Raw genomic sequence first — 57,671 nt, forward strand, 5'->3', positions numbered from 1 at the left:
GTGGAAGCAGTGGAAGAAAATCTCAGCACGGTTTGAGAATTTGAGAAGGTTGGGATTGGATAAAGAACAGGCGTGGCAATATGCCAACACAAGACGGGGATATTGGCGCATAGCCGGAAGTCCAATTCTGCAACAGACGCTAACAGACAAATACCTCGTATCCCTAGGCTATATGAACATAGCGAAGAAATACGAGGTATTGCATTTACGTTAAATTATTGAACCGCCGTATACCGAACGGTACGTACGGTGGTGTGAGAGGTCGCTAAATAAACTAATTATTTAGCTCCTACTCGATTGCAAAAAGAAGAGCAGTAGATCTTAACCTGCGCTTATATTAAAGGAGGAAAAATAATGCCATCGAAAATTAGAAAACGTGGAGAAAATACGTATGAATTAGCTGTGACGAATGGTTATGACTATTACAACAAACAAATTGTTTATCGTAAAACCGTAAAGGCAGCCAATGATCGTGAGGCGAAAAAATTATATTATGAATTTGAAAGTTCGGTTTTGCAGGGAAATTTGACGCAGACGGTAAAAATAAAGGTTGGTGATTTTGCGTTGCAGTGGTATAAAGAGTATTGCGAGCCTAGGCTGGCTGGATCGACGCTTCGAAATTATAAACGCTGCTTGCAGCAACGAATTATTCCAGCGATAGGGCATATAGATATTCGTGTCTTACAGCCGTTTCACATCATTCCTTTTATCAACGGATTATTGCAAACTAGTTCCAGATTGGATGGGAAAACGGAAGATGTTAATGGACAGGCGGCAATGTATTGCTATCGGGTACTGTCTTCAATGCTTTCGATAGCTGTAAAGTGGGGTGTTATCCCAGCTAACCCCTGCGAGAAGGTTGATCCGCCTAAAATACAAAAGAAAATAATTTCATCCTACAATATACAGGAAACGCAAGGGTTATTGAGTGCGTTGGATCAAGTGCCAATCCGAGAACGAATGATGATTACCTTAGCATTGTGTACAGGCATGAGATTGGGGGAGCTTTTAGCATTGCAGTGGTCTGATATTGATTTTATGGCGGAGACAATGCAAATTGTTCGAAGCTGTCAGGCGATACCGCATCAAGGATTATCGACCAAAGAACCTAAGAATGTCAGTTCGATTCGGTGTGTTACATTGCCGGAATCGACCATACAAATGCTTATTCAATATAAGCAATGGCAGGATAATGAAAAAATGCGGACAGGGAATGAATGGACGGAGCAGGGCTGGATTTTTTCTACGGAAAAAGGTTTGTTAATACATCCGTCAACCTTGTCGCATTGGTTTAAACGTTTTTTAGAAGAGCATGAATTGCCACAAATGCCATTTCATGGATTACGACATACGTCAGCATCCTTGCTTTTAGCAGCAGGGGCGCCGATTAAAAATGTAAGTACAAGACTAGGGCATTCAGACATCCGCACGACTGGGAATATTTATGCAAAATCTCAGCAGAGTGCAGATAAAGAGATTGCAGAAAAAATGGATGACATATTAAAGAGCGCGCCTATTAATCCTGTTGATAAATAATAAAAATAATTACCACCTAAACTAAAAAACTCCAGATTTATTAGTTTAGGTGGTAATTATATAAATTACTTTTATTTTTAATTGGTAAGGAGATCATATGCAACAGATAATTTTCTAAATGCGGTGCTAAGTTGTTGCTCGTTAGGTTGTCGTTCAAGGGAATAAAGAATATATGAACGAACATCATTTAAATTAAACCTCTGTATATAACGACATACCGTAGCATCTTTTTTTTGAATAGTGTCATTTGCAGACATAATGGAGGTAATCGTTGCTTGTAAGTCAGTACTTATTAAAGTTCCAGGGTGTGATATTATATTGGCAATTGTATCAGTTAAAGGTAATCTTTTTAATAAGCGAGTTTTTTCGAATGTTTCCAATTCGCTATTTTCAATATTTGTTTGTGTTAAGTATTTTAACTTTGGATAATTCCCATTTAATGTTAATATGAATCTTAAGGCTATAGTAATATCTATCTCTTTATTAGTAACGTAATCTTTAATATAGTTTTTGAGTGTGGGGATTGTGATTTCTGTTTCTTTCCCTACAGACACGACCCAGTTTTGACTACATAGTTCTTCTGGATCAGTAGGTAAGTCTTTTATTCCCATAAAAATTTTATCTAAAGAACCTTTTTGCCCCTTAGTAACAATTAAGTCTTTGATAACATGTTGATATCTTCTGAGTTCTATTGGAGTTACGCCTTGATCGATTTCTGCTAATTTATTATATATGCTGGAATAATTATTTGTTTTTATAAGTGTGAAAAAACATTGAAAATCATCTGAAAAGATAACATTTTCATGGATGTTATCTCCGGCTGATTCATCATATTGAATAATAATGAGTTTTTGCCGTAGTTGTGTTTTTTCGTGATTACCTAATGACGATATGAATGATTTTAAAATATGACGAATATTTTCATCGGTAAGGGAGTATCCTAAAAATATAATCGGAGAATGTAGCATTTCTGAAATTATTTTTGCACTAATCAGAACAGAGTGTTTTTCAAATGTTAAATAATCATCTTTGGTGAGTACCAATGAATTTGGTTCAGAAATACATCCATGTATTTTAAATAGTTCGGCATAACCAAGAGTTGCTTGGAAAAGTCCATTTTGGCCAATATACGTAGCAATAGAATGGTTATTTTGGTTATATGAAGTCTCAATAAAATTATCATAATTTGTTGTAAAAATAAGTCGAGTTTTAAGAAGAAGTTTTTGAAAAGCCTCTAATTCTGTTTGTATAGTTGGTTCATTTTTTATTTGTAGTCGCGAAAAGTTATTTGATAAATATTTCTTAAATGGAGAAAGGTTTTCTCTAAAAGCCATTTCTTGTGATAATCCATCAATAGGGAGTTTTTCATCAAAAAATAGATTATCGATATTTTTACCGATAATTTGTGCAGCTTCAGTATTTAGTTCAAAGCGAAGAGCATCTTCTTGTAATGTAGGTTTTTTAGTTAATATATCTTTTTTTAATTTATTTAATTCTGCGAAAAAATCATGACCATCACTCTGGAGTTTCCAAAGGGCATTCAGTAATTCTTCCCAAGAGGGATAGTCCACAATATATCTTTTGGATAGTCCTGCGCCGATAAATAAAATAGGGAATTCATTTGCGTCTCTCAATATATCAAATATGGATACTTCACTTGTACTCAAGATAATACATCCCCTTAAGATAGTTTGTTTTCATTATACTGTTAAAAGGTGCAATTTGTCTCTTAGATAATTAGAATATTTTATTAAATAAGTTTTAAGGCGCAAAATAAGGCGCAAGAATTAAAAATAGACAACAAAAAAGCCTCCGATAACCTCGGAGGCCTTGATTTCACTGGAGCTGGCAATAGGAATTGAACCTACGACCTGATCATTACGAATGCGGGTAATTGTGTTTTGTAGTATTTTTATATAGTTAAAAAAAGTTGATATCATTGGGGCTATCCAATGATGTCTTTTTTTTTATTGGTAGTAGTTTCTAGGTTTTTTCAAATAATAAGGGACAAATAAGGGACAAAATAATTGTTGTTTTAGTCGATAGTATTTTGTAAAAAAAAATATTGGTAAATAATAACCAAAAAAAGTATTGTTAAAATCAATATGATATGATATTATCTATTTATAAGGTTATTTACAACCAAAATAAAGATTAAACTAAACCTTAAAAAAGGAGACAGGCTAATGAGTACTAATCAAATGATTGAAAAAGCTAGAGAAGCATATCTTGAAATTTTTAATGTTTTACGGAGCACAATGGATATAGATGAAGAGACAATATTTTCATTTTATGAATATCTGAACAAAGATAGATATTCGCTAAAAGATAGAAAATTTATTAAAGACCTAAAAGATAATGCTGAAATTGATAAAATTATCTATAAATACGGCAAAGATGTTTTTGAAAGTGGTATATGGGATGCACTGAGCAATAATTCCAGTAAGAAAAATTCCACATTTTTGACATCTGATGCTTTGGTAAAATTGTCATTAGCAATTTTAAATATCCAAAAAAGTGATAAGGTAATTGATTTATGTAGTGGTATAGGTAATTTTTTTAGATTGGGAAGTATGATTGAATCCAAAGCTTTTTACCAAGGAATAGAAATAAATACACAAGTAGTCGAATGGTCGAAAATGATTTGTGAAAAATTAAAGGCAAAAGTGAGTATTGAACAGGGAGATGTTTTGAGATGTGTTCTTGAAAATAAATTTAGTAAGAATTTTGATAAGGCATTTTCAAATCATCCAATAGGAATAAGAATAAGAGAAAGTTTAGATATCTTGCAAACGTTACTCCCGGATGCGCAAGGACTTGGTAATATGAGAGGAATGTCATCAGAATGGTTGTATGTAGCTGCATTGTTAAAAACTATTAAAAATACAGGTAAAGCAGTAGCTGTTATGCCAGATGGACCTTTGTTTTCACCTAAAGATATAAATATTCGCAAATGGTTTTTTGAACAAGGCTATTTGGAAACTGTTATTTCGTTGCCAGCTAAAATGCTGATTAATACTGTAATGCCTGTTAATTTAGTGGTTTTAAGTCATGATAATGCTAAAGTTAGAATTATTGATGCCAGTGATATATGTAATAAGGGACGTCGATATAATACGCTTAGTGACAAAAATATTGATGAGATTATTTTGCTATTAAATACAAATACTGAACAAAGTAAAGAGATAGATAGTAAGGATTTTGAAGATAATGAGTATGAGTTAAATCCATCGAGATATTTTGTTAAAGAATTTAAGTTTGAAAACGGTGTAATATTTGGTGATATTATTAAAAATATTACTCGTGGAGCTCAAATTAAAGCTATAGACTTAGATAAAATTACAGTTGATGAAGAAACACCATATCATTATTTACAACTATCAGATATTAGTGATGGAGTTATTAATGAAAAATTACCATATATTACCGAAATTGAAGCTAAGCAAGATAAATATTGTGTAAAATCAGGAAATTTAATTATGTCTAAGATAGGACAGCCTAAATATAAATTTGCAATAGCCGATGTTCCAAGAAATAAAAAAATATTAGCTAATGGAAACCTATTTATAATTGATATTAATACAGAAGTAGCTGATCCATATTATATCAAAGCATTTTTTGAAAGCAATATAGGAACAGCATTGTTACAAACTATCACTGCTTCAAGCACTATTCCAACAATAAGTATTGATAAGTTAAAAAAAGTAGTTATTCCACTTCCTGATATGTATAAACAACAAAAAATTGCAAAGAAATATAAAGCTATTTTAGATGATGTATTAGCGTATAAAAAAAAGAAAATAGAAGCTATAGATAAATTAAAAAATATTTTTGAATAAAATTGGCAAGATTTTATTAAGATAAAAGTAGTGGTATTATAATATAAGGTTTTTGATGATATAAAAGTTAAAAAATGGGGGTTTTTATAAATGGCTACTAGTACAACTAATGTAGGTTTTGAGGAACAATTATGGCAGGCTGCTGATAAATTACGTTCAAACATGGATGCTGCTGAATATAAACATGTAGTTTTAGGGTTAATTTTTCTAAAGTATGTGTCTGATGCTTTTAAAGAAAAATATGATCAGTTAAAGGCTGAAGGTTATGGTGATGAAGAAGATCGTGATGAATATCTTGCAGACAATATTTTCTGGGTGCCTAGGGATGCAAGATGGGAAAATATAAAAGCACATGCTACCAATACAGATATAGGTGAAACAATTGATAATGCTATGGAGGCTATTGAGAAAGAAAATGATTCGTTAAAGAATATTTTAACCAAGAATTATTCTCGTCGTGAACTAGATAAGACTAGACTTGGTGAATTAGTAACATTGTTTACAAATATAGATGTGGGAACAAGTGCAGCACAGGAAAGAGATGTATTGGGTAGAGTATACGAATATTTTCTAAGTAAATTTGCATCAGCAGAAGGCAAATTGGGGGGGGAATTCTATACGCCATCATGTATTGTACGTACTTTGGTAGATATGATAGAACCGTTTAAAGGACAAATTTTTGATCCGGCTTGTGGGTCTGGTGGTATGTTTTGTCAGTCGGCTCGTTTTGTAAAGGAGCACCAAGGCAATATAAGAGATATTTCTATTTTTGGACAGGAAAGTAATCCTACTACCTGGAAATTGGCTAAAATGAATCTTGCGATTAGAGGTCTTGAAGCAAATCTAGGCAAACATAATGCAGATTCATTTCATGATGATCAACATAAAACATTAAAAGCAAATTACATTTTAGCTAATCCGCCTTTTAATATATCAGATTGGGGCGGCGAAAGATTGCAAGAGGATGTTAGGTGGTCTTATGGAATTCCGCCAGTTGGTAATGCAAATTATGCATGGTTACAACACATGCTTCATCATTTGAATCCTGTCGGAGGTGTTGCAGGTACTGTATTAGCAAATGGTTCTTTAAGCTCGAATACATCGAATGAAGGTGAAATTAGAAAGAATATGATAATTGGTGATGTTGTAGAATGTATTGTTTCTATGCCTGGTCAACTTTTCTATTCCACAGGTATCCCAGTTTCTCTTTGGATAATGAGGAAGGGAAAGACTAGTGCAGCAAAAGGAAAAATACTTTTTATAGATGCTCGGAACCTTGGATTTATGGTTGACCGTAAGGTTAGAGAACTATCAGAAGATGATATAAAAAAAATTGCTTCTACATATCAGAATTGGAGGCATGGAAAAGATTATGAGGATATTCAAGGATTCTGTAAATATGCAACTTTGGAAGACGTTGCAGAACAGGATTATATCCTAACTCCTGGTAGATATGTCGGTATAGCAGAGCAGGAAGATGATGACGAGCCATTCGAAGAAAAGATGACAAGACTTACTTCAGAACTTTATGATTTGTTTGATGAATCTCATAAACTAGAAGATGAGATCTGTAAAAAGCTTGCTGCTATTGGCTATAGTAAATAAGATAAATTGTGATTTATCGGTCTATGACAATTGAGTTGATATAAGTTTTATTAGTGGTAACATACCTATTACAAAGGAGGTATTTACCATGAATCAAGAGATCATTAACTCAGTTATGTACCAAATGAATCGGTTTTTAGATAATCAACAACTTATGGAACTAAAGAGAGTTCTGGAAAATGTCATTAATAAAGAGGAAATAAGTGAAGATGATTCCTTTGAACTTTTGAAGCGTTTCATATCAACAAAGAAGCTCGAAGGACGTTCAGATAAGACTCTGAAATACTATAAGAGTACCGTTGAGAAAATGTTATTGGTAGTAGATAAAAATGTTAAGGCTATTACAACAGACGATTTAAGGGAATATCTTACAGATTATCAAAGTAGATCAACGGTCAGTAAGCAAAGTGTTGATAATGTAAGACGGAATCTTTCAAGTTTCTTTACTTGGCTTGAGGATGAGAATTATATACTGAAAAGCCCTGTTAGAAGAATTCACAAGATTAAGACAACCTCTCCGGTTAAAGAAACGTATACTGATGATGAGATGGAGAGACTTAGAGATTCCTGCAAGGAAATCAGAGATTTAGCGATGATTGATCTTTTATCATCAACAGGTATGAGAGTTGGTGAGTTGGTTTTGCTTAATCGAGATGATATAGACTTCAACGAACGAGAATGCATTGTACTTGGTAAAGGTGATAAAGAGCGAAGGGTATACTTCGACGCGCGGACAAAACTTCATCTTCAGGAGTATTTGAAAAGTAGATCAGATACTAATCCGGCATTATTCGTTGGATTAAGAGCACCGAATGAACGACTTGAAATTGGTGGCGTTGAAGTCAGAATTCGTAAGCTTGGAAGAGATATAGGCATTAAGAAGTGCCATCCCCACAAATTCAGAAGGACAATGGCAACAGTAGCAATAGATAAAGGAATGCCAATAGAGCAAGTGCAGAAACTCTTAGGGCATGAGAAGATAGATACGACTCTTCACTATGCAATGGTGAAGCAGAGTAATGTAAAGAATGCACATAGAAAATACATTGGGTAGGTGATAACGAAATGAATTATTGTGAGATGCAATTGGTGGATGTAGTTAATATAAAAACTGGAAAACTTAACTCGAATGCAGCCGTTGAAAAGGGCGAATATCCTTTTTATACATGTGCTCCTTCTCCGTTGAGAATAGATAAGTACAAATATGATCAAGCAGCAATATTACTTGCAGGAAATAATGCTGAAGGCAATTTTCATATTAACTATTTTGAAGGCAAGTTTGAAGCATATCAAAGAACTTACATTATTGATTCTAAAAATGAAGATAAGTATGACTTGAAGTACCTTTTTTATGCGCTAAAAGAATGTTTGCATGAATTTAAATTAATGTCACAAGGAACATCAACAAAGTTCTTAACAATGGCGATTTTGAATGGGTTTAAATTAAACATACCGGACATAAATGAGCAAAGGAAAATTGCAGGTATATTGTCTAGTTTGGATCAGAAGATTTCAAATAATGAAGCGATAAATAGGAATTTATTGGATCAAGGAAGAGTTTTATATGAAGAGTTAATAGCAGGTTATGAGGTAAATTCAAAACTTGGTGACTTAATAAAGAGTATTGAAACGGGTAAAAGACCTAAGGGAGGAGCACAAGAGGTTGGTGTTCCTAGTATTGGTGCTGAAAAGATAGAGTGTTTTGGTGTTTATAATTATTCGACTGAAAAATTTATTGACGATGACTTCTATCGAAATTTGAAAAAAGGACACGTCTTATCTGGTGATGTGTTGCTTTATAAAGACGGTGCTTATACAGGAAAAACATCTATGGCTTTAGATGGATTTCCACATGAAAAGTGTGCGATAAACGAACATGTATATAAGTTGAATACTCTAAATAATTTATACCAGTTCTTTCTTTATTTTACTCTGGATAATGATAAAATTAAGGATTACATTTATACGTTAGCATCAAGTAAGGCTGCGCAACCCGGGTTAAATCAAAATGAACTTCGCAGTGTTGATATAGTGTTGCCAGAAGAATCGGTTTTATTAGAGTTTGAAAATAGAGTATCAGACATGATGCACTTAATTGCTTCGAATGCAAAAGAGAGTAGGAGTCTTTCGATTATTAGAGACACTCTTCTGCCTAAGCTTATGTCAGGTGAATTGGATGTTTCAGAATTAGAAGTTTAGTGCGATAAATTTTAATTTATATTTTTCAGTATTTTATATTAGGGGGAGAAAATGAATTTAGAACAAGAATATAGTATAAAAAAAGAAACGATTTATACGCTCGGAGAATTTAGTATTTTATGGTGTTATTTTGAACAAAGAAAATTTGGCGCTGAAACAAGTCCATCAAAAATGATAGAATGGGCTGAATGACAAGTGATTACTTCTAAGATAATTGATCTTTGCGAAAACATAAAGCAAAAGGCGATAAATTATTTGAAACATATTGATGATCAAACCATAGAAACGAGAATTTATAGTGAGAATAGACAGCCAAATGTTCAGCAGAAAAAATTAATTTCTGATTTTTTAGAGGGTAAAGCTGATAATCCATTACCAGGTTGTTCACTTTTTATTTTAAGGATACGAAATAATATGTTTCATGGGCTTAAGGATATATATACACTTAACGAACAACAAGAAATGTTTATCGGGATCAACTCATTTTTAAAATTCATATTAAAATAACATATGAAAGGATGTGAAAACAGTGTCTGTTAATGAAAATACATTAGAACAAGCTATTATTTCAGAGTTACAGGAAAAGGGTTATGAATATGTATATGGCCCAGACATCGACAGAGATTATCATGAGGTAATCTTAGAAGATTGCTTTCGAGCATCAATGTTAAATATAAATCCAGGCATAACTCAAGAGATAATTTCTGAAACATATAAAGAAATTAAGAACCTAGGGCTTTTAAGAGCTGAAGATCTAAATGCATCATTTCATAAGTATATTGTGGAAGGAGTGCCAGTACCATATCAGAAAGATGAAGAAAATCGTACATTTACTGTAAAATTAATAGATTTTGATAATCCATCTGCAAATGATTTTAAGGTCGTAAATCAATATACGATTATTGAGTATAAGAATAAACGTCCAGATATTTTGGTATTTATCAATGGAATACCCATGATTCTTTTTGAATTAAAAAATATGGCTAAAGATAACACTACAGTTGAACAAGCATATATGCAAGTTAAAAATTATCAACTGGATATTCCAATCTTGTTTAATTACAATGCCTTTAATGTTATTAGTGACGGTATTGATACTAGGGTGGGAACTATTACATCTGATTATACTCGCTATATGGCATGGAAATCAGAGAATGGTGAAAAGCCCGCAGAAAATTCGACGGATTTTTTTACAATATTACTTAATGGAATGTTTCCTAAAGAACGATTGTTGGACATAATCCGTAATTTTATTGTGTTTCAGGATATTCAAGGAAAAACTATAAAAATATTAGCGGGCTATCATCAGTATTTTGCAGTGCGTAAGGCAGTGCAAAGAACCAGAATAGCATTAGAAGAAAATAGTCATAAAGTTGGTGTTGTTTGGCATACTCAGGGTAGTGGTAAAAGTCTTTCCATGGTATTTTATTCTGGATTGGTTGTGAGTAATCCAGAATTTGAGAATCCAACTATCGTTGTGCTTACTGACCGTAACGATTTGGACAATCAGCTCTTTGGAACTTTCAGTGCTAGTTCAAAGCTGCTTCTTCGTCAAATACCGAAACAGGCAGAAAGTAGAGAGCATTTAAAAGAATTGCTGAAGGTTAAGGCTGGCGGAATTATATTTACGACTATTCAAAAGTTTGAAGAAAACGATGATATTATTAATGACCGTAGTAATATTATTTTTATGGCAGACGAAGCACATCGTTCTCAATATGGTACGGAAGCTAAATTTGATAGAGAAACTGGTGAGTGGAAATATGGGATGGCAAAACATATGCGTGATGCTCTTCCAAATGCTACATTTATTGGTTTTACTGGAACGCCAATCGATATGAAGGACAAATCAACAATAGAAGTTTTTGGTAAATACATAGATATTTATGATATGACACAGGCTGTTGATGATGGTGCAACTGTACCAATTTACTATGAAAATAGAACCCCAAAATTGAAGCTTAATGAAGAAGTTTTGAAACAAATAGATGACGAATATGCAAGATTAGTTGGCGAGTCTACAGAAATTGAAATTGAAAAATCAAAAACTGATCTTTCAGGTATTGAAGCTGTTGTTGGTTCGTCAGATCGTATTAACATGCTGGCTAATGATATTATAGCTCATTATGAGGATCGTCAGTATGTTTTGACTGGTAAGGCTATGATTGTTTGTATGACCCGTCGTATTGCAATAAATTTGTACAAGACATTATTAGAAAAACGTCCTGAATGGAATAAAAAAGTTAAAGTGGTTCTTACATCTAGCAATCAAGATCCAGAAGATTGGCATGATATCATTGGGAATAAGGCATACCGTGATGGCTTAATGATTGAATTCAAAGATAACGACAGTGATTTTAAGATTGCTATAGTTGTAGATATGTGGTTAACAGGATTTGATGTCCCCTCAATGGCAACAATGTATATTGATAAGCCAATGAAGGGACATACATTAATGCAGGCTATAGCTCGTGTAAATAGGGTGTATAAAGATAAAGAAGCTGGATTGATAGTAGACTATATTGGAATGGCGGCAGAATTGAAGATTGCTTTAAATCAGTATACTAAACGTGATCAGGATAAGGTGCCGGATCTTAATGTTGTATATTCTATTGCTATGGCGAAATTAGAAGTTATGCGCGATATGTTCTATGGATTTAATTATAGTAGTTTTTTTGGAGAATCTGATATACAGCGGTTAAAAGTGATTGCTGATGGTGTTGAATTTGCTCTTGGATTTGAAGAAGATGAATCAAAAGAATATATTAGAGAAGCAACTGCATTAAGTCAAGCAGAAACGCTTTGTCGAAGTCTTATAGATGATCATGATAAAAAAGAAATTGAATTTTTTAAATGTGTAAAAGCAGGAATCTGCAAAGTTGGTGGTAAGGGTAAAATTACATCGAATGAAATTAATGCTCGTATTATAAATATGCTTGAACAAGCTATTGAACAAGATGGTGTAGTAAATATTTTTGAAAAATCTGGGCAAAAAAATCCAGAGATTTCTTTATTATCAGATGAATATATGGACCAGGTGCGTAAGATGAAGCATAAAAATATAGCAGCAGAAATGTTGCGTAATCTATTAGAAGACAAAATTAAAGTGTTTTCAAGAACAGGTATTGTAAAGGCACAGCTTTTTTCTGAAAAAATGAAGAATGTACTTAAGCGATATAATAATAGGATGGTAACAAGTGCAGAGGTCATTGAGGAACTTTTAAATCTTTCCCAAGAAATAGCAAAAGCATACGCTGCTGGAGAGGTGAAAGGTTTAAGCCCAGAAGAACTAGCATTTTATGATGCTCTTGTCGCTGATCCAGAAGTACTTAAAAATATGGAAGATTCAACACTTGTTGAAATGGCTCATGAGCTAACAATACTTATCCAAAAAAGTAGAACTGTTGATTGGGATAAAAAACAATCAGTGCGGGCTTATATGCGCACTCAGATTAAACATTTGCTGCGTAAATATAAATATCCACCTGAACAAGCAAAAAATGCAATTGATACAGTTATTAAACAGGCAGAGTTAATGAGTGAAAACATGATTATATGAAATGTATTTAAATGAAGTTGTTAATAAATACGATAAAATGAAAAGAATAAAATATCGTTAAATATTGCTCTTAATAATGGAAGAAGTAAAGAAAATTGGTTAGCATCAGAGACTAAAAAAGCTACAGCTGCAATGTCCGATCAGAAAATGGTTTGTTATTTAAATAATTTGGATGATGCATTAAATACAGCAAATGAGGCATTAAATAATACTATTACTACAAATGCAGGAGTAATTAATCAAAATCCGCGATTGGATGGATTTATTGCAGAACAACATCATGCTCAAACATTTAATCTTAATGCTAAGGCAACTGGAAGTGAATATAGAGCTGAAGTTTTAGAACCTGATGGAACAGGTTATGGTAAGAATTCCGTAGATATTGTTATTAAAGACAAAAATGGGAAAATTGTTAAACGTTATCAATGTAAATATTGTAAAGATGCTGATTCAACTAATAAAGCTTTTGAACACGGGGATTATAGAGGACAACAAGCAGATATTAATGGGAAATCAACAAGTGTAATTGAGGCACCGGATGGGACGTGCAGTAATCCATTAACAAAATCAAAAGCTGAACAGATGAGAGATGAAGCTCAAAGTGGTAAATGGGATGATTTAAATTGGAATGAATATAAAACGAAAGATCTTGCGATTGGTATTGGTAAACAAGCAGGACATGTGGCTCTTCAAGGTGCAGCAATTGGTGTAGGAATGGAAATTGCTAGTAAGCTTTGGAATGATGAAGAAATAGATAGTAAAGAAGTTATTGATCAAGCTATTAAAACGGGAGCTGATATGGGAGTAAAAGCAGCCGCTTCTGGAGCATTGAAAGTAGCTTCTGAAAAGGAAATTATCTCATTAATTCCAAAAGGAACACCGGCAGGAACAATTGCTAATATTGCGTATGTAGGAATTGAATCAGCAAAAATTGTTGGAAAAATTATGACAGGTGAGCTTTCATGTAGTGAAGGTATTGATAAACTACAACAAACAGCAATAACTACGACATCTGGGTTAATAGCGATGGGAGAAGGTGCAGAAATTGGAGCAGCAGTTGGAACTATATTTGGCCCAATTGGGACAGCATTTGGTGGGTTTATAGGTGGTTCAGTAGGTTATATGGCAGGCTCAAAAGTTGGAGAAATAGTTTCAAAGGGAGCAAAAAAAATATGTAATGTAGCCATTAATGCAGTTAGTTCAATTGGATCGACGCTTAAGAATGTAGGCAGTGCAGTTTGCTCGGGACTACGCAGTATATTTTTTTAATTATTAGGTTGATTTTTATAGCAAAAAAAATTATATTATAATGCCGCTAGATTTTGCAAGTTCAATACAGGTCTAGCGGTATTTTTATATATAAAGTGTGATTAAGAAATTACTGAATAAATAAAAAAAAATAATTATATATTATAAAAATGATAAAGGAAATCTTGTAGATATATCACAATGATTTTTAGAGATTATAAATATATTTTACATTATTAAGAAGGAGAAATTAATTATGAAAACAGGCAGAAACATTGAAGAATTGGGTAAAGAATTATTACGTCAGAGAGAAATTAGAAAGGATTATGTAGCAGATACCAGATATCTAACAGTGGTTACAGATGAATATGGACAGTCGAATATGCAAATAGATTTAAATGGAGATATGGTTCATTTGACTTTAAATGATTTAGCCCATAGCCAAATTGCAAATAGGCTGCAAATTCCGTTAAAGTACTATAACAAGATGCGTAAAGAAAATCCTATCCTGCTAGATATGAATATTAACGGTTGGTTTAGAAAAACACCAGAAAAAAGAATGGTCCGTACCTTGGATAATAAGGTACGGGCCTTTTTGTCGGATAGATATAGACGTTTGGATAATTTAGAATTGGCAACGACTGTACTGCCTATTATTCAAGAAATAAAGGGAGCACAGATAATTTCCTGTGATGTTACTGAAACCAATATGTATTTAAAGGTCATAAATAAACGGTTAAAAGCGGAAGTCGCTGTAAATGATGTTGTGCAGGCTGGTTTTGTTATATCAAATTCTGAGGTAGGACTTGGTTCTTTAAAAGTGGAGCCATTAATATATCGTCTTGTATGCAAGAATGGTCTTATTGCTAAGGACTATACACAGAAAAAATATCATGTTGGTCGGCAGATTGACACAATGGATGCTGCTTATGAAATATATTCTGATGAAACACTAAAAGCAGATGATAAAGCATTTTTTATGAAAGTTGAAGACACTGTAAGAACAGCTGTTGATGAAACCAAGTTTAATCTTATTGTAGAGAAATTTAGAGATAGTAAAAGACAGTCTACAGGTAGTGATCCGATAAAAACAGTAGAAATACTAGCAGATAAATATACTTTAAATAAAAATGAAGAAGCCAGCATATTACGCCATTTTATTATGGCGAATGATAATTCTGCTTTCGGTCTTATTAATGCAGTTACTCGTGCTAGTCAGGATGTAGAAGATTATAATCGGGCAACAGATTTAGAAAGAATTGGCGGAGAATTATTGGCATTGCCTAATAGTAATAAAATATTAACGCTGCCTAATAGAAGTAATATGATCGATATAACTTCGCAGGTAGAATTAGCATAAAATTATGTCCAAATGTCATGGATGTCCAGTAAAAATAGGGTGTATATAGTGGTTAAATATATTTATACACCCTAAAATCATTGGACATTAGGACATAAAAAATGAAAGTAGGGATTTATATTATGAGTATATCAATTTGTTTAGCATATAATGATTTGCAGCTTATCTTGGCTGATGATAATGGTAATTTAAATATAAATTTACAGGGAAAGCATATTAATATCAATTTTATATTAAATCCAATGCAGGCTAAGATCCTGGCAGAAAATACAGCAATCATGACAAATAAATTACCAGTATCAGTAAAAGATGAAAATGGTAACCTAGAAACCATATTTAAAAAATAAAATATAATAAAAATATTACGTTTATATATAAATATAAGTATATATAGGATATAATATACAGTAATGATAATTGTAAACGAAAGGGGTATAGATATGCTGCCTAATCCATATCGACCAGGTGCTGGTATGACACCTGCCTATTTAGCAGGTCGTGAAGAAACTATAAATGAAGCACAAAGCATTTTAAAATCAGTAAGTGTTGGTTTTGCTGTTCGTTCAGTAATTTATTATGGATTGCGAGGGGTTGGTAAAACAGTTTTATTAAATCATATTGAAAATATGGCTAATGAAATGGATTTGCCATCAGAATACATGGAAATATCTGAACGAGGCTATTCGTTTGGACAACATCTTATCTTGCATGTATCTAAATTGATAAATAAACTTAGTATAAAAGAAAATATTACCAGTCATGCTAAAAAAGCATTATCTATATTAAAAGCCTTTTCATTAAAGTATTCCTATGGGGATGATATTTCTATTGAAATTGGTCCTAATATAAATCCGGCTACTGGGATATCTGATACTGGGGATCTAGCTAATGATATGACAGAATTATTTTTAGCATTAGGAAATATTGCTCAAAAAGAAGAAAAGGGTGCAGTTATTTTTATTGATGAGATTCAATACATGAAAAGCAATGAATTTGAAGCTTTAATGGCTGCATTACATCGGATAAATCAAAAAGGTTATCCATTAGTTATATTTGCCGCTGGATTACCCAAGATAGCAAAAATAGCTGGTGATGTAAAATCTTATGCGGAAAGATTATTTTCTTTTATAGAAATAGATTCATTACTACCTAAAGAAGCAATAGCCGCCCTAATAGAACCAGCTAAACGTTTGAATATAAGCTATGCTGATGATGCATTGCAGGAAGTTATAGCAATTACCGAAGGATATCCATATTTTCTGCAAGAATATGGAAAATGGATATGGGAAAGCAATAATGATGCTAAAATTATTACTAAAGCTGTTGTAAAAAATGCCTATGAAAAGTTTGAGCAAAGTCTTGATGCATCGTTTTTTAAAGTACGACATGATAGAGCAACGCCAAGAGAAATAGAATTTATGACGGCAATGGTTAAATGTGATAATCTTCCTTGTACCACAAAAGAGATAGCGGCTATAATGCAGGAAACCACACAATCCATATCACCGCTTAGGGCGCAGCTTATCCATAAAGGCTTTATATATGCAGCAGAACGTGGAACAGTAGATTTTACTGTTCTACAATTTGATAAATATTTAAAACGGGTTCATGCTATAGATTAATAATAGTTAAGATTATTATTAACTTATATTTGCTTTATTTAATTAAAATTTTATGGTACTTAAATAATTAAGCTTAGTATTAAATGAATAAATTATATAATTGCTAAATTAATCCCCCTTATGTCAGTATAAAATTGACGCAAGGGGAATTTATGTACTGTCAATAAATTGTCTGGCATTATCTTAAAATTGACCATTACTGAAAAAATATTCAGTAATGGTCAATTTTAATTTATGAAAAAACTGTCATAATGATAAAGGAAAGGAGTATTACACCATGGCTATACATATTGACAATAAACTTTTAGGGATAAAAATATCATATTACAGAAAACGTAAGGGGTATACTCAATATCAATTGGCAGAGCGTATAAATATTAGTCAAAGCTATATGGCAAAAATTGAATGTGGCTTCTTATCTAACTGTGTATCATTGGGTGTATTAAACAATATAGCTAATGAACTTGAGGTTAGTATAGATAAGTTAATAAGTTTAGATTAAATCAAGGAGGAAAAAGAATGTCAGACAAAAGGAATGATGGAGAAATCATGGGGCCATTAAAGCGAAGCTGGCCTATTTATAAAAATTTATTTAAAGTACTTCCAATAATTGTTTATAGATTTATAAAAGAAAAATTATCAAAATAAAAGTAGGGAGGATTTTTAATGTTTCATTTGCCGGATTCTTTGGTTAGTATTATATATTTTATAGCAGTTCCAATATTAGGTATTGCTGGCACATACAGTTATATGAAATCTCATACTATAATATCTAATGGGCCAGAAGGTGAAGCAAAGGGATGTTTTAGTGTATTCTTGAGCTTTCTAATTGGAGCTGTAATTTTAGTTACAATTATATTAAAAATTATAGAAATGGGAATAGGTTTTTTAATTAGTCATTGGATTATATTTTTGATAGGTATAGTAATAATTGTAATCTTAGGGATAATTGGTTTGCGAAAAGTAGGTGATGAAGTAGAAGAAAATGATGATCGGTCAGAAAGGCTAGAGGATAAAAAAGATGATGAATAATACAAAAAAAATGTTGATGTCAATAATGTGCCTACTTTTAATACTACTAACATTAGGGTGTGGCATGTCAAAAGATGAAAAACAAAAGGATTTAGAGCATAAGATAGTTGCACTTAAAATTGCACTAGAAATGTATCTTGTTCCGAACTATTATGGTTTTACAAATAACTATACAGATAAAGCACTTCCGAGTAATGAAAGAAGTGAAGTTAATAAACAGATACAGGGAGCCGAAAAATCATTAGAAGATCTTAATAAGATTAATTTAATGTTTCATGGAAGTAAAACAATAAAGTTAGATGATAATAACGATGATGAAAAGAAAAGAGAATTTGATGCAATTTGTAAAGACTATGATAATGCTCAGATAAAATTACAAGAAATGATAAAAATAAAAATGATGTTTATGAAAAAACTCTTGGAGAATAATCCTAAATTAACGCAAAATGAAAAAACTCAAGGAGAAAAATTAAAATTATTAATGAAAGAATATGATCAATCCATGAAATCTGGAGATATGAAATTAAAGAACATGGTAAAAAAGTATAATATTTCATTACATGGAATGTAAGTAGCCGGTCATTTAATAAAATACATTATTAGTATAATCGCAGGGAATTATTTTTCCCTGCGATTTATTTTTATTTATAACCAGTAAATTGCTATTAATAATATATATAGGGATATTATTAATAAATTAATGCATGTCAGATTGTCATGTCTGTCACGCAAAAATAAAGTATAATTATAGTTTTTTAATTGATTTTATATACTATAAAATTGACTGACAGTCATGACATAAGTGATAAGAGAAATATTTTTATTAACTCAATAAGAATTATAAGGGAATAATTATAAAAATAATAGTTTGAATAAAATATTTATGTAAAAAGAAAGGAATAAAATTATGCCAGCAGTATATTTTGTTTGTCCTGACAATAGAAAAGTACCAATAGTGTCATGCCTTAATAATTGTCCACATAAAGAACGTTGTATGTTTTTGCCTACACTTCGGTCAATAGCGATATCTTCGGATAGAAAGTTATCAAAGCCTAGTGTGACAGAACTTATTGCGGGAACAAGGGAAACATATTTAAAACGGACGACAGATTATGCTATTGATCCATTTGATAGCTTATTTGCACTACATGGACAAGCTGTCCATTATATGAATTATAAAAAACAGGGAGATAATATTCTAGGAGAAGTACGGATGGAAGATGAAATAACCACTGGACAATTTGATATGTTTGGCTATGTATTGAATGATAAAAAATTGACATTAGGAGATTTAAAAGTTACTTCCAGCTATAAATTAATGAAAGCATTAGGGATATATAAAAAAGATGTTCCAACTGGTGAAGTATATAAAAGTGGGGTTAAAAAAGGAATGCCTAAATATAAGAAAGAAACTAGCTTTGACGGTGTCAGGCATGTCATGGATTGGGCATTACAACTAAATTATTATAGAATGCTGTTAGAAGATAATGGTTATGACGTAAATGACATGGTCATACAGGCATTTTGTCGAGATTTTAGTACCAGGGTAGCAATGGAGCGAAATATAGACAGGCCGCTTTATATTATAAAAATAAATAGAATCAGTGATAGGTGGTTACAACGATATTTTTCTTATAAAGCACAAAATTTAAAAGAAGCCTTGAATAATAATGATATTCCACCAGTATGCACAGCCAAAGAACGTTGGTATGACAGAAAATGTTTGGGGTTTTGCAATGTAGCAGATAAATGTCCATATGCACAAGTATTAAAACAACAGCAAGAAAAATTGGCTATGTAGGAGATATAAAATGGATAATAAATGGTGGTCGATAGTAATTATTATTGCAGAAGTAATAATAGCAGCAATAAAAGATGAAAAGAAAGATTAATAGCCATATAGTAAAAAGCTATATGGCTGTATTTATATCATAGCAATAACATAATATATTGATTATGTCAGGATGGCATGTCTGTCAGCTTAGAATAATAGGTATGTATACCTATTATAAAGTTAAACCTATAGTACTAAACAGTGTGACAGACATGACATCCTGACATTTTAAAATGAAAGGACAACCTATTATGCAAAAATTAGCTAAAAAACTTATTGAGGTTATGGAAGAATGCGCCTATGTTACTAAAAATGGAGTTAATAATTTTCATAAATATAAATATGCAACCAGTGCTGATGTATTAGAAAAGGTAAATACAGCGATGGTTAAACATGGGGTTTGTACAATTGCTATACCAGAAATAATAAGTGTTGATGAGATTACTACAGCTAAAGGTAATATTGAACGACTAGCTACGGTAAAAATAAATATTACTTTTATAGATAAAGATTCTGAAGACACTATTACGATAACAGGCTTAGGTTCAGGACAAGACGCAGGTGACAAAGCTGTCATGAAAGCTCAAACAGCAGCAATAAAATATGCGTACATGTTGTCATTTGCTATTGCAACTGGGGATGATCCTGAAGCTGATGGTAAAACCGATCAAACTAATATTGTACAAGTTAAAAATACACCAAAGAAAAACCCTATAGGTAATAAAACGGTAAAAGCAGCTTGTGTTGAATGTGGAATAGTATTATCTGATAAGGTGAAAACGTATTCTCTAGAAAAATATGGTCGATGTCTTTGCATAGAATGTCAGAAAAATATTAAAGTGAGTGCATAATCATATAAAACAGTATTTTCTTTGTATTAAAAGATGTGCTGAAAAAAACGTCCAAAAATAAAATATAGATAGCATGTTAAATAATAACTTTTTTGGTAAAATTATAGTAATATCATATTATGAAGCTTACCTGTATAAATTTTAAATATTAATGAACGACTAATAAATTAATATTTAATTTTTGGACGTTAAAAAGAATAGGAGAATATATTATATGAAATTATCTAGTGAAGATATTGATAAATTACTTGATTTTATTATAAAAAATAGAATTTCTAGTAAATTAATAAGAACAGTTCAAAGTTTTTGGGAAAATCATAAGTTTATGTGTCAACGTGTTATAGTAAATAAAAAATTTTATAATGATAAAGAAAAGTGTGCATATAATAGATATGATTTTGGAAGTGATTTTAAATATGGACAATATAAAAAATCTGATTTGGTAAAAGAAATAATTGGTTTTCATAGATTGGAAGAAAATCAACCTATTTCTGAAACTTTAGATTATCAAGCAATATTTAAAAATGGTTTTGCCAATAAAATATATAATTTGTACAATATACAAAAATTAACATATACAACTGAAAATGATTCTATAAAACCGGATGAAATTTTGCCATTTAATCTTATTAATAAGCTTTATTCAGATAATGCAATAAAGCAAGAAGTAGTTGAAAAACTAATCATTTATTGTAAGCTGATTAAATTCTTTTATAAGAAAAAACAAGATGGTATTTCTTTATTTACTAAGGATGGTTCAGATTTAAGTAAAGAAGGCTATTCTATTCTTATTAATAAATTAATACCATTGTTATATAAAGAAATTGATCCGAGCTTAGTAGTATATGAAATGTCATTAAATAATATGGTAGATATAATGCTTAATTGCTATAAAAATTTTTATGATTTTGCTTTATATACAAAACGAATTGATAATAACACATTATTTATAGATATTACTCAAATTATGAACATGCTTAAAGAAATTGATTCAATAATGTATAAAAAATATAATATGATAAATAAAAGGTTCAATACCAATTCTAAAATGACATATATTCCTTTAAAAATAACAGAAGCAGAAAAAACGTATATATCAACGAAATTAATTGTCTATCGGCATGTTAATAAATGTCATAAGGAAGCGTTTAATATTTTTCTGGAAGTTATAAATAAATATAAAGATGTAGAAAGAGAGATATATAGCAAGATTGTTAGTATCTCCGATGATGAAAAAATTCATATAAAGGATGATAGTGAACGTGTTATTAAATATATTTTTCATTATTATAGATCATTTTTTGAAGATTATTTTTCACAATATAAATCTAGAGACTTAAGAACGCCTGTTTTTCGTACTATACAGTGGATACGTTATATATATGGGGGAAATAAGGAGAGCTTTAAAGTAAAATACTTATTACTTTATTTAAGAATATTTTTATTTGTAAAAAAAGAAATTCCTGATTTTGATGTTTTTTATGTCTTGGGACAATTAAAGAAAATATATAGTAATTCTAATAATAACTGCAATTATAATATATCTGAAAAAGATTTTTATCTTCTTAATATATTAAATGTTTTTGCTATAGAATCAACTTCACCTGGAATGGGAAAGTTAGCAGAATCTTATTATCGTGGGCTTAGTTATGAAAATGAAATAAAGGAAATAATATATAAAGATATCTATACATATTTTAATGCTGCATCTGTATTACATTTCTTTATAGAACCAATAGTAACGTTGGATAATACATTTGTTGAATACTATAAGGATAGAATTGAGGCAAGTTATTTATAAAAATATAGCAGCCATATAATAAAATATGGCTGCTATATTTTTATGAAATAATCAGTAGTTATACTTAAATAAGTTATTATTTTCACAAAGGTGCAAAATATAATTTTATTTTGGCTATTATTTAGGTTTGAATAAACCGTTATCATAAAGCTTGTAAGGCAGATAAAAAGGAGGTTACAGAAATGCTAGAAAACATATTTCCGCATGGTCTAAAAAAAAGTCTACCCAATAAGCTGGAGTCCCCAAAATTAGCAGATTGCAAGCTACTGTGTAATTACGCATTAGGCGATTTTACCTTGGAAAGTGAAAGTTCGATAGGTGATTTCTTGGGTACGGTATTAAACAACAAGAAGAGTAATGAAAAAATTACTGACAAAACTACCATTATTGATGTGACGGGGGCCCCTCTAGGTATTCCCAATAAACAACAGGTAAATATAGGTTCCTTACAAGAGAATATTACACCGAAGCTATTGTTCGAAGGGCATATCGAAATTTGCGAAAATCAGGTTGTACACGAGCTTGATGGCAGTACTGTTAGAAGTTATGTGGTACAGGTATCTAATAACCGAGGCGTAATAAAAAAAGTTGATATACGGGAAAAAGAATATAGTCAAAAAGCATTTGCAATAATACAAAGCGAGTGCCCGGAAATTGTATTTAACTCTGCTGTTAAAAATAGCTATGCAATAATGCGTGATCACATGTCGAGGTTGCTTAGTGAAAAAATACAATATTTGCCGGAAAAGCATTTGTATAAAGCGAGTGGTTGGACAAAACTAAGTGGTACATGGCGTTATATGCATGGTGGTATGCCCAATGTGCATGCTGGACGAAAATTAGAAGAGGTAAGGAATATTAATGAAGCCTTTGGAAGATTTTTTACCTTGTCAAAAAATTTATTAAAACCAGGTCAGGAAGAGGAAAATTACCTAATATTTTTGCATTCGCATATAGGTTATTTGAGTCGGATACTAGAAGAAGCAAGATTTCCAGTACATTATATCTTATTTCTTAAGGGAAAAACTAACACAGGAAAAACTAGTTTATTATCGGAATTAAGCGGCGAAATTATGTACGAAAAACCGCCGATGGCTAGGCTCGAGGACACTAAATCATATCTAGAGGGTGTGATTGCTGAAATGCAGGATAGTTTGCTTTTAGTGGATGATGCCCACCCATCTCCTACGTTGCAAGGGGAGCGCGAAATAAAAGCCAATATAGAAACGATTGTTCGCGCTTATGGCGATAGTCAAACAAGAGGTAAACGTGGAGCTGATCGGCAAAAATTAGAAAAAACTAAAATCTCAGGTGCAGTATGGATGACTGGTGAATATCTTCATTTGGCAGCTCAGAGTTCGGTTTTACGAGTATTAGAAATTACCCTGAATGATAATGCAGTTAATAGGGATACCCTGACGATTTTGCAGCAAAATAAGGATATAGCGCGCCAGTATTACTCTGGCTACATTTACTTCATTGAAGCTAACTTCGAAAAATTAGTGAGATATTTTTTTGATACACAGTATAGTATGCGAAAAAAATGGGCAGATTTGCTGAAAACAGATATTGCAAGAACAGTTGATATTGCGGTATGCCTAGAGTTTATAAGTTATTCCATTGTAGAATATGCAAAATATTCCCAGCAAAATATAAGCAATTGGTGTACGCAGGTAGAACAGGCTATTCAATTATATCTGATTAATAAGGTAATGATTGATAAAAAAGCGGATCCGATTTTTGTCTTCAAGCGTATGGTTCGTGAATTGTATGATGCCGGTGAATTAAGATTAGCACCGAATAAAGATGTTTTTCGTAATAATATGGAGTACATTGGATATATTGAATCTTCTATAATGTATATTATTAATGCCAAATTAGCGAAGAATATAAAAAATAAATGTTTAGAAAATGGGATAGCATATTTACCGCCCAAAGTGCCTACTTTGTACGCCGAAGGTCTATTAGCGTCAGATAAAGTGAAGAGATTTTCACTTTATCGTGTAGATAACAGTCGGCCAACTATGGTGGAAATATTTATGGATAAAATAATAAATGATGAATAAGGGGAAAAAATGAATAAATTAAGCTATATAGCTAGGATGGATTTAATTGGGCCACGAGTATATACAATCTATTCTTCACAAGGTGCATACTTTATATATAATGATTTTTGTCATGTAGTAGAAACGATAAAATCATTATCGGATTCATATTATATAAAGGTTGAAATTATGGAGTCGCAGGAAGAAGCTTGGCGCTATTTGCAAGCCGTAAATATTAGTAAACAAATTAAGGATAATTATAGTAAAGAGTGGGATAAGATAATTAATTCTTTGCCATGTTTAGAACAAATGCCTTATGGTGCAATGGGCGCAGGATCACCAAATAAATTGTTGACAGTTAACTCGTGTTACGTAATGGTAACAAGTAATTATCAGTATTTTTGTACTAGGAGCATAAATGAATTATCGAATATGCTTTTTGTATGTGGGCCTGAGATTAGTGCGGAAATAAGGATGGTAGATGATGAAGTTATGGCTTCGAAAATGATTATATCTAAAGATGTATTTCGTCAAACCTTATCGGGAAATAATCCGGAATTATTACCCCCCGTGCAGAATGACAAGAATTATGGAGTACAGGGATTTGATAACAATAGTTGTAAAAATTTAGTGAAATGAGGATAAAAAATGAAAATTGTGCTTAATGAAAAGGAACTTGCTGAAAATTTGGGAGTGTCATATTGGACCGTGCGTTTATGGCGGTTAAAATTAGGTCTTCCCCATTTTCGTACGGAAGGCAGAATATTTTATCGGTGGGAATCCATTATGAAGTGGATGGGAGAGCAAGAAGAACAGACAAATGTAACTGATCCACAAGTTATTTTGCCCATTGCTCAGTAATTTAGTTAATGTCCTCTTAGCCTTATGCTAAGGGGACATAATTTTTGGGAGGGAAAAATTATGCCATCAAAAATAAAAAAACGTTCTAATGGATCATATTTATTGTCAGTTGCGGTAGGATATGATGACAAAGGTAAACAAATAGTAAAGACTAAAACAGTAAAAGTTAGCAGTATGACTAAAGCTATGCAGGAATATAATGTTTTTGCAGCTGAAGTGCAAAAAGGTACGGTAGCTTATACAGGGAAATATAAATTGACAGATTTTGCAAAAACTTGGTATAACGATTACTGTTTAAAAAATTTAGCACCAAAAACACAGCGGTCCTATAAAAATCATTTAAATAATAGGATCGTTCCGGCATTAGGGCATATTGATATGATTAAATTGAGACCGCAACATATAATACAATTTTTAGAAGAATTGAAGAAACCTGGACTACGTTTGGACGGTAAAAAAGGAGAATTATCAGGGGAGTCTATAATGTACTGTTTTAGGGTTTTATCGTCAATGCTACAGGATGCAATGCAATGGCAAATCATTAATAATAATCCCTGTAATAGAGTAAAAGCCCCAACAGTAAAACGTCATAAATATAAATTGTTATCTGAAGAAGAAATTAAGCAAATGTTGCAGTATTTAGATGAAGAGCAACTAAAATATCGTATGATTGTTTTATTAGCTATTGATAGTGGCCTTCGATTAGGAGAATTAATGGCTCTTAAATGGTCTGATATTGATATGAAAAATAATATTTTAAATGTTACCAAAAGTAATCAGGCATTAGGAGGAAAGGGGGTTTTTACTAAATCACCTAAAAATGAAAGTTCTGTTAGGAATCTTGTTTTATCTGCAAGTATTATGGAATTACTAAAAAAATATTCACTTTGGCAGAAAGAACAAAAGTTTATGTTAGCTAATAAGTGGCATGACGAAAATTGGCTTTTTACTAAATGGGATGGACAGGCAATGTACCCAACAACACCTTCACAATGGTTTCGTAAGTTTTTAAAGCGCAAAGGATTGCCTCATATGCCTTTCCATGCCTTACGTCATTTATCAGCAACGTTACTTATATCATTGGGAATACCATTAAAAAATGTTAGTAATCGACTAGGACATGCTGATATTCGTACTACCGCAAATATTTATAGTGAAGCTTTACAATCAGTGGATGAAAAAGCAGCTAATAAAATGGATCAATATTTTAGAAAAGTAATGAATAAATAGAGTGAAAATATAGCTTAAATAAGTATAGTTTTTACGATAAGGGACAAATAAGGGACAAAACCCCATTTTTAAGCAAAACAAAAAGGCTTCCGATAACCTCGGAAGCCTTGATATACATATGGAGCTGGCAATAGGAATTGAACCTACGACCTGATCATTACGAATGACCTGCTCTGCCAACTGAGCTATGCCAGCACAAATAACGTATCTATTGTACTTGAAACAGCAGGTATTGTCAAGATATTATTACATAGCTTGCAATTTAGCCATTACAGCTTTAGTGACATCTTCACCGCCGTAAACAACAACGGAAGAATCAAGGATAACTTCAAGACCTTTTTCTTTAGCAACTGCTTCAATTGCTTTTTGAAGTTTTTCTCTTATCGGTTTGATAAGTTCATCCTGGCGCTGTGCCATTTGCTGGTTCATTTTATTAAAAAGTTCTCGTTTAGCTTTATCATCAAGTGATTTAGCTTTTTCATTGAAGTCTTGTTGTGCTTTTTGGCGTTCTAGATCAATTGCGGCGTTGGTCGTACGCATATCAGGATAGCTTGCAAGTACTTCTCTGATATTAACATCTCCAATGCTGGCAGCGGAAGCCTGTGCAGGGGAGTAAAGACTATAAATGCAAAGAGCAAAAACAGCCGCAAATACGACGCTGAAAACTTTTTTCATAATAAATAACCCTCCAATTTTAAAGTATAGTTTGTATTTATTCAAACTACATTAAGTTTACGTTATTAAATAATAATTATCAAGAGCTTTTTGTTTTTATCGTTAAAAATATATTGTTATTTATTTTAATGTAGGGGTGAATAGAGGGATTCGATGACATTAAAAAGGAAAAATGTTATAATAATGGTATAATTTGTTAAAAGGATGATATGATGAAAGCAGTAATTTTCGACATGGATGGAGTCATTGTTGACAGTGAGGCCTTCCATATAAAAATTAAGATGCAGACTTTGCAGGAATATGGTATTGAAGCACAGGCAAAAGATTGTGTACCATATGCTGGACGATCTTCTAAGGCTTTTTTTACTGATTTTGTCAAAAAATCGAAAAAGAATATTGCCATTGAAGAAATTGTGGCGCGCAAACATACATTAACAACAGAATATATACAAAGCGGTAAAGAGATAAAACCTGTAGCAGGAGCGATAGAGCTTATAAAAGAACTTTATGCGCATAAAATTCCTTTAGCGTTGGCGTCATCATCGGTAAGAACAAATATTGAGACATTTCTTAAAAAATTTGGCGTATATGAGTGCTTTAGTGTTGTTTTAAGCGGGGCAGAACTGCCTGAAAGTAAGCCAAATCCGGCTATTTATTTGCAGGCAGCAGAAAAATTGGGTTTTAAGCCAGAAGACTGTGCAGTAATTGAAGATGCACATGCAGGTGTTGTTGCAGCAAAACGTGCTGGCAATTACTGTATTGCTTTTAATAATCCATTTTATGAAAATTGTATGGCTGATTTATCAGCAGCCGATATGATGGTAGACTCATTATTGGAGTTATCAGCTGAACAAATAAAACAATTGTGATGAATATTTTGTTTGTATAGCTCAGAAATAAATAGATTTGCTGGTTAGAATAATTATATATTATTTAGGAGGTATAGCATGAATAGTTTTGAATATTGTTCTCCTACAGAAATGATTTTTGGCAAGGGCGTACAGCTGCAGGCAGCAGCTAAGTTAAAAGAGGCTGGTGCTACTAAGGTATTAATACTTTATGGCGGTGGCAGCGTAAAAAGAAATGGTTTATTAGATCAGGTATGTGATTCATTTACAGCAAATAATCTATCCTATATAGTGCTGGGGGGCGTAAAGCCTAATCCGTTAGTTTCATTTGTTCGTACGGCAATAGAAAAAGGTTGTGCCGAAAAGGTGGATTTCGTTTTGGCTGTTGGTGGTGGCAGTGTTATTGATACAGCTAAAGCAGCTGCTCATGGTATAGCTAATCCTGAATATGATATTTGGGATGATATTTGGCAGAAAAAAATGGCACTGAAAAAAACGTTACCGGTGGCATCAATTTTAACTTTGGCTGCAGCTGGCAGTGAAACTAGTGATTCGGCTGTGCTTACCGAGGATAAAACCGAATTAAAGCGTGGATTAAATACAGTGTTAAACCGACCTAAATTTGCTTTCATGAATCCAGAGCTTACATATAGTGCACCAAAATATCAGGTAGCTTGCGGTATTGCTGATATTTTGATGCATACATTAGAAAGATATTTTGCTGAGGAAAAAGATAATTATATGACAGATTTTATAGCGGAAGGATTGCTTAAAAATGTTATAAACTTCAGTAAAAAAGCTTTAGCAGAAGAAAATGATTATACTGCACGCAGTGAAATTATGTACTGCGGCAGCTTGTCACACTGTGGACTTACCGGGCTGGGACGGCAGCGAGACTTCAGTGTGCATAAGCTGGGGCATGAAATAAGCGGTAAGTATGATGTGGCACATGGCGCATCACTTACGACTATGTGGCCATCGTGGGCACGGTATAGTTATAAGACTGATGCAGGCCGGTTTGCTCATTTGGCTGATGTGTTATGGAATATAAAAGACGGCACAAATGAAGAAAGAGCACTGCAGGGCATTACCAAGTTGGAAGAATATTTTAAATCGATAGGTATGCCAACATCTTTTAGCGAGTTGTCTATTGGTATACAGTCGGATAAAGCTATTGAGTATTTGGCAGATATGTGTACAGATAATGGCAGCAAAAAAGTGGGATTTTTTCAGCCGATAAGTAAGGCTGATGCTATTGCTATGTATAAGATGGCTAATCATTGATAAGAAATTTGTAAGATTATAGTAAGTTATTTATGTGGTAAAGGGGTTATCATGCGTTAAGAAAAAATAAACGATGGCCTATTTTTTGTTTTAAAAGCCGTCCCTGTAGGGAAGGTGGCACTGCAAAGCAGTGACGGAAGGGTTGTTAATAAAAAAATATATAAACCCCTCAGACAGCTAAAGCTGCCAGCTCTGCACACACTGTGTACTATATTTCTAAGCGCTAAAGCGCAAAGAACTATAGTATGCAGGGGAGCATTTTAGACATCTAAAATTCAGCTAGCACAATACGATAAGTTATATATTTGAGAAAGTATAACCTTAATTTTAGGGGTTATACTTTTTCCGTTATAGAATGCAATTGAGGGAGCGGTTATTATTAGTAGTTCAGAATGTTGTCTGTGTCCACGTAATTGTAAGGTGGATAGAAAAATTGGACAAAAAGGATATTGTCAGGCGGGAAATACTGCCAAGGTAGCATTGGTCAGCATACATAAATGGGAAGAGCCCTGTATCTCAGGGGAAAATGGTGCGGGAACGGTATTCTTTTCTCATTGTAATCTGAGCTGTGAATTTTGCCAAAATCATGCTATAAGTGCCGAAGGCTATGGTATAGATGTGTCAGAAGACAGATTAGCTGAAATTTTTTTACAGCAGCAAAGTCGTGGTGTTGAATGTTTAGAGCTTGTTTCACCAACACATTATGCAGATATCATTGTTAGGGCTTTAGCAAAGGCCAAGAAAAATAATTTATCTATTCCTGTAGTTTATAATTGCAATGGATATCAATCTGTGGAGGAAATTGCAAGTCTGGAAGGCTATGTTGATGTTTTTTTACCGGATTTAAAATATTATGATGATGAATACGCAGTAAAATATTCGCATGCACTTGGTTATTTTACTGCAGCCAGCAAAGCTATAAAAAAAATGTTTGAAATTACAGGACCTGTAGTAATGGACAATAATATGTTAAAAAAGGGAGTCTTAGTGCGCCACCTTATTTTACCGTGGCTGTATAAAGACAGTATAAAAATAATGCAGTGGCTGCGGGATAATTTTGCTGATGATATTTACATAAGCCTGATGAACCAATACATTCCAGCGCATAATGCCATAAATATTCCTAAGCTTAATAGAAAGCTTACAACCTTTGAATATCAAAAGGTGATTGATGCAGCTTTGGCTATGGGGATAAAAAATTGCTTTGTGCAGGAGAAAAGTTCAGCAAGTATTGAGTTCATACCTGATTTTAATGGTGCTAATGTATTATAAACAGCAAGATACATTATAGGAAGTGTTATTATTATTTAAAATATTGTAAAGTTGTTACAACTTAGACATCTATTTATAAGTATGAAAGTGTTTTATTGTAAATTATAATAATTATTATGAAGCTTGACGTAAAAAATACAGCATGATAAAATTAGCACAATTTTATTTATAGACTAAAGTGTATTAATATTTGATTCGATTTTGTTAATATATTTAGTATTAATTATTGATGCGGAAAATTATTCATCAATGATATTATTTAGCTTTAAGGAAGTGAAGTAATGCCGATAAAGATACCAAATAATCTACCGGCCAGTCAGATTTTAGATAGTGAAAATATTTTTGTGATGGATACAGAGCGGGCCTATAAACAGGATATCAGACCGCTGCGAATTCTTATACTTAATTTGATGCCGCTTAAAACTGTTACCGAAACGCAATTGCTGCGCCTATTGGGGAATAGCCCGTTGCAGGTAGAAGTTGATTTTATTTATACACAATCTTATACACCAGAGCATACACCAATGGAATATCTGACAGAGTTTTACGGTACTTTTGAAGATGTTAAAGATAATATCTATGATGGTTTTATCATGACTGGAGCGCCAGTCGAACAGATGGAATATGAAGATGTGGCTTACTGGGAAGAGGTTTGTCAGATTATGGAATGGAGTAAGACACATGCTTTTTCGTCATTTCATATTTGCTGGGGAGCTCAGGCGGGGCTTTATTATCATTATGGTATACCTAAATATTCAATTGCGCCTAAAGTGTTTGGTGTTTATAAGCATAAATTGTTAGTGGAACATGAAAAGTTGTTTCGTGGTTTTGATGATGAATTTTATGTGCCACATTCCCGTCATACGGAGATACGCCGCAGTGATATTGAAAAAATTCCAGAGCTGACAATTATGGCTGAATCAGATACACGCTGTGGTGTTTATGCAGTGGCTAATCTAAAGAAAAGACAGTTTTTTATAACAGGTCATGCTGAATATGATCCATTAACTTTAAAATGGGAATATGACCGTGATGTGAAGGCGGGTCACAATATACAGATTCCATGCAACTATTATCCTGATGATGACCCAACTAAAGAACCAATAGTAAAATGGCGTAGTGTAGCCAACTTATTGTTTGCTAACTGGCTGAATTACTATGTATATCAGGAAACACCATATGATTTATCGAAACTAAAAAATATTCCGGAATGCTGGCATAATGGTATTCGCGAAGTGAAATAAAAAATGAGGCTGTTACACTTTTAGGTGTAACAGCCTCATTTTTTCCTATGTTATTTTGCTTCGGCCCAATTTTTGCCGGTATTAATATCAATAGTTAATGGCACACTGAGTTTTACAATATTTTGCATGGTATTGATTAAGATAGATTTTAAGATGTCTATTTCTTCATTTACAGCCTCGATTACAAGTTCATCATGTACCTGTAACAAAATACGGCTTTTTAAATTTTGTTTTTTTATTTCCTGCCATGTTGCAATCATGGCCATCTTAATAATATCGGCAGCAGTACCCTGTATAGGCGTATTCATAGCCATACGTTCATTTTGGTTGCGGATATTGAAGTTTTTGCTTTTGATACCGGGCAGATAACGGCGGCGACCAAATAATGTTGTAGTATAGCCATCTTCGTGGGCATCAGTAACTATTTTATCGAGACATTTCTTTACGCCTTCATATTTGGTGAAGTAATTTTTTATATAAGTCGCGGCTTCTTTACGGGGAATGTTAAGTTCCTGGGCCAGTCCATAGTCACTTTTGCCATAGACAAGACCAAAGTTTATGGCTTTGGCATGACGGCGCAAATCAGCGGTAACATCAGACAATGGAACATCAAAAATTTCTGAAGCTGTACGGGCATGTATATCTTGATCTAGTTTAAATGCTTCGACAAAATTTTTATCATCAGACATATGGGCTAAAATACGAAGCTCAATTTGGGAATAGTCAGCAGATAAAAAAATGTCATAACCAGCAGCCGGTTCAAACAGGCTGCGGATTTTTTTGCCAGCATCAGTGCGGACTGGAATATTTTGCAGATTAGGTTCGGAACTGCTAAGACGGCCAGTGGCGGTAACAGTCTGATTAAAGGTGGTATGAATTCGCTGGGTATCAGCATCAATTAAATTATACATGCCATCGAGATAGGTGCTTTTTAATTTACTCCACATGCGGTATTCAAGAATTTTTTCTATTATAGGGTGATATGGTCGAAGGGCATCCAGTACATCGGCATTAGTTGAGTAGCCTGTTTTAGTTTTTTTCTGCACAGGCAGTTTTAAATGGTCAAATAGTACTTCGCCCAGCTGCTTAGGTGAATTAACGTTAAATTCAATATCGGCAAGTTTATAAATATCGGTAAGCAGCGTTTCAATGGTACTGCCGATTTCATCAGACATATTTTGCAGTTTTTCACTGTTGATATATACGCCAATATTTTCCATGTTGGCTAATACTTTTTCTAAAGGCAGCTCGGTATTATCATAAAGATTAGTGAGATTTTTTTCTTGTAAGAGTGGCAGTAAAATATCAGCTAGTTCTTTTAGAGGGACGCTTTTTAACAGATAGGCAGTTTTACCAAATGGTATTGCTTCTTTTTGGTCGTAAGAAGCAATTTCTCGCTCAAGATATTTATCACTGAGATTTTCTAAATTGTATTCGTTAGCGGACGGATCAAGCATATAAGCTGCCAGCATAGTATCAATTGTTTTTCCAGCAATAGTAAGTCCGCTGTGCAGGCTGGATTTTAAATCATAAGTTATCTTTGTAATATTTTTATCAGCTAATATGCCAGCAATAGATGTTAAGTCTGCCTCAGAGATGAAAATATTAACAGCCTGATTGTTTTCACTGCTGGCAATCATTAAGCCATGGCAGGTGATATGAGGTACTTTGCCGGTACAAACGGGCAGATAGGCAATATAGCCATTGGTTTGTATCTGGGAAATAACTTTTTGCTGCATATTTTTATTCGCAACAAGATATTTATCAGCGTCTTCATCCATGACAACAGCGGTGTCTTCACCAATACCGGAAATTTTATTTAATGAAGTCCAAACACTTTTAAGCGCATATTCTTCACAGATCTTTTTTAGTGCGTGGCTGTCTGGGGTAATACTGTATTCAGTAGGTATAAAATCAAGCGGCATATCGCAGACAATCGTTGCTAATTTATAGGAAAGATAAGCGTTGTCTTTGTCAGTTACAAGTTTTTCTTTTAGTTTTTTGGCAGTTATTTCATTAATGTGTTCATAGATGCCATCAAGAGTCTGGTATTGGGTAAGCAATTTAAGTGCTGTTTTTTCACCAATGCCAAAAACACCAGGAATATTATCGGACTTATCACCCATAAGTGCTTTCATATCAATGAGACGTTTAGGGGAAAGACCAGCATATTTTTCTTTAAAGGCAGTTTCATCCATTATTTCTGTTTCAGTAATCCCTTTTTTAGTCATGACAATCTGCAGATTAGGCTGGATTAGCTGTAAAATATCGCGGTCACCAGTAATTACCATAGTTTCAAAGCCTTCTCGGGCAGCTTTATTGGCAAGCGTGCCTATAATATCATCGGCTTCATAATTATCTATTTCAATTAATTTTATGCCTAATGCCTTGGTGAATTCATGCAGCATGGGGATTTGGCTGGATAATTCATCAGGTGTCTTTTCGCGTGTGCCTTTATATTCTTTATAAATTTCACTGCGAAAGGTGTGCCGGCTTTTATCAAAAGCGACAGCAGCATATTCAGGTTTTAGTTCTTCCAATATTTTTACGGCCATTTTGGCAAAGCCAAAAATAGCATTTGTATATTTGCCGGATTCTGTAGTCAGAAGCGGCAGAGCGAAAAAAGCCCGATACATAAGTGAGCTGCCATCAATTATGACAAATCTGTTTTTTATTTGTTCCATTTATTGCTCCTAGTAGTATATTTAAGCAGCCTGAGGCTGTTCGTTATTAGTAAATGAATGGCGTGGTATAGCTAAACCAGCTGCATTATAGATAGCTGCAGTACTATTTTTCATGACACGCAGAATTAGAAAATCAGGCTGTTGCCAGTCACGCTGTAGATTAAATAATTTTTCGACATTGATAATATTGATATATACATTATCATTTTTGCTAATACCAGGCACCTGCCCGTATTTACTGCTTAGTAGATTTTTTTCCTTATCCCAGGTTAAGGGTAAACCAATTATTTTACTTAAGGGCATAACTGGTAATAAAATTACATTATCAGTTTTATAGGCCGTAAAGTCTAAGCTTTTATCTTCCAGCTGTAATTTTACAGGAGTTACTATATAATTGGGTTCACCGGTTGAGGCTAGTAGTTGTTGTTTGACAGAGTTCCTATCGACAAAGTCACTTACACCCCAGGTTTTTAGCTGGTTAATGACATAGGTTGTTGTTAAAGGCTGTTGATAATAGGCATCGGGATAGATATAGTAAACAATGCTGCCATTATCATCTTTTTCAATGACTAGGCGGTCATAAATTATTTTAACAGGTGTTCCAACTGGTGTCTCAGAAAAGAGTTTTTCAATATTATTTTCTTGAACGCGTATGCAGCCATGTGAGACATGATAGCCAATGGAATTGGGATTATTAGTACCGTGGATGCCGTAATTTCCACCAAGCCCAAGCCAGCGATATCCCAAGGGATTTTGTGAACCAGAGTCTATCTGTATACTTGTATCATCTGGATCAATCCAGGTCGGATCAACAATTTTTTCTTGTACGGTAAAATTCCCTGAGGGTGTAGGACTGGAAGGTTTACCAACAGCTACTGGATAAGCAGCAATAATTGTATCACCATCATAAAGGCGTAGCCAGGGAACAGCGGTATTGATTAGTATATGCAATTTTGATGGCTGAATTTTATTCTGTGCAGGATTTGCATAAGAGTGATTAGAAAAGCAAATGAAGAAAAGGCTAAAGGTAAGTAAAATACATTGAAGCATAATTTTCAACTCTTTTCTATTATAATGATTATATATTCAATAACAAATATACCATATTTGTTATTTTTATTCCAATTCTAATTGATGGTGTTTATAAGATAAAATTTTATTAAAGAAGGAAAATAATAGCTTTTTGTAGTATATACTATAATAATAAATTCTAATAAAATTTTTATCAATTTCGAAAATGATGTTAAGCTTTATGAGAGAAATGCAGGGTGATATTTTATGATAGGAATCGGCGATGTTGTTATTTTTTTAGTAATTATAGCGATGATAATATATGATTTTGGTTATGAATGGTTTATTGGCTGATTTTATTGCTGGGGTATTGTCGTTTGACAAAATAATGAGTGGTTGTTATAATGTAGTAGTAATTCGAAAATTTAATATGTAATACGGGACCTGACGGATAATGTGGAATTGACCACATGGACTGTATTGCTGTGATAAGCCGACCGTCTGGGCAAGAAATAATTAGCCTGGATGGTCTTTTTTTATTATCCGCTTATTATTTCTGGGTATCTTTTTGTGAAAATTGAAAGGAAGATAATAATGAGAAATCGTTGGCTTATTGCTCTATCAGCAATTGGAATTCATATCTGTATTGGCAGTGTTTATGCATGGAGTGTTTTGACAAAACCTATTATGCAGCAAATGGGCTTTTCTTTAAAGGAAACGACCTGGACTTTTTCTTTAGCTATTTTATTTTTGGGATTATCGGCTGGTTTTTTAGGAAGTTTTGTAGAAAAGTGTGGTCCGAAAAAAAGCGGACTTTTATCGATGCTGTTTTTTGTTATAGGAATGTTTGGTACAGCATTTGCTTTAAGCATGCACAGTCTTGTGTTATTATATGTTTTTTATGGAATAATCGGTGGAATCGGTTTGGGAATTGGCTATATAACACCGGTATCGACTTTAGTAAAATATTTTCCTAAGCGGCGTGGTTTTGCCACAGGGTTGGCCATAATGGGCTTTGGTTTTGCTAGTCTAATAGCTGGGCCTCTTATGCAATATTTAACCAGTCATTATGGTTTAGCAGTTAATTTTATTATTTTAGGCTGTGCTTATATGATTGTAATGAGTGCATCGGCGATGTATTTAAAGGCACCGGAAAATGATAATACAGGCAAAAATAATAAATCGATTACTTATAAATATAAAGGAATGACAGCACAGGAAGCATTAAAGACATGGCAGTTTAGTGCTTTGTGGTGGGTGTTTTTTATTAATATAACCTGTGGCATAGGCCTTTTGGCAGTAGCGTCACCGATGGCACAGGATGTTGTGAAAATGACACCAGTAGCAGCAGCTTCAATGGTAGGAATAATTGGATTGTTAAATGGTTTTGGACGAATCTTTTGGTCAACAATTTCTGATTTTATTGGTCGTGGTTATACGTATGCTTTGTTTTTTCTTATAGAAATAGCAGCTTTTTGGCAGTTGGCACAGGTTAGTACAGTTTTTGCATTTGAGTCATTGGTATTTTTGATTATAACCTGTTATGGCGGGGGATTTTCCTGTATGCCAGCCTATTTAAGTGATGTATTTGGAACAAAACAGCTCAGCGCTATTCATGGCCGGATTTTAACGGCATGGGGGATTGCCGGCGTGGTAGGACCAGTTGCCGTTTCCTGGCTGCGTGAAGCAACTAACAGTTATTCATTGACATTATATGCTTTTTCGGCATGTTTTGTGTTAAATCTTATAATTGCCTTGATTTTAAAAAATAAGGGTAAGAAGCTGGAATTTAATTAAAAAAATATTGATTATATAAATAATTAGAGGAATTGCTGTGGGGGTCAATATGTCTGCAGCGATTCCTTTTGCTTTTCGCTTTAGTAATATATAATGTTTGATTATTCGTTTTTTTTATGATGGCAAATTTATTTTTTTTATTTTACAGATAAAAAAGAGATTATTATAATAACATATATAAATAATTTTTTGAAAATTTAAATTAAACAAAAAATATTTAAAGTTAAAAATAGGGGGCGAGAAAATGTTTTTGGCTATTATGGGTTTTTTAATGATATTTGTTATTATTTATGGCTTGCTGCAGTCAAAAGTACATCCAGTAGCAATTTTTGCTATTGTACCTATTGTGGCCGCTATAATATGCGGTTTTGATTTTGTACATATTTCGGCATTTATAAAAACTGGAGTAGCGAAAACAATGCCGGTAGCGGTGCTGTTTATATTTTCTATTGAGTATTTTTCTATTATGTCGGAAGTTGGATTGTTTGATCCAATGGTAAAGTTTTTAGTAAAAAAAGCAGGCTCAAATGTAATTTTAGTTACGGTGGCAACAGGCTGTATTGCTACAGTAGCTCATTTAGATGGAGCGTTAGCATCGACATTATTGATAACAATTCCGGCGATGCTGCCAATTTATAAAAAGCTTCATATGCGTCCAGTTGTAATTTGTGTAATTATTGGTGCGGCTATGAGTATTATGAATTTAATGCCATGGGGCGGGCCAGTAGCACGTGTTGGTGTTGTTTTAAATACTGATGTTAACCAATTATGGCATGTTCTTATACCACTTCAAATAATAGGTCTTTGCTTAGTTTTAGCATTTGCATTTTTTATGGGAGTAGTAGAAAAGAAACGCGGGGCAGGATTAAATCCTACAGGTAAAGCGGCAGAGCTTGATGAGGATACATCGTTTATTAAAAAGACTGATTCAAAAGAAGCAGAAAGCTTAAAACGGCCTAAATTGTTATGGTTTAATGCATTGCTTACAGCTGGCGTAATAGGATTATTGTGTTTCACAAAAATTCAATTATATGCAGCCTTTATGATAGGTTTAGCAATAGCGCTTATGGTTAATTTCCCCGATGCAAAAATGCAGGCGCAAAGAATAAAAGCCCATGCTGATGCGGCCTTGTCGGTTCCAATGATATTATTGGCATCTGGGGTATTTCTTGGGGTTTTAAGCGGCACAAAAATGATGGAAGCTATGGCACAGGTAATGATAACGATTATTCCTAATGTATTAGGACCATATTTACATCTGATAATGGGATTTTTTGCAGTGCCATTTGGTATGATGCTGGGAACAGATTCTTATTTCTTTGGATTAATGCCACTGGCTATAGGAGTTGGCAAGCAGTATGGAATAGATCCAATGAATATGGCCCATGCAATGCTGGTAGGTAAAAACTTTGGTGTATTAGTGACACCACATGCAGCGACTACATTTTTGGCATGTGGCTTAGCTGGAATAGAGCTTAAGGATTTGTTAAAGTTCTGTACACCGTATTTGTGGGTATTATCATGGATTTCTTTAATAATAGCAATTTTATTAGGGATTATTATTATATAAAAAGAATAAAAGTGTAATTTTAAAAGGCTATCGGATTTTTATTAAAATCTGATAGCCTCTAATAATAAAGAGTGGTTGAATAATAGTAAAATATTTATTCGTTATAATTTCATGATGATATTATTGTTTAGTGATGAAAAACATTTATAAACTTTTCAATCAGTTAAGTATTAGTCTTGATATTTACAATAAATAAATTATAATTATTTATTTTTTTTATAGAGTGTGATTATAAATTTATATTTTCATTATAAATTTTAGCGAATTATAATAAAAGTATAAAGAAAAAAGGAGCGTTCAAAATGCAACTAAATAAAGATTGTATTTTAAAAAATACTGCAACAGCAGGTTTTGAAGAAAAAAATGATATTTTAATTACTGTAGAAGCATCAAACAATGATGATATCACAGTTGATTTAACTTCGTCGGTATTACGGCAATATGGCCGTCATATGAAAGAATTAATAACAGCAACCGTGAAAGAGGCTGGTTTTACAGGTATAAAAGTTACAGCAATAGATAAAGGAGCATGGGATTATACAATAAAAGCCCGTGTTCTTGCAGCACTTGAAAGGGGCATGAAATAATGAAAGATGCTAAAACAAGATTGCGCCGTACAATGATGTTTGTACCAGGGAATAGTCCCAAGATGATAAATTCTGCTGATATCTATGGTGCAGATAGTTTAATGTTTGACATAGAAGATTCAATTGCCATAACAGAAAAAGATACAGCTCGCTTGTTAGTCGCAAATGCGTTAAAAACATTAAAATTCCACTCCGAAACGGTTGTTAGAATAAACCATCCGACCCAAACGCCTTTTGGAATGGATGATTTAAAAGTGATTTTACCAGCAAAACCTAATCTCATTCGTCTGCCGAAAGTAGAAGATATTTCTGAAGTAGAACTTGTGGCTGCTGAAATTGAAAAAGTTGAAAAAGAAAACGGCTGGGCAGAAGGCACTATAAATATAATTGGTGCTATCGAAAGTGTAAAGGGATTATATAATGTTCGGGAAATATGTAAACATCCACGTATGGCTGCGATTGCTTTAGGCGCAGAAGATTTCATTGCTAATTTAAAAACACAGAGAACAAAATACGGTATTGAATTATATTATGCTCGTTCCCAGATTCTTATGGCAGCACGTGATGCTGAAATACAATGCATGGATACAGTCTTTTCTGATGTAAAGGATATGGAAGGTTTTGCTGCTGAAGTTACCAGAAGTAAGGATATGGGCTTTGATGGTAAATCGGTTATTCATCCTAAACAGATAGTTGAAGTTCATCGTATTTATACGCCTACAGATATACAAATTACTAAAGCGCTTAAAGTATTAGACGCCTATAAGGATTCTATTGAAAATCATAAGGGTGTACTGGCTGTTGATGGTAAAATGATCGATGGCCCAATCGTAGTAAGAGCGCAGCGTATTGTTGACCAGGCGAAAGCTGCCGGCGTAAATGTTGAAGAAAAGAGGGAACAGGCATGATAAATGCAGCAGGGCGTGATATTCCCGAACAGATAAAAGGGATAAAAGATATAAAATTATATAAAGGTGAATTTGCTTATACACCATCCACAGTAAAAGCTGGTAAAAAAATACGTGTAGGCATACCACATACTGATAAGATATTAGAAAATATTGATGCTTCGATCGAAAAAATTGGCTTAAAGGATGGTCAGACAATATCTTTTCATCATCATTTAAGAAATGGTGATTATGTAATGAAGATGGTAGTAGAACGTATTGCTGCCAAGGGAATTAAAGATATTACGATAGCATCAAGTTCGCTTAGTCCCTGTCATGATTTTCTTATAAATTATATTGAAAACGGAACAGTAACAGCTTTGGAATCAAGCGGATTACGTGGAGAACTTGGAAAATATCTGACCAAAAATCCACAGGCTTTAAAGAAACCAGTAATAATTCGTTCCCATGGCGGCAGAGCGCGTGCTATTGAAGCGGGTGAACTGCATATTGATGCAGCATTTATGGCAGTGCCGGCTTGTGACCATTTAGGCAATGCTACAGGGCGTAAAGGTAAGTCGGCATTTGGTTCAATGGGCTACGCTATGATTGATTCAGCTTATGCTGATAATGTTGTATTAATTACCGATAATCTTATGGAAGATCCTGTCTATCCGTATAGTATTCCGCAAACTGATGTTGATTATATAGTAAAAGTGGATGAAATTGGCGATCCGGCAGGTATTGCATCAGGCGCTATAAGAATGACAAAAAGTCCTACCCAGTTGCTTTTAGCTAAATATGCTGCTGAAATTATGGAACAGACCGGTGTATTAAAAGAAGGCTTTTCCATGCAGATGGGCAGCGGTGGTGCATCATTGGCAGTTGCTAAATTTATCAGAGAAAAAATGGAAAAGCAGCAGATAACAGGCAGTTTTGGTATTGGCGGCATAACCGGTATTTTTGCTGATATGCTAAAAGATGGGTTATTTAAAGCAGCTTATGATACACAAACTTTTGATACCGCAGCTATTGAATCTATAAAAGAAAATCCTAATCATATTGAAATATCAGCATCATTTTATGCTAATCCTTGGAATGCTGGTCCGATTGTAAATAATCTTGATACAGTAATTTTAAGTGCAACTGAAGTTGATTTGGATTTTAATGTCAATGCGATTACTGATTCGAATGGTATATGTATGGGCGCTTCGGGCGGTCATAGTGATACGGCAGCCGGAGCAGCACTTACACTTATTGTGGTGCCTCTAGTACGCGGCAGACTGCCGATGATACGTGATCATGTGCAAAATGTGGTAACACCTGGAGACAGTGTTGATGTTATTATTACCGACCGTGGTATAGCAATCAATCCTAAACGTAAGGATCTCGTGGAAAAGCTGCAAGGCAGCAGCCTACCAATTTGTACAATTGAAGAATTGCAGAAAATAGCTTATGAATTTGTCGGTAAGCCGGAAGAAGTAGAGCTTAGCAGTGATGATAAAGATATTGTAGCGGTTATTGAATATCGTGATGGTAGTATTATTGATGTAATACGTAAACCAATACTTGATTGACAGTAGTTTTGTTAAGGGACACCTGTATATAGGGTGTTCCTTATTTTTTTCGGAAGGTAATTTGTAAATTATATGTTATAATGTAAATAATCACAGCAAATTATTTGAAGGTAGTGAAGCTTATGGAAGATCGCGATTGGCGTATTATACAAAAATTATATTCTGAAAAAAATATAACTAAAGCCGCCCAGGCCTTATATATGTCACAACCGGCACTTACATCACGCTTAAAACATATTGAAAGAGAATTTGATGTTTGCATTGTACATAGAAGTACTAAAGGAATTAAGTTTACTCCAGAGGGAGAATATCTGGTAAAAAAAGCCGAAGAAGTACTTGATAAATTAAATCATATTAAAAATGAAGTTCAGTATCTTATGGAAGAAAATGCTGGTACTTTGGAGATTGGTGCTTCTAATTATTTGACGATGTATATATTGCCGCGGTTGTTGGAAGTATTTAAGCAAAAATACCCGGCAATAAAATATAGTGTATTGACGACCTGGAGTAAGAATGTATTTAGCCTTATTTATAATGAAAAAATACAGGTGGGGTTTACTAGTATTGATTATGGCGGGTCAAAGCATAAGCTGCTGTTGTATGAAGAACCTATATATATGGTATATCGTGATGAGTTTGCTATCGAGAATTTGCCGTCATTACCGAGGATAGAATATGAAAGTGATTATTTGCTAAAATCACAGCTTGATAAATGGTGGCGGGAAAATTTTAAGGAACCGCCGCAGGTAAGTATGCATGTATCAAATTTAGAAAACTGCAAACGCATGGTTATACACGGCTTGGGCTATGCACCATTGCCGGCACGTATAATTAAAGACTATAGTGATGTCCATAAGCTACAGCTTAAAAATCCTGATGGGGAACCTATTACCCGCAAAACATGGATGCTGTATAATGATTTGGTTAAAGAAATGCCAATAGTAAAATTGTTTGTTGATTTTGTTAAAGAATATAAATTCAATGAGTATATGTAAAAATATGCTAATAAATAAGAAAAACCGACTTATTCTGTGAGAGAAAAGTCGGTTTTCTTGTTTATTGGTCAATGACCAGAACGTTTTTTTATGATATAGCCAATCGAAAGCAATATTATCCAAACAGGTAATATCACAACGGCTAGATGCATACTGGGAATCTGTGTCATCATGCCGATTACAAATATGAAAAAGGCTATGCATATATAATTATCATATGGATAAAAGAATGTTTTGAAAGAAGTTTTTTCGCCTAATTTATTTTTTTTACGGCGGAAATTGTAGTGAACTAAAACTATGGTAAACCAGCTGATTACAATGGCAATAATAACAACAGCCATCAAATAGATAAAGACCTTTTGTGGAAATAAATAAGTTAAAACAACAGCAATTAAGGTAATAAAAGAGGATAAAAGTGTTGGCAAGGCAGGAACACCAGAGCGGGTCAGATTGCCAAAAACCTTAGGCGCATTATTTTGTTTAGCCAGACTGTAGAGCATACGGGAAGTGCTGTACATGGCACTATTATATACGGAAATTGCTGCCGTGAGTACGACAAGATTTAAAATATTAGCAGCTGCTGGTATGCCCATTTTAGCGAATATTTCTACGAATGGACTGCCTGATAAACCAACCTGATTCCAAGGATAGATTACCATTAATATAAACCAAGCACCAATATAAAATAGTAGTATACGCCATATTACATCATTGATAGCTTTGGGGATAGTTGTTTTGGGATTTTCTGCTTCACCGGCAGTAATACCGACTAGCTCAATACCACCAAAGGAAAACATTACAATGACCAAAGAGATGGCCAAGCCCCAAAGACCATGCGGCATATAACCGCCATGTGCCCAAAGATTGCTAAAGTTTTGCGGGAAAGGACCAAGCTGAGTAAAGATGATTATTGCGCCAAATACCATCATAGCGATGATAGCAGCAATTTTTATGATGGTCATGCCAAATTCAACTTCACCATAGGAACGGACGTTAACAAGATTTACAATTGTTATAATTATTATACAAATTAATGCTGAGATCCATTGGGGAAAGTCGGGCAGCCAAAAATTCACATAAATACCGACTGCGGCAAGTTCGGACATACTGACTAAGATATAACAAAACCAGTAATTCCAGCCGGAAATAAATCCCCAGAATTCACCGCAGTATTTATTGGCAAAATAGCTGAAAGAACCAGCAATAGGTTCATCAACGACCATTTCACCCAGCATGCGCATAACAAAGAATATGATAATACCGCCAAGTACATAGGCGAGTGATAAAGATGGTCCTGCTGCCTGCAGGGCAGGTGCTGATCCGTAAAAAAGACCTGTTCCGATAGAGCCGCCAAGTGCAATCATCTGCAAATGACGATTTTTTAAACCGCGTTTCATTTTTGTTTCATTTTTGTTCAAGTTGCTGTCTCCTCGTATATGACATTAAAAAATCCGCATTTATCATATTAGAAAAAAACAATATGACAAATACGGATTGAAATATCAATAAGATTTTTTATAAATCTATTTTTCGCCAATAAGGCGTACTTCAGGATAAAGCTTTACACCGTGTTTTTCATAAACTTTTTCCTGTACTTTATGAATTAAATCCAGTACATTTTGGGCAGTAGCATGGCCAGTGTTAACAACAAAACCGGCATGTTTTGTTGAAACCTGGGCATCGCCTACGGATAATCCTTTGAGACCGGTCTGTTCAATTAAGGTACCAGCATAATAGCCCGGCGGCCTTTTAAAGGTAGAACCAGCACTGGGCATTTCCAAAGGCTGTTTGCTTTCACGGCGTTTAGTTAAATCATCCATTATAGCTAAAATATCAGATTTAGCGCCTTTATGCAAAGTTAATTCTATTTCACAGATGGTATTGGCATTATGTTGAAAAATACTTTGCCGATAGCCAAAATCTAATTTGTCATCGCTGTATTTAATGATATCACCAGCAGCGGATACTGCTGTTACTGATTTTACAACGGTTTTTATATCACCATTGTAAGCACCGGCATTCATATAAACGGCACCGCCAATACTGCCGGGAATACCAACAGCAAACTCAAGACCCGTAAGGGATTTGTCGGCAGCAAAATGCGATAAATCTGCCAGTAATGCACCACAACCAGCAATAATAGAGTCATTATTATCGTTAATATAAGACATTTGCTCAGCAAACTTTATAACAATGCCGCGAATACCTTTGTCTAAGACTAAAATATTAGAGCCGTTGCCAATTATGGTATAAGGGACATTATAAGCTTTTATGGTATTGAGAATGGCCTTTACTTCACTGACTGATGCAGGAAATACAAGACAATCGGCAGGACCGCCTATTTTGAAGGTCGTCTGTTCAGACATAGGTGCATTAAGCAATAATCTATCATCTGGTAAAATAGTTTGTAATTTTTTTATACAATCATTAAGAATAGACATGTGATTCATTCCTTACATTTATAGGTCTATATCATCAAGATAATTACTGTTTTGTTTAAGGCCGATAAATGATTGCTGCCGTAATGCTTCATAAACAACAATAGATACAGAATTAGAAAGATTGAGCGAACGCGCTTCATTTATCATAGGAATACGAACGCAGTTATCAATATTGGCTTTGAGAAGAGCTTCGGGAATACCGGCATCCTCACGACCAAATACAAGCATGTCATCATCACCATAAGTGATTTCAGTATACGTATGTGGAGCCTTAGTAGATAGATAATGATATTTTGCAGTGGGATACTTTGCTAATACATCATCAAAATTTTTATGGTAATGAATTTTGAGTAAGTGCCAGTAATCAAGACCGGCACGTTTTAAGTGTTTGTCATCAGTAGAAAAGCCAAGCGGTTCTACCAAATGCAGTTCACAGCCGGTAGCTGCGCAAAGGCGGGCGATATTACCGGTGTTGGGTGGTATTTGTGGTTCAATAAGAACAATATGCAATGTGATTACCTGCCTTATAGTAGTACTTTATGAGAAAGGTTTACGCGACCTTGTTTGTCGATTTCAGTTACTTTTACTTCAAGTTCATCACCAATATTTACAACGTCTTCAACTTTATTGACACGTTCTTTGGCAAGTTGGGAAATATGGCAGAGTCCTTCTTTGCCTGGCAGAATTTCAACAAAAGCACCAAAGTTCATGATGCGTTTAACTTTACCTGTATATACTGTACCTACTTCAACATCGCGGGTAAGGTCATTGATGATAGCAATAGCTTTTTGAGCAGGTTCCTGACCAACAGCAGTTATGCGGACAGTACCATCATCTTCAATATCAATTTGTACACCGGTATCTTCAATGATTTTTTTGATTACTTTACCGCCAGGTCCAATTACGTCGCGGATTTTATCTACAGAAATCTTGATAGTAGTAACAGCTGGAGCATATGGTGATAATTTTTCTGATGGTTTGTCGATAACTTCCATCATTTTAGCAAGAATATGGGCACGACCGCGTTTGGCCTGTTCTAAAGCGGTTGCAAGAATTTCACGGGTTATGCCTTTTAATTTAATATCCATTTGGATAGCGGTAATGCCATCGGCAGTACCAGTTACTTTGAAGTCCATATCGCCTAAAGCATCTTCCATGCCTTGAATATCAGTTAAAACGGTAAAAGCATCACCGTCTTTAACAAGACCCATAGCAACACCAGATACAGGCTTTTTAATAGGAACGCCGGCATTCATAAGGGCAAGCGTGCTGCCGCAGGTGCTGGCCATGGAACTGGAGCCATTGGATTCCAAGATTTCGGATACAAGACGGATGGTATATGGGAATTCGTCAGCTGATGGAATGACAGGTACAAGTGCACGTTCAGCCAAAGCACCATGACCAATTTCGCGGCGTCCAGGGCTTCTCATAGGACGAGCTTCACCAACACTGTAGCCAGGGAAGTTATAATGATGGATATAGCGCTTGGAAGTTTGCAGACCAAGACCGTCGATGATTTGTTCGTCACCAAGTGGTCCAAGGGTAGCAACAGTAAGAGCCTGAGTTTGTCCACGAGTGAACAGCCCCGAGCCATGAGCACGTGGCAATAAGCCTACTTCGCAGCTTACAGGACGTACTTCATCTACGGCACGACCATCAGGACGTATTTTTTCGTGGGTAATCATTTTACGCACGATTTCTTTTACTAATTTATGCAAGACACTGTTGATTTCCATGGTGGATTCAGGATATTCTTCTAAGAAATGTTCCATGGCTTCAGCTTTAACTTCGGAGATATGTTCATCACGACGAAGCTTATCTTCATCACGAACAGCAGCATTGAGTTTGTCATAAGAATATTCACGGATTTTTTCCACAAGCTCTTCAGCTGGCTGGAATAATGTTACATCGCGTTTTTCTTTGCCGCATTCTTTGACCATGTTTTCTTGGAATTCAACGATTTTTTTGATTTCCTGATGACCGAACATGATAGCATCGAGAATAACTTCTTCTGGCAATTCATTGGCACCGGCTTCAACCATCATAACGGCATCACGTGAACCGGCAATAGTGAGATTGAGCTCAGATTTTTCACGTTGTTCTACGGTAGGATTAACAATTAATTCGCCGTCAATACGACCAATATGAACGCCAGCAATAGGTCCCTGGAAAGGAATATCGGAAATAGAAAGAGCAGCAGAAGCCCCAATCATACCAGCAATTTCTGGTGGGTTGTCCTGTTCTACTGATAATACAGTGGCAACGATTTGAACATCGTTTCTAAAACCGTCCGGGAAAAGCGGACGGATAGGTCTGTCGATAAGACGGCTGAATAAGATACCTGATTCAGCGGGACGACCTTCGCGTTTTATAAAACCGCCAGGAATTTTTCCGGCAGCATACATTTTTTCTTCATAATCTACAGTCAAAGGGAAAAAGTCAATTCCCTGACGTGGTTCAGCTGATGCAGTAGCTGTTACTAAAACAACGGTATCACCGTAGCGTACAAGGGCAGCACCATTAGCCTGTTTGGCCATTTTACCTGTTTCAATAACGAACTTACGACCGCCTAGGGTAGTTTCAAAACTGTGCATAATTTACCTCCTAAAATTTTGCAGCAAATGTGCACAGTAAACAGTGAAATATTTATTTAATAAAAAAATACCAAATAAACATTTCACTATCCACTGGACACGCTGCTTCTTTATTTTTTTAAAATAAGAGGCGGGAGATGTCTATTATACAAATAGACAACAGCCCGCCCGCTGATAATCGCTAATGTCGGATCGTATAACAAAAATTTATTTTGTTAAAATTAAATAGTGTTATGTTTTATCGAATTATCTTTTGTTAGCTTTACCGATGTTTAATTTTTTCATGATTTCACGATAACGTTCGATATCTTTATCACGTAAATAACCAAGAAGTCTGCGACGATGACCAACCATTTTTAATAAACCGCGACGGGAATGGAAGTCTTTTTTGTTAGCTTTTAAATGTTCAGTCAAATAAACGATACGAGCTGTTAAAAGCGCAATCTGTACTTCTGGTGATCCAGTGTCACCTTCATGGGTAGCGTTGTCTTGGATAATCTGTAATTTCTGTTCTTGTGTAAGCATTGTGAATCCTCCTAAAAAATTTGTATCTTTTAACCAGGCAGCCGTTGGAGTAATCGGAAACCGAGTCAAAGATTATATTATTTTGTACGTTAAAAAATATATCATAAAATAAGGCTGCTGTAAATAAGAATCTATTAAATATCCCAATTTGTTAAGGTTAGGGAAGGCGTAGCCTTATCAATTTCCAGCAATATCCAGGAAGTGTTTTCGTGTGTTGCACTCATGGCAGCATCAAGCAGTTCTTGGTTTTCTTTTGGTATTTCCAAGTAAGAGAGAGCTTTTTTCATAAAATCAATAGCTTGGTCCTTTTTGAAATTAGCACCAGCCAGCTGGGCAAAGAAGCGATAACCATAGTATAAATAGCTTATATGCTTAACAGGAAGCTCACCATACGCAGCTATTTTGTCATTTACTTCATCATAGGCGGTATCAGTTTTATGAATACGGGTTAGAAGATTCCAACGGTCGGCCCAAAGTTCACCGCGTAATATGTATTTATATAGGAAGTCATGATCTTCAGCCAGCTCAATAGCTAGATTTATATAATGAAGAGCATCCTCAAAATTTTCATTGTCACGTAAGGTTATACTCAAATGCTGCAGGGCATAAACTTTTTCTTCTATATCTTCAGAACTATTTTCATTGACATCAACTTCAACAATAGAGCGGAATAATTCGATTGCTTCGTCTTGTTTATCAAATTCCGGCAGTACCAGAAAATGTGCTAAACGAGCTCTGACATGCCAGTCGTCGTAGCCTTTGGCAAATAAAGAAAGCGGTGGTTTGCTCTTGGAATCCATAACAAGGTGTGTTAAAGCATGAAATTCACTGTTATTCATAAAAATCTCCTTTTAGAACATATTGTAAATTAAACTAAAAATATTATAACATATAGTAACTAAATATTAATACTTTTATCTGAGTGGGAAATGAGACTGGTGATTTTTTATTCAAAATAATAAATTTTTATCGGAAATATAAGTTGTACTAATTGCAAAATAAAGGCATACGTTGTAAAATAAAATAGTTGATTTCTATTTAGATAAGGTTGTGAATGAAATGCTGATGGTGTTTTTAGGAGCGGCTTTAATCGTAGTGGTCATAAGTGTTTTTTTTATATACAAAATAGTAACTTTTTTTAAAGTGGAAATAAAGTTAAAAGCAATTGTATTATCTGCGCTATTAGCATTTACATTGTGCTTTATGATTTGGCCGTTAGCGGGGTATCAGACAATTTATTATAATTATCTGATAATAGGAATAGTGTTAATAGGAACGACTATTTCCGTGTTATATAATAGAAGGCTGTTAACAAAGCCAAATAAACATCAACTGTCATCTATAGAGGATGTTGTTTTAGTAAATGATGTGGAATGTGTTGATACTTCACAAAAAACGATTGCTGAAAATTTATTTTATAAAACTAAGCTGGAAAAGAAAAAACAAGAACAGACAGCTATAAAAGCAAAAACAGCCGAAAATAATGTGTTAGCTGCGAGTAAACAAGTTGCTGTAATTAATGATTTAGCTGAAGCTGGCGAGGGTAAATCACGATATCAGCTTGAAAAATTGCAAACACTAAAAAATTCTGACAATAATTATCAAATGACTAAAAATTGTTTAACGGAACAGCAGAAAGATAAGATTTTGTCGTATTATGGCTCCAATAAAAAAAATCTTGTATCGAAGATAAATGATATAGCTTGTTCTAAAAATGCAGAAATATCATTGTCATCCTTGAATCTGTTGAAGATTGAAAAAGAAAAAATCGTTGCCTTCGTTGCTAAGGCAGAGTCAATTGATGAAATTATCAATTGTGTTTATGAACAGAACTCTAAAAAAAATTTTGGACGTTCGTTATGGCTGCTGCAAAATGCTTTAGCTAAGCATTATAATAGCGAATATGCGCCGTTTATTTGTATCGAGGTCAGTAATATTTATAAAAAATTTGGAGCATATAAACAGGCCATAAATATATTGAGAAGAGCATGCTCTTTACCAGTGCTTCTTAATAATGAGCATATAAAGGAAAATTTTGTTGCCCAAATAAATTTTTTACAGCAGTTACAAAAGCTATTAGCCAATTATCATATGGAGTCAATGTCCTTTGACGAAATACCTGAGGAATATCTCAAACAGGCACAAGAAAATCTATATTATAATTGATATTAATTTATTTTATATTGAGATAGGGGGATTTATTTTATGAAAAAGAATGAACAGTTTTTAGCGCTGCCCATTATTAGCATAACAGAAGGACGTGAATTAGGTGTAAGCAAGTCTTTATTGATAGACGCTGAAAATGGCAAGGTAGCAGCTATTATTATTGAAGATGAAGATTGGTATCGCGGTGTAAAATTATTGCCATATGAATCAGTAGTTGCTATTGGTGATGATGCAGTGACTATAACCAGCAGTGAAGATATACTTAACCTAGAAGATGCAACTGATTTTGAGACCTTTTTAGACCAAAACATTCGCGTAATTGGAACAAAAGCAATTACTAAAGGCGGGACAATTCAAGGCGTGGTATCTAATCTGTTTATAGATGATGATGGCAGTATCGCCAAAGTTGTTTTAAATGCGCAGGATGGCCAGGAAAAAGAAGTTGATTCGGAAAATATATCAATTTTTGGTAAGGAAGTTACTATTATTGAAAGTGATGTTCCTGCCAAAAAAAATAATGCCGAAGTAGAAACATCGGAAAAAAAAACTAAAGAAAAGCCTGTAGAAACGGTAATTGAAGCAAAAGTACCGGAAAAAGCAGCTGATATGCCAACTGAACCAGCAAAACAGGAACAGCCGGCAGTGAAAAAAACTGAGGAGCAAGTTAAGGCTCCGGAAGTTGAAAAAAAACCGGTAGAAGAAGTTAAACCGGCAGATAAAAAAGCTGAAGAAGCAAAGCCTGCACCTAAAGAAGAAATAAAAAAAGCAGCTGAGGCTGCAACAGAACATGCCAATTCGGCACCAGTCGGGCAAGAAACACCATCGGTAACTACAAGCTCAGCCGAAGACAGACATCGCCGTTTTCTTTTAGGTAAGAAAGCGACACGTCGTATAGCTACTGATAATGGTATTGTTATAGCAGAAGAAGGGGCAGATATAACTGAGGAAGTTTTGCAAAAAGCTAAATTAGCCAATAAGTTTATTGAGCTGTCCATGAATGTAAAATAAATATTTAGTTATAAGGAGCTCCTGTAATTACAGGGGCTCCTTGTAGTTTATAAAATAATTTGTTTGCTGTAATATTAAAAGATAGTGTAAAAATATGTAACAATAGTTATAATGTTGTTGGAAGATAATATTAGCTGTTTTCAGCTGGAGGGATTTTTTGGGCAAATCGTATGCATTTATATTTAAAATACTTATATTATTAGTGGTAGTTGTTTTTGTCATGGGAGCTTCTTCGGTACTAGCGATAAAAAACTTACCGGGAATAGCTAATGGTGTTTATTCAGAAAAAATAAGTTTAGCAGGAATGGATGAAAAAACAGCGCAGAAAACTTTGAATGATTTTTTTGCTGGTAAGACATCTGGTGATATTATCGATTTTCATTATGATAATAAAATACAAAAAATGAAAAAAAGGGATATAGATTTAGACTGTGATAGTAAAGATACTGTAATCCAGGCCAAAAAAATAGGTGCCAGTGGTAATTTTATTAAAGACAGTTTTGAAGAACTTGTGTGCAGTTATTATGGAAAATCTATTCCATTGAAAATAAAATACAATAAAGAAAAATTAAATAATATAATTGAAAATTTGGCAAAAAAACTGGAGCAAAAACCAGTTAATGCATATTGCTATTTGGATAAGGGACAGATAAAAATAATGGCGGGTAAAGATGGCCGGGAAGTTGATAAAAAACAGCTGTTGGAAATATCCCAAAAGGCTTTAGCTGATCTTCAATATCCAACACAAATTAACATTCCGCTTAAAATTACTAAGCCGGCAATTGGCGAAGAGCAATTACAAAATATTGATACACTGCTAGCTTCATATACCAGTTATTTTAATACCGGAGCTGTTAATCGCAGCCGCAATATTGCTGTAGCTGCACGAAATCTGTCGGGGACATTGGTAAAACCGGGGGAGGTGTTTTCATTTAATGACACAGTGGGACCACGTTTGTTGGCAGCTGGGTATAAAGAAGCACCTGTTATAATCAATGGCAAATTGGTGCCGGGGATTGGTGGCGGTGTTTGCCAGGTGAGCTCAACCTTATATAATGCAATCTTGCTGGCAGGTCTTACACCAGTGTCACGCACAGCACATTATTTTCCAGTAGGCTATATGCCGCGGGCCCTTGATGCTACAGTTGCTTATGGTATCATAGATTTTAAATTTAGAAATAATTTAACTAAGCCAATATATGTTTATGCACAGGTGGACGGTTCAGCAGTGACTGTAGAGATTTTTGGCAGTAAGCAGGATAAGAGTAAATTTGATATAGCCTTGCAGGGGATTGTAAATAGGGATGGTTCAGCTTCGGCATATCGTTTGTTTAAAAACAACGGACGAGTAATTAAACGTGAGTTTTTGCACACAGATGTTGTGAATTAATATTATTAAGGATATAGTTTATTTAAATAACTATTTGTTTAAAATTTTGGAGGAGTTTTGATGGAAAAAAGACGAGATTGGAGAATCGTCTTAGCAGTTTTAACCTGCAGCGTAGTTTTGATGTCAGCCAGTTATACAATGCTGATTCCTTTTCTGCCGCTTTATTTAATAACAGAGCTGGGTGTGGATAAAGCAGATGTTAATATGTGGAATGGGGCTATTTTTTCAATAACATTTTTAATAGGTGCGGTGATGGCACCTATATGGGGGAAGATAGCCGATAAAAAAGGACGCAAAATGATGGCGGTGCGTGCCAGCATAGGATTATCTGTTACTTATTTTCTGGGCGGAATAGTTACTTCACCGGAGCAGCTGTTTATGGTGCGAATATTGCAAGGATTTGCTGCCGGCCTATGGTCATCTGAATTAGCAATTGTCGCTGGTTCGGTGCCTATGGAAAAACTAGGTTTTAGTCTGGGCATCATGGAAGCAGGATTAACCAGCGGTGGGGTAATCGGACCATTGCTGGGCGGTGTATTAGCACATGTTTTTGGTATGCGGGCATCATTTATGATTGCAGGGTGTGCCTTATTCACCATATCCTTGATAACAATATTTTTTGTCCCTGAACCATTGCGAAATAAGGACGATGGCAAAATTCGCGTGCGACAAAAAGATTTGTTACGTCAACCAATAATTCGCCGTATGCTGCTATTGGCGATATTTGTTCAGATGGTCATTTTGATATTGCAGCCGATAATTACCTTATATGTAGCACATTTGCGTGGTTCGATGGAAAATATTGTGCTCATTGCCGGTGTCGTTTTTTCGTTGGGCGGAATAGCTGCATCAATCGCCGCACCATTTTGGGGGCGCATGGGACAGAAAAAATCCTTTGGCAAAATGATGTATATGGCTATGGCTGGAGCAGGTATAGCCATGTTGATACAATCACTGCCTAATACACTTATTTTATTTGCCATGATGCAGTTTGTCTGCGGTCTGTTCTTTGCTGGAATAAACCCATCTATTTGTGCTGTTCTGGCAAATAATACGCAAAGCTCAGCGCAGGGAAGTGTCTTTGGTATGTTGTTTTCAGCGCAGCAAATTGGTTCTATGGCTGGACCATTATTAGGTGGTGTAATAGGAACCTATTGGGGACTTAAAGAAGTATTTGTTGTGGCCGGATTTATTATGCTTTCAGCAAGTATATTTGTAAAAACTACGCGTCATAAAGCCTATTAAAGCTGCTATCAATATTGTATAATGTAAGTATTGTGTTTGATTAAAAACAAAAAAAATGGTAATATTAAATGTATGTATATAATATAGAAGGATGATGTTATGAGTTTTGATGAGAATAAAAATGATGAACTTGATTTAACTGATATAAAAATTAATCATGAAGTAATGAGTAATGATGTGACATCAGTAAAAACAGAATATGGTGCTAGTCAGATCCAAGTCTTAGAAGGATTGGAAGCAGTAAGAAAAAGACCTGGGATGTATATTGGTGATCAGTCTTCTCATGGATTGCATCATCTGGTATCGGAAGTTGTAGATAATAGTATTGATGAAGCTTTAGCAGGCTATTGTACCCATATTGAGGTTTCTATCAATGAAGATAATAGTATAACTGTTGTCGATAATGGTCGCGGTATACCTGTTGATATGCATCAAAGCGGTAAACCAGCGGTTGAAGTTGTGCTGACCGTATTACATGCCGGTGGTAAATTCGGCGGCGATGGTTATAAAGTTTCCGGCGGCCTGCATGGTGTAGGTGTTTCTGTAGTTAATGCACTTAGCTGTGAAATGGATGTTGAGGTTAAACGTGGCGGCAAGATATATCGTATATCTTTTGCTAATGGCATAACCAAGGAACCTTTACGTGAAATCGGCACATGCACTGAAACAGGAACTACGGTGCACTTTAAGCCTGATGCTACGATTTTTACCGAAACAGTATATGATTTTGATATTTTAAAACAGCGTTTGCGTGAACTGGCATTTTTAAATGGTGGTATACATATTACCCTGACTGATAAACGCGGTGAAGAACGCAAGGAAATTTTTTATGATGAGGGCGGTATTGCTTCATTTGTAAAATATTTAAATCGTAACAAAGATGTCTTAAATGATACGCCTGTTTATTTTAATGGACAAAAAGATACAACAATAGTAGAAATTGCTTTGCAGTATTCGACCAGCTACACTGAAAATATATATGGCTATGTCAATAATATTCATACAGAAGAAGGCGGGACACATTTAGCTGGCTTTAAGAGTGCGCTTACCCGTGCGGCTAATGATTTTGCCCGTAAACAGGGAATAATAAAAGCTAACGATGCGGCCTTAAGCGGTGAAGATGTCCGCGAAGGTATTACCTGTATTATCAATTTAAAGGTAAAAGAACCGCAATTTGAAGGTCAGACTAAAACAAAATTAGGCAATTCTGAAGTACGTGGTATTGTTGATTCGGTTGTTAGTGAAGGTCTTAGCGAGTATTTTGAGGAAAATCCAGCGGTAACCAAAAAAATTATTGAAAAATCAATAATGGCTGCTCGTGCCCGTGAAGCTGCCCGCAAGGCGCGCGATTTGACCCGCCGTAAAAATGCTTTGGAAGTAAGCTCATTGCCAGGAAAATTGGCAGATTGCTCTATCAAGGATCCTATGCAGGCTGAAATTTATTTAGTCGAAGGTGATAGTGCTGGAGGGTCTGCTAAACAAGGCCGCGATCGTCGTTTCCAGGCGATTTTACCATTGCGTGGCAAAATATTAAACGTGGAAAAAGCCCGTCTCGATAAAATATTAAATAATGAAGAAATACGTACAATGATAACTGCCTTTGGCAGTGGTATTGGTGAGGAATTTGATATCAGTAAAAGTCGTTATGGTAAGATTATTATAATGACAGATGCTGATGTCGATGGTGCACATATCCGTACATTATTATTGACATTTTTCTATCGTTACATGAAACCGTTGATTGATCATGGACGCGTATTTATAGCGCAGCCGCCTTTGTATCAAATAAGAAAAGGGCGCCAGCACTGGTATACTTACAGTGATGAAGAATTGTCAAGAAAGCTCGATGAAGTAGGTCGCGATGGTATAGTTATACAGCGTTATAAGGGTTTGGGTGAAATGAATCCAGAACAGCTTTGGGAAACGACAATGGATCCAGAAGGTCGTACTGTATTACGGGTTGATTTAACACAAGCAGAAGAAGCAGATAGTATTTTCTCAGTATTGATGGGCGATAAGGTTGAGCCTCGCCGCCGCTTTATTGAAGAACATGCTAATTTAGTACGTAATTTAGATATTTGACAAAGAAGTCTTATGTTAGTTGTTTTAGCATAAGACTTTTTTATCTACATAGAATAAAATAAATCGGGGGTTCAAAATGGAATTCATAAAACAACCAATGGCTATTGAAAATCGCAGCATGGAAATTATAGCACCGTACCTGGAAAAATTTTCCTTAAATGAGGAAGAAGTAAAATTATATTCACGCATGATTCATGCCTCAGGTGATGTGGAATATGCCAATGTAATTAAAATAGATAAAAATGTAATTGATTCAATGAAAGCTGCTTTAAAAAAGGGCTGTAATATCTTTACTGATGTAGAAATGGTAAGAACCGGCATAAATAAACGTAAATTAGCTGCATTCGGCGGCGAAGTTTTTTGTAAGGTATCTGATCCGGCTATAATGGATATAGCTAAAGAAAAAGGTATTACCCGTTCTATGGCAGCAATGCGCAGTTTTGGCACAGACTTAAATGGTGCAATTATAGCGATAGGCAATGCTCCAACAGCATTGTTTGAAGTTTTGCGGATGATGGAAGAGGAAGATATCAGACCAGCAGCAATTGTAGGAACACCGGTGGGATTTGTCGGTGCAGCCGAATCAAAGGCAGAGCTGGCAAAGCGATCCAAAGTCCCTTTTATAACAGTTGAAGGAACTAAGGGCGGCAGCCCCATTGCCGCTTCTTGTGTAAATGCTGTTATGTATATGATCGATAATAGCAGGTAAGGACGATGAAATACAATATACCGCGCATTGTCCTAGCGGCACCGCAGAGCAGCTCAGGTAAGACCACAATAGTTACGGGGATTTTACGAGCATTGCGAAATAAAAAAATGCAGGTGCAGCCTTATAAAATAGGTCCTGATTATATTGACCCATCTTATCATGCACTAGCAGCTGGACGAGCAGGACATAATCTTGATACATGGCTGGTAGCTGAGGAAAAAATAGACGAGCTGTTTATCAAGACGAGTCATACTGCCGATATTTCAATAATCGAAGGTGTTATGGGTCTATATGATGGCGGGAAAAATGGTATTAGTTCAACGGCACAGCTGGCCAAAAAATTGCAGGCACCGGTGATATTGGTAATTAATTGTCGTTCTATGGGCGATAGTGCTGCAGCTTTGGCCTTAGGTTTTAAAACATATGACAAGGATATTAATTTTGCCGGGGTTATTTTA

General features: G+C 34.5%; 51 protein-coding genes, 1 tRNA gene, 1 pseudogene and 1 riboswitch (1 of these 54 running past the window's edge). Of the genes and pseudogenes, 41 read left to right on the plus strand and 12 right to left on the minus strand.

The annotated features are described in order from the left end of the window. Together HNR32_RS13835 and HNR32_RS06150 are read left to right on the plus strand one after the other, a co-directional pair. A pseudogene (locus tag HNR32_RS13835) lies at window positions 1–214 on the plus strand (group II intron reverse transcriptase/maturase); the annotation flags it as partial. A 140-nt stretch (window positions 215–354) separates the two neighbouring features. Next, entirely contained in the window at window positions 355–1,536 is a 1,182-nt protein-coding gene (locus HNR32_RS06150) for a tyrosine-type recombinase/integrase (protein WP_183860759.1), read from the plus strand. 77 nt (window positions 1,537–1,613) lie between these two features. On the opposite strand, the gene HNR32_RS06155 is transcribed toward HNR32_RS06150, so the two are convergent. Next, complete coding sequence (locus HNR32_RS06155) at window positions 1,614–3,203, minus strand: SIR2 family protein (RefSeq protein ID WP_183860761.1); 1,590 nt, start codon at window positions 3,201–3,203, stop codon at window positions 1,614–1,616. Between the two features lie 120 nt (window positions 3,204–3,323). Continuing rightward, on the minus strand, window positions 3,324–3,476 hold the full coding sequence (locus HNR32_RS06160; RefSeq protein ID WP_183860763.1) for a hypothetical protein: 153 nt from the start codon (window positions 3,474–3,476) through the stop codon (window positions 3,324–3,326). A gap of 246 nt (window positions 3,477–3,722) precedes the next feature. Here HNR32_RS06160 and HNR32_RS06165 point away from each other — a divergent pair, with 246 nt between their 5' ends. The 22 genes from HNR32_RS06165 (at window position 3,723) to HNR32_RS06265 (ending at window position 26,622) form a co-directional block, all read left to right on the plus strand. Further along, the gene (locus HNR32_RS06165) at window positions 3,723–5,375 is read left to right on the plus strand and encodes an N-6 DNA methylase (RefSeq protein ID WP_183860765.1); all 1,653 of its coding nucleotides are present in this window, start codon (window positions 3,723–3,725) and stop codon (window positions 5,373–5,375) included. Between the two features lie 90 nt (window positions 5,376–5,465). Continuing rightward, complete coding sequence (locus HNR32_RS06170; protein ID WP_183860767.1) at window positions 5,466–6,980, plus strand: type I restriction-modification system subunit M; 1,515 nt, start codon at window positions 5,466–5,468, stop codon at window positions 6,978–6,980. An 88-nt stretch (window positions 6,981–7,068) separates the two neighbouring features. Then, window positions 7,069–8,034 (plus strand): site-specific tyrosine recombinase/integron integrase, encoded by a 966-nt coding sequence (xerA, locus tag HNR32_RS06175; RefSeq protein WP_183860769.1) that lies wholly within the window; start codon window positions 7,069–7,071, stop codon window positions 8,032–8,034. Between the two features lie 11 nt (window positions 8,035–8,045). Beyond that, window positions 8,046–9,179 carry a restriction endonuclease subunit S gene (locus HNR32_RS06180; protein ID WP_183860771.1) on the plus strand — a complete coding sequence of 378 codons (1,134 nt, stop codon included), beginning with the start codon at window positions 8,046–8,048 and terminating at the stop codon, window positions 9,177–9,179. A gap of 51 nt (window positions 9,180–9,230) precedes the next feature. After that, complete coding sequence (locus HNR32_RS06185) at window positions 9,231–9,371, plus strand: hypothetical protein (RefSeq protein WP_183860773.1); 141 nt, start codon at window positions 9,231–9,233, stop codon at window positions 9,369–9,371. Between the two features lie 63 nt (window positions 9,372–9,434). Continuing rightward, window positions 9,435–9,686, plus strand: a complete 252-nt coding sequence (locus HNR32_RS06190) for a hypothetical protein (protein WP_183860775.1) — start codon at window positions 9,435–9,437, stop codon at window positions 9,684–9,686. Between the two features lie 22 nt (window positions 9,687–9,708). Then, the gene (locus tag HNR32_RS14345; RefSeq protein WP_183860777.1) at window positions 9,709–12,738 is read left to right on the plus strand and encodes a type I restriction endonuclease subunit R; all 3,030 of its coding nucleotides are present in this window, start codon (window positions 9,709–9,711) and stop codon (window positions 12,736–12,738) included. A gap of 132 nt (window positions 12,739–12,870) precedes the next feature. Continuing rightward, window positions 12,871–14,007 carry a hypothetical protein gene (locus HNR32_RS06200; RefSeq protein ID WP_183860778.1) on the plus strand — a complete coding sequence of 379 codons (1,137 nt, stop codon included), beginning with the start codon at window positions 12,871–12,873 and terminating at the stop codon, window positions 14,005–14,007. A 235-nt stretch (window positions 14,008–14,242) separates the two neighbouring features. Next, window positions 14,243–15,346, plus strand: a complete 1,104-nt coding sequence (locus tag HNR32_RS06205) for a DUF932 domain-containing protein (RefSeq protein WP_183860779.1) — start codon at window positions 14,243–14,245, stop codon at window positions 15,344–15,346. A 122-nt stretch (window positions 15,347–15,468) separates the two neighbouring features. Further along, a complete protein-coding gene (locus HNR32_RS06210; RefSeq protein ID WP_183860781.1) occupies window positions 15,469–15,693 on the plus strand; it encodes a hypothetical protein in 225 nt (74 codons plus the stop codon). 93 nt (window positions 15,694–15,786) lie between these two features. Continuing rightward, window positions 15,787–16,968, plus strand: coding sequence for an ATP-binding protein (locus tag HNR32_RS06215; RefSeq protein ID WP_183860783.1), 1,182 nt, complete (start codon window positions 15,787–15,789; stop codon window positions 16,966–16,968). A 277-nt stretch (window positions 16,969–17,245) separates the two neighbouring features. Continuing rightward, window positions 17,246–17,470, plus strand: coding sequence for a helix-turn-helix domain-containing protein (locus HNR32_RS06220; RefSeq protein ID WP_183860785.1), 225 nt, complete (start codon window positions 17,246–17,248; stop codon window positions 17,468–17,470). A gap of 17 nt (window positions 17,471–17,487) precedes the next feature. Continuing rightward, window positions 17,488–17,616: a hypothetical protein gene (locus HNR32_RS14105; RefSeq protein WP_260162459.1), complete on the plus strand. Its 129-nt coding sequence runs from the start codon at window positions 17,488–17,490 to the stop codon at window positions 17,614–17,616. Between the two features lie 18 nt (window positions 17,617–17,634). Then, window positions 17,635–18,000, plus strand: coding sequence for a hypothetical protein (locus HNR32_RS06225; protein WP_183860787.1), 366 nt, complete (start codon window positions 17,635–17,637; stop codon window positions 17,998–18,000). Between the two features lie 64 nt (window positions 18,001–18,064). Then, window positions 18,065–18,571: a hypothetical protein gene (locus HNR32_RS06230; protein WP_183860789.1), complete on the plus strand. Its 507-nt coding sequence runs from the start codon at window positions 18,065–18,067 to the stop codon at window positions 18,569–18,571. Window positions 18,572–18,907: 336 nt separating this feature from the next. Then, on the plus strand, window positions 18,908–19,801 hold the full coding sequence (locus HNR32_RS06235) for a hypothetical protein (RefSeq protein WP_183860791.1): 894 nt from the start codon (window positions 18,908–18,910) through the stop codon (window positions 19,799–19,801). A gap of 266 nt (window positions 19,802–20,067) precedes the next feature. Continuing rightward, the gene (locus tag HNR32_RS06240; RefSeq protein ID WP_260162461.1) at window positions 20,068–20,685 is read left to right on the plus strand and encodes an ERF family protein; all 618 of its coding nucleotides are present in this window, start codon (window positions 20,068–20,070) and stop codon (window positions 20,683–20,685) included. Window positions 20,686–20,899: 214 nt separating this feature from the next. After that, on the plus strand, window positions 20,900–22,486 hold the full coding sequence (locus tag HNR32_RS06245; protein ID WP_183860793.1) for a hypothetical protein: 1,587 nt from the start codon (window positions 20,900–20,902) through the stop codon (window positions 22,484–22,486). Window positions 22,487–22,668: 182 nt separating this feature from the next. After that, window positions 22,669–24,552, plus strand: coding sequence for a hypothetical protein (locus HNR32_RS06250; protein WP_183860795.1), 1,884 nt, complete (start codon window positions 22,669–22,671; stop codon window positions 24,550–24,552). A 9-nt stretch (window positions 24,553–24,561) separates the two neighbouring features. After that, the gene (locus HNR32_RS06255) at window positions 24,562–25,170 is read left to right on the plus strand and encodes a hypothetical protein (protein ID WP_183860797.1); all 609 of its coding nucleotides are present in this window, start codon (window positions 24,562–24,564) and stop codon (window positions 25,168–25,170) included. A gap of 9 nt (window positions 25,171–25,179) precedes the next feature. After that, window positions 25,180–25,392: a MerR family transcriptional regulator gene (locus HNR32_RS06260; protein ID WP_183860799.1), complete on the plus strand. Its 213-nt coding sequence runs from the start codon at window positions 25,180–25,182 to the stop codon at window positions 25,390–25,392. A 60-nt stretch (window positions 25,393–25,452) separates the two neighbouring features. Continuing rightward, window positions 25,453–26,622 (plus strand): site-specific integrase, encoded by a 1,170-nt coding sequence (locus HNR32_RS06265; RefSeq protein WP_183860801.1) that lies wholly within the window; start codon window positions 25,453–25,455, stop codon window positions 26,620–26,622. Window positions 26,623–26,741: 119 nt separating this feature from the next. Here HNR32_RS06265 and HNR32_RS06270 read toward each other — a convergent pair. Both HNR32_RS06270 and HNR32_RS06275 read right to left on the minus strand, forming a co-directional pair. Beyond that, window positions 26,742–26,817 (minus strand) — tRNA-Thr (locus HNR32_RS06270). A 51-nt stretch (window positions 26,818–26,868) separates the two neighbouring features. Then, window positions 26,869–27,297, minus strand: coding sequence for an OmpH/Skp family outer membrane protein (locus HNR32_RS06275; RefSeq protein ID WP_183860803.1), 429 nt, complete (start codon window positions 27,295–27,297; stop codon window positions 26,869–26,871). Between the two features lie 212 nt (window positions 27,298–27,509). Here HNR32_RS06275 and HNR32_RS06280 point away from each other — a divergent pair, with 212 nt between their 5' ends. From HNR32_RS06280 to metA, 4 genes are all read left to right on the plus strand, one after another. Further along, window positions 27,510–28,166: an HAD family hydrolase gene (locus tag HNR32_RS06280; RefSeq protein ID WP_183860805.1), complete on the plus strand. Its 657-nt coding sequence runs from the start codon at window positions 27,510–27,512 to the stop codon at window positions 28,164–28,166. A 78-nt stretch (window positions 28,167–28,244) separates the two neighbouring features. Continuing rightward, window positions 28,245–29,429, plus strand: a complete 1,185-nt coding sequence (locus HNR32_RS06285) for an iron-containing alcohol dehydrogenase (protein WP_183860807.1) — start codon at window positions 28,245–28,247, stop codon at window positions 29,427–29,429. 420 nt (window positions 29,430–29,849) lie between these two features. Beyond that, window positions 29,850–30,701, plus strand: a complete 852-nt coding sequence (locus HNR32_RS06290; protein ID WP_311636526.1) for a radical SAM protein — start codon at window positions 29,850–29,852, stop codon at window positions 30,699–30,701. 281 nt (window positions 30,702–30,982) lie between these two features. Next, window positions 30,983–31,945 (plus strand): homoserine O-acetyltransferase MetA, encoded by a 963-nt coding sequence (gene metA, locus HNR32_RS06295; protein WP_183860809.1) that lies wholly within the window; start codon window positions 30,983–30,985, stop codon window positions 31,943–31,945. 50 nt (window positions 31,946–31,995) lie between these two features. On the opposite strand, the gene polA is transcribed toward metA, so the two are convergent. Both polA and HNR32_RS06305 read right to left on the minus strand, forming a co-directional pair. Continuing rightward, window positions 31,996–34,629 carry a DNA polymerase I gene (polA, locus tag HNR32_RS06300; RefSeq protein WP_221300574.1) on the minus strand — a complete coding sequence of 878 codons (2,634 nt, stop codon included), beginning with the start codon at window positions 34,627–34,629 and terminating at the stop codon, window positions 31,996–31,998. Window positions 34,630–34,650: 21 nt separating this feature from the next. Beyond that, complete coding sequence (locus HNR32_RS06305; RefSeq protein WP_183860810.1) at window positions 34,651–35,580, minus strand: L,D-transpeptidase; 930 nt, start codon at window positions 35,578–35,580, stop codon at window positions 34,651–34,653. A 489-nt stretch (window positions 35,581–36,069) separates the two neighbouring features. Continuing rightward, window positions 36,070–36,154: riboswitch (ZMP/ZTP riboswitch) on the plus strand. An 80-nt stretch (window positions 36,155–36,234) separates the two neighbouring features. Here HNR32_RS06305 and HNR32_RS06310 point away from each other — a divergent pair. From HNR32_RS06310 to HNR32_RS06335, 6 genes are all read left to right on the plus strand, one after another. Further along, window positions 36,235–37,437, plus strand: coding sequence for an L-lactate MFS transporter (locus HNR32_RS06310; RefSeq protein WP_183860812.1), 1,203 nt, complete (start codon window positions 36,235–36,237; stop codon window positions 37,435–37,437). Between the two features lie 244 nt (window positions 37,438–37,681). Continuing rightward, window positions 37,682–39,007, plus strand: a complete 1,326-nt coding sequence (locus HNR32_RS06315) for a CitMHS family transporter (RefSeq protein WP_183860814.1) — start codon at window positions 37,682–37,684, stop codon at window positions 39,005–39,007. 302 nt (window positions 39,008–39,309) lie between these two features. After that, window positions 39,310–39,594, plus strand: a complete 285-nt coding sequence (gene citD, locus HNR32_RS06320; RefSeq protein ID WP_183860816.1) for a citrate lyase acyl carrier protein — start codon at window positions 39,310–39,312, stop codon at window positions 39,592–39,594. Further along, entirely contained in the window at window positions 39,594–40,502 is a 909-nt protein-coding gene (locus HNR32_RS06325) for an aldolase/citrate lyase family protein (protein WP_183860818.1), read from the plus strand. Before citD ends, HNR32_RS06325 begins: the two co-directional genes overlap by 1 nt. Beyond that, on the plus strand, window positions 40,499–42,058 hold the full coding sequence (gene citF / locus HNR32_RS06330; RefSeq protein WP_183860820.1) for a citrate lyase subunit alpha: 1,560 nt from the start codon (window positions 40,499–40,501) through the stop codon (window positions 42,056–42,058). The genes HNR32_RS06325 and citF overlap by 4 nt, the downstream gene beginning before the upstream one ends. Before the next feature lie 122 nt (window positions 42,059–42,180). Continuing rightward, on the plus strand, window positions 42,181–43,053 hold the full coding sequence (locus HNR32_RS06335) for a LysR family transcriptional regulator (RefSeq protein WP_183860822.1): 873 nt from the start codon (window positions 42,181–42,183) through the stop codon (window positions 43,051–43,053). 68 nt (window positions 43,054–43,121) lie between these two features. Here HNR32_RS06335 and HNR32_RS06340 read toward each other — a convergent pair whose 3' ends face one another. The 6 genes from HNR32_RS06340 to HNR32_RS06365 form a co-directional block, all read right to left on the minus strand. Further along, a complete protein-coding gene (locus HNR32_RS06340; protein ID WP_183860875.1) occupies window positions 43,122–44,450 on the minus strand; it encodes an amino acid permease in 1,329 nt (442 codons plus the stop codon). Between the two features lie 126 nt (window positions 44,451–44,576). Beyond that, window positions 44,577–45,503, minus strand: a complete 927-nt coding sequence (gene murB / locus HNR32_RS06345) for a UDP-N-acetylmuramate dehydrogenase (RefSeq protein WP_183860824.1) — start codon at window positions 45,501–45,503, stop codon at window positions 44,577–44,579. 9 nt (window positions 45,504–45,512) lie between these two features. Continuing rightward, complete coding sequence (trmL, locus tag HNR32_RS06350) at window positions 45,513–46,004, minus strand: tRNA (uridine(34)/cytosine(34)/5-carboxymethylaminomethyluridine(34)-2'-O)-methyltransferase TrmL (RefSeq protein ID WP_183860826.1); 492 nt, start codon at window positions 46,002–46,004, stop codon at window positions 45,513–45,515. Between the two features lie 14 nt (window positions 46,005–46,018). Next, window positions 46,019–48,088 (minus strand): polyribonucleotide nucleotidyltransferase, encoded by a 2,070-nt coding sequence (locus HNR32_RS06355; protein WP_183860828.1) that lies wholly within the window; start codon window positions 48,086–48,088, stop codon window positions 46,019–46,021. Window positions 48,089–48,334: 246 nt separating this feature from the next. Continuing rightward, window positions 48,335–48,613 carry a 30S ribosomal protein S15 gene (gene rpsO / locus HNR32_RS06360; RefSeq protein ID WP_183860830.1) on the minus strand — a complete coding sequence of 93 codons (279 nt, stop codon included), beginning with the start codon at window positions 48,611–48,613 and terminating at the stop codon, window positions 48,335–48,337. A 134-nt stretch (window positions 48,614–48,747) separates the two neighbouring features. Next, on the minus strand, window positions 48,748–49,452 hold the full coding sequence (locus HNR32_RS06365; RefSeq protein ID WP_183860832.1) for a tetratricopeptide repeat protein: 705 nt from the start codon (window positions 49,450–49,452) through the stop codon (window positions 48,748–48,750). A gap of 220 nt (window positions 49,453–49,672) precedes the next feature. Between HNR32_RS06365 and HNR32_RS06370 the strand changes: the two genes are divergently transcribed. From HNR32_RS06370 to HNR32_RS06400, 7 genes are all read left to right on the plus strand, one after another. Beyond that, window positions 49,673–50,779: a hypothetical protein gene (locus HNR32_RS06370; RefSeq protein WP_183860834.1), complete on the plus strand. Its 1,107-nt coding sequence runs from the start codon at window positions 49,673–49,675 to the stop codon at window positions 50,777–50,779. A 39-nt stretch (window positions 50,780–50,818) separates the two neighbouring features. After that, on the plus strand, window positions 50,819–51,787 hold the full coding sequence (locus tag HNR32_RS06375; protein ID WP_183860836.1) for a PRC-barrel domain-containing protein: 969 nt from the start codon (window positions 50,819–50,821) through the stop codon (window positions 51,785–51,787). 157 nt (window positions 51,788–51,944) lie between these two features. Further along, the gene (locus HNR32_RS06380) at window positions 51,945–53,177 is read left to right on the plus strand and encodes a VanW family protein (protein WP_183860838.1); all 1,233 of its coding nucleotides are present in this window, start codon (window positions 51,945–51,947) and stop codon (window positions 53,175–53,177) included. Window positions 53,178–53,237: 60 nt separating this feature from the next. Next, window positions 53,238–54,422: an MFS transporter gene (locus tag HNR32_RS06385; RefSeq protein ID WP_183860840.1), complete on the plus strand. Its 1,185-nt coding sequence runs from the start codon at window positions 53,238–53,240 to the stop codon at window positions 54,420–54,422. A gap of 99 nt (window positions 54,423–54,521) precedes the next feature. Next, window positions 54,522–56,504, plus strand: coding sequence for a DNA topoisomerase (ATP-hydrolyzing) subunit B (gene gyrB, locus HNR32_RS06390; protein WP_183860842.1), 1,983 nt, complete (start codon window positions 54,522–54,524; stop codon window positions 56,502–56,504). 76 nt (window positions 56,505–56,580) lie between these two features. Further along, on the plus strand, window positions 56,581–57,213 hold the full coding sequence (locus tag HNR32_RS06395; RefSeq protein WP_183860844.1) for a precorrin-8X methylmutase: 633 nt from the start codon (window positions 56,581–56,583) through the stop codon (window positions 57,211–57,213). A gap of 5 nt (window positions 57,214–57,218) precedes the next feature. Beyond that, window positions 57,219–57,671, plus strand: the start of a protein-coding gene (locus HNR32_RS06400) for a cobyrinic acid a,c-diamide synthase CobB (RefSeq protein ID WP_183860846.1). It continues 921 nt past the right edge of the window; only the first 453 of its 1,374 coding nucleotides appear in the window; it begins with the start codon at window positions 57,219–57,221; its stop codon lies beyond the right edge, outside the window.

Origin of the sequence: Pectinatus brassicae, assembly GCF_014201835.1 — a bacterium.
Taxonomy (GTDB): Bacteria; Bacillota; Negativicutes; order Selenomonadales; family Selenomonadaceae; genus Pectinatus; species Pectinatus brassicae.

What these genes read in the sequence shown, in the direction of transcription:
- HNR32_RS06150 (WP_183860759.1), top strand. Translation starts at nt 355, where the DNA reads ATGCCATCGAAAATTAGAAAACGTGGAGAAAATACGTATGAATTAGCT.
- HNR32_RS06160 (WP_183860763.1), bottom strand. Translation starts at nt 3,476, where the DNA reads ATGATATCAACTTTTTTTAACTATATAAAAATACTACAAAACACAATT.
- HNR32_RS06165 (WP_183860765.1), top strand. Translation starts at nt 3,723, where the DNA reads ATGAGTACTAATCAAATGATTGAAAAAGCTAGAGAAGCATATCTTGAA.
- HNR32_RS06170 (WP_183860767.1), top strand. Translation starts at nt 5,466, where the DNA reads ATGGCTACTAGTACAACTAATGTAGGTTTTGAGGAACAATTATGGCAG.
- xerA (WP_183860769.1), top strand. Translation starts at nt 7,069, where the DNA reads ATGAATCAAGAGATCATTAACTCAGTTATGTACCAAATGAATCGGTTT.
- HNR32_RS06180 (WP_183860771.1), top strand. Translation starts at nt 8,046, where the DNA reads ATGAATTATTGTGAGATGCAATTGGTGGATGTAGTTAATATAAAAACT.
- HNR32_RS06185 (WP_183860773.1), top strand. Translation starts at nt 9,231, where the DNA reads ATGAATTTAGAACAAGAATATAGTATAAAAAAAGAAACGATTTATACG.
- HNR32_RS06200 (WP_183860778.1), top strand. Translation starts at nt 12,871, where the DNA reads ATGTCCGATCAGAAAATGGTTTGTTATTTAAATAATTTGGATGATGCA.
- HNR32_RS06205 (WP_183860779.1), top strand. Translation starts at nt 14,243, where the DNA reads ATGAAAACAGGCAGAAACATTGAAGAATTGGGTAAAGAATTATTACGT.
- HNR32_RS06210 (WP_183860781.1), top strand. Translation starts at nt 15,469, where the DNA reads ATGAGTATATCAATTTGTTTAGCATATAATGATTTGCAGCTTATCTTG.
- HNR32_RS06215 (WP_183860783.1), top strand. Translation starts at nt 15,787, where the DNA reads ATGCTGCCTAATCCATATCGACCAGGTGCTGGTATGACACCTGCCTAT.
- HNR32_RS06220 (WP_183860785.1), top strand. Translation starts at nt 17,246, where the DNA reads ATGGCTATACATATTGACAATAAACTTTTAGGGATAAAAATATCATAT.
- HNR32_RS14105 (WP_260162459.1), top strand. Translation starts at nt 17,488, where the DNA reads ATGTCAGACAAAAGGAATGATGGAGAAATCATGGGGCCATTAAAGCGA.
- HNR32_RS06225 (WP_183860787.1), top strand. Translation starts at nt 17,635, where the DNA reads ATGTTTCATTTGCCGGATTCTTTGGTTAGTATTATATATTTTATAGCA.
- HNR32_RS06230 (WP_183860789.1), top strand. Translation starts at nt 18,065, where the DNA reads ATGTCAAAAGATGAAAAACAAAAGGATTTAGAGCATAAGATAGTTGCA.
- HNR32_RS06235 (WP_183860791.1), top strand. Translation starts at nt 18,908, where the DNA reads ATGCCAGCAGTATATTTTGTTTGTCCTGACAATAGAAAAGTACCAATA.
- HNR32_RS06240 (WP_260162461.1), top strand. Translation starts at nt 20,068, where the DNA reads ATGAAAGGACAACCTATTATGCAAAAATTAGCTAAAAAACTTATTGAG.
- HNR32_RS06245 (WP_183860793.1), top strand. Translation starts at nt 20,900, where the DNA reads ATGAAATTATCTAGTGAAGATATTGATAAATTACTTGATTTTATTATA.
- HNR32_RS06250 (WP_183860795.1), top strand. Translation starts at nt 22,669, where the DNA reads ATGCTAGAAAACATATTTCCGCATGGTCTAAAAAAAAGTCTACCCAAT.
- HNR32_RS06255 (WP_183860797.1), top strand. Translation starts at nt 24,562, where the DNA reads ATGAATAAATTAAGCTATATAGCTAGGATGGATTTAATTGGGCCACGA.
- HNR32_RS06260 (WP_183860799.1), top strand. Translation starts at nt 25,180, where the DNA reads ATGAAAATTGTGCTTAATGAAAAGGAACTTGCTGAAAATTTGGGAGTG.
- HNR32_RS06265 (WP_183860801.1), top strand. Translation starts at nt 25,453, where the DNA reads ATGCCATCAAAAATAAAAAAACGTTCTAATGGATCATATTTATTGTCA.
- HNR32_RS06275 (WP_183860803.1), bottom strand. Translation starts at nt 27,297, where the DNA reads ATGAAAAAAGTTTTCAGCGTCGTATTTGCGGCTGTTTTTGCTCTTTGC.
- HNR32_RS06280 (WP_183860805.1), top strand. Translation starts at nt 27,510, where the DNA reads ATGAAAGCAGTAATTTTCGACATGGATGGAGTCATTGTTGACAGTGAG.
- HNR32_RS06285 (WP_183860807.1), top strand. Translation starts at nt 28,245, where the DNA reads ATGAATAGTTTTGAATATTGTTCTCCTACAGAAATGATTTTTGGCAAG.
- metA (WP_183860809.1), top strand. Translation starts at nt 30,983, where the DNA reads ATGCCGATAAAGATACCAAATAATCTACCGGCCAGTCAGATTTTAGAT.
- polA (WP_221300574.1), bottom strand. Translation starts at nt 34,629, where the DNA reads ATGGAACAAATAAAAAACAGATTTGTCATAATTGATGGCAGCTCACTT.
- HNR32_RS06310 (WP_183860812.1), top strand. Translation starts at nt 36,235, where the DNA reads ATGAGAAATCGTTGGCTTATTGCTCTATCAGCAATTGGAATTCATATC.
- HNR32_RS06315 (WP_183860814.1), top strand. Translation starts at nt 37,682, where the DNA reads ATGTTTTTGGCTATTATGGGTTTTTTAATGATATTTGTTATTATTTAT.
- citD (WP_183860816.1), top strand. Translation starts at nt 39,310, where the DNA reads ATGCAACTAAATAAAGATTGTATTTTAAAAAATACTGCAACAGCAGGT.
- HNR32_RS06325 (WP_183860818.1), top strand. Translation starts at nt 39,594, where the DNA reads ATGAAAGATGCTAAAACAAGATTGCGCCGTACAATGATGTTTGTACCA.
- citF (WP_183860820.1), top strand. Translation starts at nt 40,499, where the DNA reads ATGATAAATGCAGCAGGGCGTGATATTCCCGAACAGATAAAAGGGATA.
- HNR32_RS06335 (WP_183860822.1), top strand. Translation starts at nt 42,181, where the DNA reads ATGGAAGATCGCGATTGGCGTATTATACAAAAATTATATTCTGAAAAA.
- HNR32_RS06340 (WP_183860875.1), bottom strand. Translation starts at nt 44,450, where the DNA reads ATGAAACGCGGTTTAAAAAATCGTCATTTGCAGATGATTGCACTTGGC.
- murB (WP_183860824.1), bottom strand. Translation starts at nt 45,503, where the DNA reads ATGAATCACATGTCTATTCTTAATGATTGTATAAAAAAATTACAAACT.
- HNR32_RS06355 (WP_183860828.1), bottom strand. Translation starts at nt 48,088, where the DNA reads ATGCACAGTTTTGAAACTACCCTAGGCGGTCGTAAGTTCGTTATTGAA.
- rpsO (WP_183860830.1), bottom strand. Translation starts at nt 48,613, where the DNA reads ATGCTTACACAAGAACAGAAATTACAGATTATCCAAGACAACGCTACC.
- HNR32_RS06365 (WP_183860832.1), bottom strand. Translation starts at nt 49,452, where the DNA reads ATGAATAACAGTGAATTTCATGCTTTAACACACCTTGTTATGGATTCC.
- HNR32_RS06370 (WP_183860834.1), top strand. Translation starts at nt 49,673, where the DNA reads ATGCTGATGGTGTTTTTAGGAGCGGCTTTAATCGTAGTGGTCATAAGT.
- HNR32_RS06375 (WP_183860836.1), top strand. Translation starts at nt 50,819, where the DNA reads ATGAAAAAGAATGAACAGTTTTTAGCGCTGCCCATTATTAGCATAACA.
- HNR32_RS06385 (WP_183860840.1), top strand. Translation starts at nt 53,238, where the DNA reads ATGGAAAAAAGACGAGATTGGAGAATCGTCTTAGCAGTTTTAACCTGC.
- gyrB (WP_183860842.1), top strand. Translation starts at nt 54,522, where the DNA reads ATGAGTTTTGATGAGAATAAAAATGATGAACTTGATTTAACTGATATA.
- HNR32_RS06395 (WP_183860844.1), top strand. Translation starts at nt 56,581, where the DNA reads ATGGAATTCATAAAACAACCAATGGCTATTGAAAATCGCAGCATGGAA.